Source organism: [Collinsella] massiliensis, assembly GCF_002161605.1.
Lineage (GTDB): Bacteria > Actinomycetota > Coriobacteriia > Coriobacteriales > Coriobacteriaceae > Enorma.
The window spans coordinates 1-55,833 of the sequence record NZ_NFIE01000019.1; the positions used below are offsets into that span (position 1 = coordinate 1).

A 55,833-nucleotide genomic window follows, 5' to 3' on the forward strand; every position below is an offset into this window, starting at 1 on the left:
CCGCGAACAGGTCCGCGGCGAGCGACCTCGCCGCGCGCCCGTGCCCGTACCGTAGGTCGATGGACATGAGAATGCCCCCCATCTCTCGGACCTCCATTTCCGTGTCCAAGAAACGGGGGGCGGTTCAAAACGAACCCGTCCCCAATGACTCAGTGCAAGAGGATGCGGCAACTGGGTATAACGTGACCGACTTATATGGCACCGTGCCCGCAGCGAACGCGATCGGGCGCGACGCAACCGTTCCAAGGAGGAACCATGGCCGCAGTACAAGAGGTCAACGCCACCAATTTCGATAGCCTGCTTCAGGAGCAGCTCCCCGTCCTCGTCGACTTCTGGGCACCGTGGTGCGGCCCGTGCCGCATGGTGTCGCCCATCGTCGACCAGCTCGCCGAGGAGCTCGCCGGCCGCCTCGTCGTCGCCAAGTGCAACGTCGACGAGAACCAGGACATCTCCATGCGCTACGGCGTCATGTCCATCCCGACCCTCGTCATCCTGAAGAACGGCCAGGAAGTCCACCGCATCGTGGGCGCGATGCCGAAGCCGAAACTCAAAGAGGAGATCGAGCGAGCGCTGTAAGCTCGGCGCGACCGAACGGTGCCGCGTGAACCGCGCGGCGCGAAGCGCGCTGCACCGGCGCGCGTAGTACACTAGAGCCCCGGGGACACCGGGGCTCTTTTCATATGCACCGCACACCCATCTCGCTGGGAGGACGATATGCACGACGTCGGCATGAACATGAGCCAGCTCTCGATGAGCGTGAAGCACATCGACGACACCATCGCGCTCGCGCGCGCGTGGAGCCACGACCTCTACCATGCGACCGAGGCCTTCGACATGGAGCGCATCGACGAGAAGCTCGAGGCGGCGATGGCGGCGCTCGACGAGGCGCGGGCAGCGCTCGCCGGCTATGACGAGGCAATCGAGGCCGACCACAACGCCGTCGGCTCCGTGCGGCTGGTGTAGACCGTGGGCAAGCGTTCCTGCCCGGGCGACCTCGCCCGCTTCTCCGTCGCCGTCCCGGAAGACCTGCTCGCAGCCTTCGACGACCTGCTCGCCCGGCGCGGCGACGACGCGAACCGCTCGAGCGCCATCCGCGACCTCATGCGCGCGGCGCTCGTCGAGGAGGCGCTCAAGACGCCCGATGCCGAGGTCATCGGGTCGCTCACCATGATCTACGACCACCACACGGGCGACCTCACGCGCCGGCTCGACGAGGTGCAGCACGACTACACGGCAGAGATCGTCTCGACCATGCACGTGCACCTCGACCATCACAACTGCCTGGAGATCCTCGCGCTGCGCGGCACCGGGGCGCGCATCTACGAGCTCGCCGACCGTCTGCTCTCCCTGCGCGGGGTGCGCCATGGCAAGCTCACCTGCTCCGCGACGGAAACGAGCCTAGAGCTCTAGCGGGACAGCGGCATGCGACGCATCCAGATCCACATACGCGGCATCGTCCAGGGCGTGGGCATGCGGCCGTTCGTGTACCGTGAGGCGGTGGCGGCGGGCGTAGGCGGTTGGGTGCTCAACGCAGGAGACGGCGTGCACATCGAGGCGGAGGGCGACGACGCCGCGCTCGACACGTTCCTGCGCGCGCTCCGCGACCGGGCGCCGGCTGCCGCGCGCATCGACGGCATCGAGGTGCGGCAGGTCGACGCGGGCGACGGCGCGCCGGAGGACGGCCGTCCCGCCGTGCCCGGGTTCCGCATCGTCGCCTCGGACGACACCACCGCGCGCACGACCCTCGTCTCGCCCGACATCGCCACCTGCCCCGACTGCCTGCGCGAGCTCTTCGACCCAGAGGACCGCAGGTACCACTACCCGTTCATCAACTGCACGAACTGCGGGCCGCGCTTCACCATCATCCGCGCGCTGCCCTACGACCGCCCCGCGACCTCCATGTCCGCGTTCCCCATGTGCCCCGACTGCGCACGCGAGTACGCCGACCCGCTCGACCGGCGCTTCCACGCGCAGCCGGACGCCTGCTTCGCCTGCGGGCCGCACATCACCTGGCACGAGCGCGGGATGTCCGACGCGCGCACCGGGTCCACGCGCGAAGCGAGCGATGCGATCATCGAGCGCTGCGCCGAGCTCATCGCGGCGGGCGGCATCGTGGCGGTCAAGGGGCTCGGCGGGTTCCACCTCGCCTGCGACGCAGGCAACGACCAGGCCGTGCGGGAGCTGCGCACGCGGAAGCGCCGCCCGCGCAAGCCGTTCGCAGTCATGATGGCGAGCCTTGCGGATGTCGAGGGAATGTGCACGGCGCGGGATGCGGAGCGCGAGCTACTGCAGGGCAGCGTGCGCCCGATCGTGCTCGTGCGGCACGTCGCCGGCTGCGCCCCGTCCGTCGCCTTCGACCTGCCCGAGCTCGGCGTCATGCTCCCCTACACGCCGCTTCAGCACCTCCTGCTCGCCGCTTGCGCCCGGCGCGGCGTGCGCGCGCTCGTCATGACGAGCGGCAACGTGAGCGGCGAGCCCATCGAGACCGACGATGCGCGCGCGTGGGAGCGCCTGGTCGAAGGGGGCATCGCCGACGCGCTCCTGGGCAACGACCGCGCCATCCTCGCGCGCTACGACGACTCCGTCGCACGCGTCGACGCCCGGGGGGCCGCGCGCCTCGTGCGCCGTGCGCGCGGCTACGCGCCGCAGCCGCTTACGCTCCCCACCTGCGGAGATGACGCGCTCCCGACGATCCTCGTGTGCGGGGCGGAGCAGAAGGCGACCCTCGCCCTCACGCGCGAACAGGCGGACGGGGCGGCGCTCTGCTTCCTCTCGCAGCACATCGGCGATGTCGAGCACGCGAGCTCCCTTGCCGCCTGGCACGAGGCCCGCGAACGCATGGAAGGCCTCTTCGACCTTGCGCCGCGCGCACTCGCCTGCGACCGGCACCCCACCTACCTCACGGCGCGCTGGGCGCGCGACGAGGCACAACGGCTTGGAGTTCCACTCATCGAGGTTCAGCACCACCACGCGCACATCGCCGCAGCGATCGCCGAGGCGGCGGCATACGACGGCCTCGACGCGCGCGAACCCGTGGTGGGCATCGCCTTCGACGGAACCGGGGCGGGCACGGACGGCACCGTCTGGGGTGGCGAATTCCTCGTCGCGACCCTGACCGGCTTCGAGCGCGCCGCGCACCTTGCGACCATGCCGCTTCCCGGCGGGGCCGCCGCCATCCGCGACCCGCGGCGCTGCGCCTACGCCCTGCTCTGGCAGCATAATCTGCTCGGGCACCCCGGGGCGGCGCGGCTGCTCGATAGCTTGGGGGGCGGGGCCGCCTCCATCATGGACACCATGCTCGAGCGCGGCATCAACAGCCCGCTCACAAGCAGCATGGGGCGCTTCCTCGACGCCTGCGCCGCGCTCCTGGGCATCTGCGAGCGCGCGAGCTACGACGGTGAGCCCGCCATCGAGCTCGAGGCGGCGGCCGTGCGCGCCGCGGACGCCGGTGCGGGGCAAGAATTTCGCGACGCGTCGCGAAAATTGGTGGCGAAATTCAGATATGCACGATGCGGAACCGCTTCCGAGGCGGTTCGGAGCGACGGTGAGGACGGAAGGCCAGAGAAACCCCAGGATTCCTGTGACCGGGATCGGGCGAGCGTCCGTTCGGAACGGCCAAACGCCGGCTCTGGGGTCGCTGAATCGTGCATATCTGAATTTCACCACCACATTTTGCCGCCGGAGGAGAAAAACTTGGTCGCGCGGCACGGCGGGACCCCGCTTGCGCCCGTCATCATCGACCCGTCGCCGCTTCTCACCGCCCTGCTCGACGGCATCGCGGCCGGAGAGGCCGCCGAGGTGCTCGCACTGCAGGTGCACGACGCCCTCGCACGCATGGCGGCCGAGGTCGCCGGTGCGATCGCGCGGGCACGCGGCATCGACACGGTCGCGCTCGGCGGCGGGGTCTTCATGAACCGTCTGCTCCTCGAGCAGACCCGCGGCCTGCTCGAGGCGGAAAGCCTGCAGGTCATCGTCCCGCAGCGCATCCCCATCAACGACGGCGGCATCGCGTACGGGCAGGCCGCCGTAGCCCGCGCGCGGCTCGCAGCGCGGCTAGACGGAACGTCTGTGTAGATAGCCTTGCAACCACCCCCGCATTTGCCCTTCTGCTACGTGCGGGGTACCATCTGTGACGATGTGCGGCGTGGCACCCAGCGCCGCGCGCACCCAGATGAAGGAGCAGCCATGTGCCTTGCGATACCCGGACAGATCGTGGAGATGCAGCCCGACGGCGCGACGATCGACACGCTCGGCGTGCGTAAACGGATATCGCTCGCGCTCACGCCGTCCGCTCAGGTAGGCGACTGGGTGCTCGTGCACGCCGGCTTCGCCATCGAGGTCGTCGACGCCGACGAGGCCGCGCAGACCATCGAGATCGTCCGCGAGCTCGGCGAGCTGGCAACCGAGGAGCTCGCGGCGAGCACCGCGGAAACCGAAGCCGTCCGCTCATGACGCGTGCGCTCGACCTCGACGCTTTCCGCGATCCCGCCCTCGCGCGCGAACTCATCGAGCGCATCGCGGGCATCGTCGGCGACCGCCCCATCAAGCTCATGGAGGTCTGCGGGACGCACACCATGAGTATCGGTCGCTACGGCTTCCGCTCGATCCTCCCGAAGAGCCTCCAGCTGCTCTCTGGTCCCGGCTGCCCGGTATGCGTGACCGCCAACCGCGACATCGACCACGCCATCGCGCTCGCCCGGCTCGACGGTGCGTGCATCGCCACCTTCGGCGACATGGTGCGCGTGCCCGGCAGCACGTCGTCGCTCGCCGCGGAGAAATCGGCCGGGGCGGACGTGCGCATCGTGTACTCGCCGCTCGATGCGGTCGACCTCGCCGCGCGCAACCCGGAGCTCCAGGTCATCTTCATGGGCGTCGGCTTCGAGACCACCGCGCCCCTCATCGCCGCGAGCATCGTCGCCGCCTCCGAGCGCGGCCTGTCCAACTTCTCCGTGCTCTGCCTGCACAAGACGACGCCGGCGGCACTGCGCGCCATCGCGGGCGACCCGGCGTGCGCCGTCGACGGCTTCATCCTGCCCGGCCACGTCTCCACCATCACGGGCACGGCCCCGTTCCGCTTCCTCGTCGACGAGTTCGCCACCCCCGGCGTCGTGACCGGCTTCGAGCCCGTCGACATCCTCGAGGGCATCGCGCTCCTCGCCGAGATGGTGGTGGACGGCACCCCGCGCATCGCGAACGCCTACCGCCGCGGCGCGCGCGACGGGGGCAACCCCGTGGCCCGGCAGCTCTGCGCGCGCGTCTTCGAGCCGGCCGACGCCACCTGGCGCGGACTCGGCGCGCTTCCGGCCTCCGGCCTGCGCATCCGCGACGACTTCGCCGCCTTCGACGCCGCCCGGCGCTTCCCCGTCGACATCGAGCCCACGCGCGAGCCGCGCGGCTGCCGCTGCGGCGACGTCCTGCGCGGCGTGATGGCGCCCTCCGCCTGCCCGCTCTTCGGCCGCGCCTGCACCCCGGAGCACCCGGTCGGCCCCTGCATGGTCTCGAGCGAGGGCAGCTGCGCCGCCTACTTCCGCTACCGATGATAAAATGGTGTCTGACACCTTTTTATCACTGAAGGGATCCGACATGGTATCCAACGCGACGGTCCAGCTCGGCCACGGGTCGGGCGGCACCATGATGCGACGCCTCATCGACGAGGTGTTCCTCGAGGCGTTCGACGCGCCCGAGCTGCACGCGGGCGACGACGCCGGCATCGCGCCGCTGCCGCCCACGGGGCGCATCGCGCTTTCCACCGACACGTTCGTCGTGACGCCGCACACCTTCCCCGGCGGGGACATCGGCCGGCTCGCCGTGTGCGGGACGGTGAACGACGTGGCGACCTCGGGCGCGCGCGTGCGCTACCTCTCGTGCGGCTTCGTGATCGAGGAGGGCTTCCCCCTCGACGACCTGCGGCGCATCTGCGCGAGCATGGCGGCGGCCGCGCGCGAGGCACACGTCGCGATCATCACGGGCGATACGAAGGTCGTCGAGCGCGGAGGCGCCGATGGCATCTACATCAACACGGCAGGCGTGGGCGAGGTCCCCGAGGGCGTGACGCTCTCGGGCGCGGCGTGCCGGCCCGGCGACGCGGTGCTCGTCTCGGGCACGCTCGGCGACCACGGCATCGCGGTGATGAGCGTGCGCGAGGGCCTCGCCTTCTCCACGGACATCGAGAGCGATGCCGCGCCGCTCAACGGCCTTATCGCCGACGTGCTCGCCGCCGCGCCGCACACCCGCTGCTTCCGCGACCCCACGCGTGGCGGCCTGGCGAGCACGCTCAACGAGTTCGTCACCGCGAGCGGGGTAGAAATCGAGCTCGACGAGGCAGCGATCCCCGTGCGGCCCGCGGTGCGCGCCGCCTGCGACATGCTGGGCTACGACCCCCTGCAGGTAGCGAACGAAGGGAAGATGGTCGCCGTCGTGCCCGCCGACGAGGCCGAGCCCGCGCTCGCGGCCATGCGCGCGAACCGCTACGGGGCGGACGCGGCGATCATCGGGACGGTTCGCGAGGCCGCGCCGACCGGTCCCGCCGTGCTCGTGCGCACGCCCTGGGGCTCGTCGCGGATCCTCGACATGCTCGTGGGCGAGCAGCTGCCCCGCATCTGCTAGAACCCGCGAGCGCCGGATCGTCCGAACCCGTCCCAGACCCCGCCTCTGACCCCCCATGAACCGCAAGGAGCCTTCCGTGGCAGAACCCGCCTTCACGCATATCATCTTCGACCTCGACGGCACGATCCTGGACACGCTCGAGGACCTCGCGCTCGCCTGCAACCACGTGTGCGAGGCGCGCGGCTGGCCCACGTTCCCGCTCGATGCGTACCGCTTCAAGGTGGGCAACGGCATGCGCAAGCTCGTCGAGCGCATCATCCCCGCCGAGTATTACGGGGACGGCGCCGTCTACGAGCAGGCCCTCGCCGAGTTCCGCACCCGCTACGCCGCGCACAAGGAGGACCACACCACCCCCTACCCCGATATCATCGCGGTGCTCGACGCCCTGCGCGCGGCCGGCATCGAGCTCGCCGTCCTCACGAACAAGGACCACGACGCCGCCTGCCCCCTCGTCGAGCGGTATTTCGGCGACCGCTTCGCCCTCGTGCAGGGGGCGACGGCGGCGTTCCCGCCCAAGCCCGCCGCACCGGTCACCCTGCACGTCATCGAGGCGCTCGGCGCGGACCCCGCGACCACCCTCTTCGTGGGCGATAGCGACGTCGACGTGGAGACGGGGCACAACGCCGGCCTCCGCGTGGCGGGCGCCGTCTGGGGCTTCCGGGGAGCGGCGCAGCTCGAGGCCGCGGGGGCGGACTACCTCGCCCGCACGCCCCGCGACCTCCTCGCGATCGCCGGGGTATAGCGCAGCCGGCGGCTCACGGGTGACCGGGCTGCCGGGCGATTCGCGGAAAGGGCTGCCGGGCGAACCGTCAGCCGCGTGACCGCCGCACCCGGCCGCTAGTACCCCAGCATGCCCTCGATCGCGTGCTCCGAGCTCGAATCCATCCACCACACGCCGCCGCTGTCCTGCGTGAACGTGAGCGTCGCCTCGGTGGTCTTCGGTTCGCCCGCGGCGATGACGTCGAGCATCATCGCGCCCGCCTGCCGGTAGGCCTCGTCCTCGGTCATGGTCGTGGTATCGATCGAGGCCGCCCACGCGTCGAACTCGTCCTGGAACGCCGCCATGATGTCCGCGTACGACTTGATGGTGACCGACACCTCGACGCTCGCGGTATCGCCGTCGACTGTCACGTCGCCCACCTCGTACGCATAGCCGTCCAGATAGGCGTCGGCGAACTCGTCGGCCGTGATGCCCAGCTGGTCGAGCTCCGAGCTTGAGCCGCTCTCGAGGCCCATGATGAAGCCGTTGCGCATGTCGTCGTCGGCCTTGAAGTAGGTGTCGACGTCCGAGACGATGAGCTCCTCGTCGGAGGGCAGGTAGGCCGCGAAGACCGCGTCCTGCAGCTCGTCGCCGTCCGCCTTCCAGGTGGAGCCATCGCGCGTGTACGTGAGCTCGAGCGTCGTCTCCTGGGGCTCGCCGGGGTCGTCCGCCTCGCCCTCGTGGTGCTCGATGAACGAGATGAGCGGGGCGTGCGTGATCGTGGCGGTCGCGGTCGCCGTGGCGCCGTCGTCGGAGACCACGACGTCATCGACGGTGTACGAGGTATCCTCGAGCCACGCCTCGTACGCGCTCGAGCTGGGGTACGGGTAGGCCGCGAGGCCGGAGAGCACGTCGTCCGCTTCGGAGAGGAGCCGATCGCCGTCGCCCGTCGAGGGATCCGAGTAGGCGGCGAGGTGCTCGTCGAGGTCCTCCCGGATGACCTCCTCCGGGCCGGTGGCGAAGAAGTTCTGGTAGACGAGGTACCCGCCCGCGCCGATGACCGCGACGAGCGCGATGATGCCGACGACGATCGCCGCCACCTTGGCCTTGCCGCCCCGCTTCTTCGGCGGCTGCGGGGCGGGCGCGTCGGTCGCGGGCTGCGGCGGAACCTGCGCAGGCGGGGTGGCCGCGGGCTGCGGCGGCACCTGGGCGGGCGGGACGGTCGAGGCCTGCCCGGCGGCCCAGGACGCGGGCCGTGCCGGTGCCGCCGCCGGCGCGGGCGCCGCTTCCGGCACCGGCGCGGCGCTCGTCATCGGCGCTCCACCCTGGCCCGCGCCGTCGCCCGCCGCGTCCCCGACGGGCATCCCGCACCGCGTGCAGAACCGCGTTCCCTCCGGCAGGTTCGCCCCGCAATTCGTGCAAAACATCAGTCCACCCCGCTCTCCAGATAGCGAAGCGCCCCACACCAGGGCGGGGCGCAACGCGTGTCGTCTCGGCAGCGCGCAGCCGCCGTATCCGTGTCGTCTGCCTACGCTACGCCAAAACCACCGACGAGAGCTCCATCTCCGAGCTGGAGTCCATCTCCCAGTCACCATCGGAGTTCTTCGTGTAGTTCACCTCGACGGTCGTGGAAGTAGGCTCGGCGCTGTTCGTCGCGTCGAGGAGCATCTGACCGGCCTGCTTGTAGATCTCGTCCTGGCTCGAGAGCGTGTTCGGGTCGACGCTGTACGCCCAGTCGTAGAAGTCGTTTTGGAACGTGGTCATGATGTCGGTGTACGACTTGATGGTGATGGTGAGCTCGGCCGTCGCGGTGTCGCCGTCGACGGTGATGTCGCCGATCTCGTACCCGAAGCCGTCAAGGTAGGCGGCGGCGAACTCATCAGCCGTGATGCCGAGCTGGTCGAGGTCCTCGCCGGCCGAGGACTCGAGCCCCTCGACGAAGGCCTCGTCCGCGACGTCGACCTCGCCCATGTAGCTCTCGAGGTTCTCGCGGATCAGGTCCTCCGCGGGCGCCCCGCCGCACCCACCGAGCACGAGGGTGAGCATGCAGGCGATCGCCACGACCGGAGCGAGCAGGATGCGCTTCTTCATCGGTTCCTCCCAACGCAGCTGTGAAGCGCGGCAGCACGCGCTTCTCTTCATGATGTCTCCATACTATCCGAACGCGCCGGCAAAAGCGTGCGCGGCGTGACATGTTTCGGTAAGCGTTCGGAAACGGCGCGCACAAGGCCGCCCGCGGCTACGCCTTCACGCCGTACTGCTCGTAGTAGGCGTCGAGCGCTGCCTTCGTCGCGTCGTCGATGACCACGCGGCCGTCGATCTCGTGGTTGTAGAGCACCTCCGTGACCTCGGCCATACTCACGATGCTCGCCACGGGGAAGCCGTACTTCTCCTGGATCTCCTGCTGCGCGGTCACGACGCCGCCCTTGCCCACCTCCATGCGGTTGAGGCTCACGATGAGGCCCTTGACCTCGACGTCCGCCGCCGCCTTCAGGACGGGGTAGGTCTCGTCGATGGACTTGCCGGAGGTCGTGACGTCCTCGACCATGACCACGCGGTCGCCGTCGTGGAGCTCGGCGCCCAGCAGGTTGCCCGCGTCCGCGCCGTGGTCCTTGACCTCCTTGCGGTTGGAGCAGTAGCGCACCTCCTTGCCGTACAGCTCAAAGAGCGCGATGGCCGTGACCACCGACAGCGGGATGCCCTTGTAGGCCGGGCCGAACACGATGTCGAAATCGAGGCCGAAGTTATCGTGGATGGCGCGGGCGTAGTATTCGCCGAGGCGCTTGAGCTGCTCGCCCGTCACGTAGGCGCCGGCATTCATGAAGAACGGCGAGGTGCGGCCGCTCTTGAGCGTGAACTCGCCGAACTTGAGCACGTCGGATTCGACCATGAACGTGATGAAATCCTGCTTGTACTGTTCCATGGGATTCCCTTCCCCCGCTACCTTCTCGGTTGCCCCCATTCTACATGAGACGCCGCGCGCGCCGTCGGTCGAGCCATTGGGGACGGGTTCGTTTGACTCGCCGAGCCATTGGGGACGGGTTCAAATGACTCAGTGAGTCAAACGAGCACGTCCCCATTGACTCAATGAGTCATTTGAACCCGTCCCCAATGGCTCATTCGAAAGTCCTATCCGTAAACCATCGCTCTGTTGTATACTGAAAGCGCAGGTAGATGCACGTTTTTAAGCACAAGGAAACGAAGATTTCCGAAAGCCCAGAGACGAGCGTTCGAAATCAAAACCCGTTGCGGCGGGTTACGCAGGAGCGGCCGCCCAGGCCGCCGCATCATCGAGGAGGATCCATGGCACAAGCCACCGCGCGCACCTTCATCACGCCCCATCACATCATCTACGGCCCCGACGCCCTCGCCGAGGCGTCCGCGCTCATCGCGACCCTCGGCTCGCGCGCGCTCATCGTCACCGACGCCATGATGGGCAAGCTCGGCAACCTCGCGCGCGTCACCGACATGCTCGACGGCATCGGCGTGACGTACCACGTCTACGACGAGGTGAACTCCGAGCCCGTCGACACGATGGTCGCCGCGGGCGTCGAGCGCTACCAGCAGGAGGGCTGCGACTTCATGATCGCGCTCGGCGGTGGTTCGCCCATCGACACCATGAAGGCCATCGCGATGTGCGTCTCGAGCGGCCGCGACATCGACTCGTTCCTGGGCGAGGGCTTCTCCGGCCCCGTCTGCCCCATGGTCGCCATCCCCACCACGGCGGGCACGGGCTCCGAGGCCACGCAGTTCACCATCATCACGAACACGCAGGCCGACGTGAAGATGCTCATCGCCGGCGCGCCGCTCATCCCCGAGGTCGCCATCGTCGACCCCGCGTTCACCCTCACCGCGCCCGCGAGCGTCACGAGCGCCACGGGTCTCGACGCGCTCTGCCACGCCATCGAGTCCTACACGTCGCGCAAAGCGCAGCCGCTCTCGCAGACGTTCTCGCTCTCCGCGGCGAAGCGCATCTTCGAGAACCTCGCCACGTGCGTGAGCGACCCCGGCAACGTCGAGGCGCGCACGCAGATGTCCATCGCCGCCACCGAGGCGGGCATCGCGTTCAACAACGCGTCCGTGACCATCATCCACGGCATGTCGCGGCCCATCGGCGCGCTGTTCCACGTGCCGCACGGCCTTTCGAACGCCATGCTCATGGAGGCCTGCTTCGACTTCGCGCTCGACGGCGCCTACGACCGCTTCGCCGAGGTCGCGCGCTACTGCGGCCTGAGCACCGCCGAGGACGACCGCACCGCCGCCGAGGACCTCATGGCCGCGATCCGCGCGCTGCTCGCCGAGCTCAAGGTGCCCACGCTCGAGGAGTTCGGCGTCGAGCGCGCCGCCTTCCACGCGGCGATCGAGAAGATGGCCTCCGACGCGCAGGCGAGCGGCAGCCCCGCGAACACCATCAAGCCCGTCACCGTCGAGGACATGCAGGCGCTGTACCGCAAGGTGTACGCGTAGTCCCTGGCGGAGAGCCTTGCCCCCAGCCCGGTCGGACTGGGGGCAGGCATCTGCTAGAGCGCGTCCACGATCTTCTTCGCGAGCTCCGCGTACTCCCCGTCCGTGAGCGTCACGCGGCCGGGGTTCATGGCAAACACATCGCCGAACTCGAAGGAATCGCTCGCGTACTTGGGCACCAGGTGGAAATGCAGGTGGTGCATCGTATCGCCGTACGCGCCGAAATTGATCTTATCCGGCGAGAAGGCCTTGTGCAGCGCCGCCGCGACATGGCGGACGTCCGCCATGAACGCCGTGGACTCCTCCTCCGTGAGGTCGCTGATGTCATCGACATGCCGCTTCGACGCGACGATGCAGCGGCCGGGATGGCTCTGCTCCTTGAAGAGGATGAGGCGGCTCGCCGGGAGGTCGCACACGGGGATGCCGAACGCCCCCACCAGCTCGTCGTTCTCGCCAATCATGCAATACGCGCAGTCGGTATGTGCCATGCTCTTCCCCTTTCGCGAGCGGCGCGCGCCATGCCGGCGCACGTCCAGCGCCCGGCAGCACGCACCCCTATTGATGCACCCCAGTATACCCGCGCGCTCTACTTCACGTTCCCGCGCGCCATCATGTCCTCGAGCGTCTGCGGGCGGTCGAACGTGTTGGGGTCGCCGCTGATCTGACCCTCCGGGCAGTCGAGCGCGTCGAAGGCCGCCATCTCGGCATCGGTGAGCTCGAAGCCGAACACGTCGAGGTTCTCGCGCATGCGCTCGGCGTGCGTCGACTTCGGGATGATGACGTGGCCCTTCTGGATGTGCCAGCGCAGCACCGCCTGCGCGCAGGTCACGCCGTGCGCGGCGGCCGCGGCGCGCGCGGGCTCGCTCTCGATGTCGCTGCCGCGCCCGAGCGGCGAGTACGCTTCCACCACCACGCCGAGCTCGCGGCAGAGCGCGTCGAGCTCGGGGCGCCAGAACGCCGGGTGCGACTCCACCTGGTTCACCGCGGGCACCACGCCCGTCTCGTCGACGAGGCGGCGCAGGTGGTCGGGCAGGAAGTTGCACACGCCGATCGAGCCCACGAGCCCCTCATCGACGAGCTTGCGCATGGCGCGCCACGTCTCCACGTAGCGGTCCTGCGTGGGCACGGGCCAGTGGATGAGGTAGAGGTCGATGCGGTCGAGGCCGAGGTCCTTGAGCGACGTCTCGCAGGCGCGCAGGGCGTTGTCGTAGCCCTGGTCGGCGTTGCGGAGCTTCGTCACGGTGTAGACGCTGTCGACCATGCCCGTCGCGCGGAGCGCCGCGCCCACGCCGGCCTCGTTGGCGTAGGCGGAGGCCGTGTCGATGTGGCGGTACCCGATCTCGAGCGCCTCCTCCACCGCGCGCTGCGTATCGGCCGGGTCGATCTTGAACGTGCCGAACCCCGCCTGCGGGATCTGGCTGCCATCGTTCAGCGTGATGGTGGGGACGCTCGCGTCGAATGTCTTTGCCATGCGATCTTCCTTCCTCGTGCGTCATAAAGGGACGGGTTCATAACGTTACATTTTGCTACATTTGGGGACAGGCTCTGGCCGAGCCGGGCGCCGGATGCGCCGGACGCCGCACACCGTGCACCCACGCCCTGGCGCCCGCCGCCCCGCTAGAGCGTGACGCCATCCTTCCAGATGGCGATCCCGCGGTAGCCGCGCCGCTCGCTCACGGTCCGCTCGCCCTCGGCGAACGCGATCACGCGGCGGAACAGGTCGGAGGCCGCCTCGTCGATCGTGCGCTCGCCATCGGCCACCACGCCGGCGTTGAAGTCCATCCAGCCGGGCTTGCGCTGCGCGAGCGCCGTGTTCGTGAACACCTTGCACGTGGGAACAGCGCTGCCGAACGGCGTGCCGCGCCCCGTGGAGAAGAGCACGATGTTCGCGCCCGCCGCGGCGAGCGCCGTCGCGGAGACGAGATCGTTGCCCGGGCCGCACAGGAGGTTCAGCCCGCGTGTGCGCACGCGGTCGCCGTAGCCGAGCACGCCGTCGATGGGCGCGGCGCCGCCCTTCTGCACGCAGCCGCAGCTCTTGTCCTCAAGCGTGGTGATGCCGCCCGCCTTGTTGCCGGGGCTCGGGTTCTCATACACCACCTCGCCGTGGCGGATGAAGTAGTCCTTGAAGCCGTTGAGCATCGCCGCCGCCTCGTCGAACACCGCGCGCGTGCGGCAACGCGAAAGCAGGATGTCCTCCGCGCCGAACATCTCGGGCACCTCGGTGAGGATGGAGGTGCCGCCGCGCGCGACGAGCATATCGGACACGCGGCCGATCACCGGGTTCGCCGTGATGCCGGAAAGGCCGTCCGAGCCGCCGCACTTCATGCCGATGACGAGCTCGCTCACGGGCACGGGCTCGCGCGTGAAGCCCGCGGCGTAGCCGATGAGCTCGCCCAGGATCGCGCGGCCGGCGGCCATCTCATCCTCCACGTCCTGGCAGGTCAGGAAGCGCACGCGCGCCGGGTCGTAGTCGCCCAGCTCCGCCACGAACTGCTCGTGCGTGAGGTTCTCGCAGCCGAGCCCCAGCACGAGCACGCCGCCCGCGTTGGGATGGTGCGCGAGCGCGGCCAGGAGCTTGCGCGTCTGGGCGTGGTCCGCGCCCGTCTGGCTGCAGCCGAAGGGGTGCGCAAAGGCCACGACGCCGTCCACGGAGCCGTGCACGAGGTCGGCCGCATCGGCGGCGAGCGCCGCGGCCACCTCGTTCACGCAGCCCACCGTGGGCAGGATCCATACCTCGTTGCGGATGCCCACGCGGCCGTCCGGGCGGCGGAAGGCCCGCATGGTCTCGGGCTCGACCGGCTCGAGGTCGCGCACGGCGGGCTCGTAGGCGTAGGCGACCTCGCCGGAGAGGTTCGTCGTCATGCGCTCTGTGTGCACGTGCTCGCCCGGCGCGATATCGCAGGTCGCGTGGCCGATGGGCAGGCCGTACTTCACCACGTCGTCGCCGGCGGCGAGCGCGCGCACGGCCATCTTGTGGCCCTGTGGGATCTCCTCGGCAACCGTCACCGCGCCCGAGTCCTCGACGTCGAGCACCTCGCCCGCCGCGAGCGGGCGCAGCACCACGACCACGTTGTCCTTCGGGTTGATGCGAACGATCGCCTGCATGGAGACCTCACTCTCGATGTAACAAACCCCCTGGGGTTATTTTGCACGGGCTACTGGGCGGATGCGAACGCAGCCTTCGCGCCGTCGGCGCGGATGGTCGCGAGCGCGGCGGCGACCGCCTCCTCGAGCCCGGCGACCGCGCGCAGGTCCTGGCCCCACATCTGCTCGCAGCCGAGCACCTCGCCCACGAGCTCGCCGTCCGCCATGCCCGCGCGCTCGGCGTAGAAGTCGAGCACCCAGGCATCGTCCTGCGCGGTGTACGCGGTGCCGTCCGCGCGGCGCAGGTGCAGGCCGTCGTCGTCGCGGCCCTCGAAGCCGGTGGTGTAGAACGCGATGAGCGCGGCGAGGCTCACGGTGAGGCAACGCGGCAGCTCACCGGTCTTCTCCACGTAGTCGAGCAGCGTGGGCAGGTCGCGCGCGCGCCACTTCGCGGTCGAGTTCAGGCAGATGGAGAGCAGCTGGTGGTCGATGAACGGGTTGTCGAAGCGGTCCTGGACGGCCGCGGCGAAGGCGCGCAGGTCGGCCTCGTCGAGCTCGGCCGAGAGCGTGGGGATGACCTCCTGCTCGAGCAGCCGGTTCATGAAGCCGCGCACCACGTCGTCGTGCATGCAGTCGCGCACGATGTCGAAGCCCGCGAGCCACGCGCCCGGCACGAAACCGGTGTGCGCGCCGTTCAGGATGCGGACCTTGCGCTTCTTGTAGGGCGTCACGTCCGGCGTCACGAACGCGCCGGGCAGCTCGGCCTGGATGAACGGCAGCTTCTGGGCGAGCGCGTCGTCGCCCTGGATGCCCCACATCTGGAAGGGCTCGCGCACGGCGAGGAACGGGTCGTCGTAGCCCAGGCGCTCGGCCACCTGCGCGGCCTCGGCCGCATCGCGGATGCGCCCGGGGACGATGGTGTCAACGAGCGTCGTGCAGAACGTGCAATCCTGGGTGAGCCAGGCGTCGAAGGCGTCCTCCCAGCCCCAGTCGGCCACGTGCTGGCGCACGATGCGCAGCAGCTCGGCGCCGTTGTTGTCGATGAGCTCGCAGGAAAGCACGATCACGCCCGGCTTGCCCGCCGCCCAGCGCGCGTGCAGCACCTGCGCGAGCTTCGCCGGGAAGCTCGCCGGCGGCTCGTCCGTGGGCTGGCAGGAGGGGTCGTAGGCGATGCCCGCCTCGGTGGTGTTCGAGACGATGATCTCGAGGTCGTCCGAGACGGCGACCTCCATCAGGGCGCGGTAGTCGTCCTTGCGGTACGGATTGATGCAGCGGCTGCAGCTCGACACGAGGCGCGCCTCGTCCATCTCGACGCCGTCCTGCTTGCCGCGCATGAGCACGGTGTAGAGGCAATCCTGGTCGTTGATGCCGTCGGCGAAGCCATAGGCGCCGTCGATGGGCTGCACCATGACGATCTTGCCGTTCCAGCCCGTCGCCTCGTTCGCGAGGTCGAAGTAGCGGTCGACGAACGCGCGCAGAAAGTTGCCCTCGCCGAACTGCAGCACCTTCTCGGGCGCGTCCTTCGGCAGCACGTACCCCTCGTACCCGATCTTCTCCAACGTCGCGTAGCTCAGCGTGTCCACGGTGTCTTCCTTTCTATCCTTTTCCCGCACGGGGTGCGGGCGCAGCTTCGGTCGGGGCGGTCCGCCTGCCCCGGGGCGGCCGGATGAGTCAATCGAACCCGTCCCCAATGACTCGGTGAGTCAATTGAACCCGTCCCCAATGACTCAGACGCCGCTCTCGCGGTGGGCGGCGGCGACGCGCTCCGCCCATTCGGCCAGGCGGTCGGGGTGGAACGTGTAGTTGTCGTCCGTGTCATAGCTATCGAGCAGCGCCATGTCCTCGGCCGAGAGCTCGAAGTCGAAGACCTCGCTGTTCGACTTGATGCGCGCGGGCTTCGTGGACTTCGGCATGGTGATGAAGCCCTTCTGCAGCGCCCAGCGCACGCACACCTGGCCCGCGTCCTTGCCCAGGCGCTCCGCGAGGGCGATCACGTGCTCGTCGCGCATGAGGCGGCCGCGGCCCAGCGGCGCCCACGCCTCGAGCTGGATGCCGCGCTCCTCGCACCAGGCGACCGTCTCACGCTGTTGGTAGGTGGGGTTGAGCTCGATCTGGTCCACCATGGGCATGATGCGCGCGTGGCGCTCGAGCGTCTCCAGATGGTGCACGAGGAAGTTCGACACGCCGATCGCGCGCACGCGGCCCGCCTCGTAGAGCTCCTCGAAGGCGCGCCAGGTCTCGGCGATGATCTCCTCCCAGCGGTCCTCGGTGCCGGCGACCTTCGGCCAGTGGATGAGGTAGAGGTCGAGGTAATCGGTGCCCAGGTCGGAGAGGGTGCGGTCGAAGGCGGCGAGCGTCTTCTCATAGCCCTGCTCGGTGTTCTTGAGCTTGCTCGTGATGAACACCTCGTTGCGCGGGATGCCGCTCTCGGCGAGCACGCGGCCCACCATGTCCTCGTTGTTGTAGTTCGCCGCGCCGTCGATGTGGCGGAACCCCAGATCGAGCGCCGTGCGCACCGCGGCGGCGCCCTCCTCGTCGTTGGGGATCATGTACGTGCCGAACCCCAGGCACGGCACCTCGACCCCGTTGCGCAGCACGTAGCGGTCGCACTTCCCCGTGAACTCCACCTGCGGCAGCGCGCGGCTCGCGGGCGTGGTAACGGGATAGATCGTCTTACTGGGCATGGGCAGCCATCTCCTTGAACGTCTCGAATGCCTTCATCATATCCGCCTCGGACACCGCGCCCTCGGGCTTCTCGGCCAGATGGTCCACGAGCGCATCGACCGTGAGCACGGTGTAGGAGCACGCGACACCGCTCGTGTCGGTGCCCGCGTTGAACGCGATGATGTACTCCACGGGCGCGCCCTTCAAAAAGCCGTCGAGCAGCTTCTTCTGGCGGCGCACGTAGGTCACGGGCGAGGGCAGGGCGTAGCGCTTGCCGTCGCGCTCGACCGTCCAGCTGCCGGTGTCCTTGCCGGCCACCGCGCCCGACGTCGCGACTGCGCAGATGGCCGCGTGCCCGCGCGTGGAGAACACCGTCGCGAACGTCGCGGCGATGCGCCCCTGGCCGTCGCGGTAGGCGTTGTACACGATGCGGTGCGGCCCGATACGCTCCTGCAGGTAGTTCGACCTCGACAGGTCGCGCTGCATGCTCATGCGCCAGAAGTACTCGAGGTAGCTGCTGAAGAGCTGCTGGTAGAGCGTGCCCTTGTACGAGCTGTAGCCCGTGAACGCCCGAAAGCCCATGATGAGCACGAACACGACGACGATCGCGCCGATGAGGATATCCATGCCTGCCTCCCGTCTATTCCGCCGCCGCGGCGCCCCGGGCGGAGCCGAACGCCGCGCGCTGGAACCGCTCCGCGAAGAGGCGGTTCATGACGTTGATGAACTTCCCCAGGAACAGCGCCGCGATGATGGTCGTGATGCCGAACGCGTCGATGGTGTGGAGCACCGTCCACGAGAGGACGAGCGCCACCACCACGTGGCTCGTGTCGAAGACCACCTTCACATCGCCGAAGCGCCGGCGCAGCCGCTCCGCGACCACCTGCACGAGGCCGTCCGGCGCGTTGGGCACGACGCCCATGTTCACCACGAGGCTCACGCCGAACGCCACGAGCGCGAGCGACGCCACCATCGTGGCCACCTTCGCGGGCAGCCCCACCGGGTGGAAGGGCATGACGGCCATGAAGAAGTCCGTGAAGATGCCGATGACCGCCGAGAAGAAGACCTCGAGCAGGATGCGTGGCTGGAACTGGCGGCGCAGGATGAGCGCCTGCGCCACGATGTAGGTGCAGTAGCTCGCCGTGATCATGAAGCCGAGCGTCATGCCCGTGATATCGGCCAGGACCTGCGCGAAGCAGGTGAGCGAGGCCACACCCAGGCCGGACTCGGTCTGCACGACCATGCCGAGGGCGAGCACCACCACGCCGGCGAGGTACATCGCCAGGCGGAGCGCCGTGCGGCGCCAGTCAACCGCGGCGCCGTCGGGCGCCATCACGAGCAGGGGTCTCATGCACGCGCCACCATCTCGCCGAACTGCGCCTTCTCCTCGACGATGAACGCCTCGACCTCGGCGGGGCCGGGCAGCGCGTCGGAGCAGTTGTTCGCGCGCACCATCATGGACGCCTCGGCCGAGCCGAACTCCAGGCAGCGCAGGATATCCCAGCCCTGGAAGAGGCCGTAGATGAAGCCCGAGCCGTAGCCGTCACCGCCGCCGAAGCCCTTGCGCGCCGTGACGGGGAACGGCTTGATGGAGAACTTCTCGCCGTCGTCGCAATAGGCGGTCGAGCCCTGCATGCCGTGCTTGATGACCACGATCTTGGCGTGCTTCCCCTGCCAGTAGGCGGCGCTCTCCTCGTCGGACATGCCGGGCTTCACGAGCCGCTCGGTGAGGTCGAATTCCTCGCGCGAACCCATGATGATGTCGGCCTGGCCGGCGAGGGCGGAGTAGTAGATGGAGATCTCGTCCGCGTTCTTCCAGTTGTAGGCGCGGTAGTCGATGTCGAAGATGAGCGGCGTGCCCACCTGGCGCGCGAGCATCGCGGCCTTGAGGGCGGCCTCGCGGCTCGGGCTCTCGGCGAGCGCCGTGCCGGAGATGAGGATGCACTTGGCCGAGGCGATGTAGTCCGCGTCCACGTCGTCCACCGAAAGCTGCAGGTCCGCGATGGCGTTGCGGTACATGAGGATGCTCGACTCGCTGGGGCTCAGCATCTCGGTGAAGGTGAGGCCGAGCTTCTCGCCGCCCGTGCAGCGGGTGATGTGGCTCGTGTCGATGCCCTCGCGCTCGAAGTACTCGGTCACGAAATCGCCGAACTGGTCGTCGGAGACCTTGGCGATGAAGCCCGCCTTGAGGCCGTGGTGCGTCACGCCCACCGCGATGTTCGCCGGGGAGCCGCCCACGTACTTCTCGAAGTAGTGGACGTCCTTGAGCGGCTTGAACTCCTCCTTCACGACGTCGGAGTACGCCGGGTTGAAGTCGATGGCCACGCGGCCGAGCAGCACGATGTCGAGCGGCCGGGACGGATCGAAGTCGATGTAGGCCATAGCCAGTTCCTTTCTCACGATGGGTTGGTTGGGGACGTGTTCCTTTCAACCCATTCGGCTCGTCGTCGTGTTCCATGCATGCGCGAATGGGTTGAAAGGAACACGTCCCCAACCAACCCCCTCAGCCGAAGGGGATGAACACGAGGACGAGCGCCACCGCCACGAAGGCGATGCCGAGGGTGCGCGCGAGGTTCTCCTGCCTGCTGTAGGGCTCCGTCGAGCGCGGGGCGCCCACGCGGCGGGTGTACGACATCTTCACCCAGGTGATGAGGGCGAGGCCGATGATGACGCACACGATCTGGATGTACTCGGAAACCTGCACGGGCGCTCCCTTCCACATCGGGGCAGGCCGGACGCGCTCACCCGGCGCCTGCTCCCCTCTCTCGCCTAGTCGCGCGGCACCTGCGGCGCGGGCGCGGCGGGCACGTCGCACGCATCCGAGACCGCTTCGAGCTTCACGATGGCGTCCCAGATGCGCTCGCGCGTGACCGGGTACGGCACGTGCTCGAGCTCCTGGTTGACCTCCGTGGCGGCGAGTACCCCGGTGAAGTCGTCCTCGAGCGTGAGGCCGAGATCCGCCAGGCGCGTGGGCAGGCCGAGCGCACGGTACGTGCGCAGCAGCTCCTGCAAGGCCTCGTCCTGCCCGTCCATGGCGAGCTGCACGAGCACGCCATAGGAGACGACCTCGCCGTGCAGGTGGTCGCGCTCCACGGAGGGGATCGTCGTGAGGCCGTAGAAGAGCGCGTGGGCGAGCGCGCTGTTGTAGTCGACACCCACGAGGCCGGACACGAGCCCGGTGCTCACGATGATGTTGAGCGCCGCGTGCTCCAGGTCGGCGCTCACGCGGTTGGCGACGCAGTCGGCGAGCGCGGCCGCGGCGTGGGCGAGGAGCGGGCCTGCGCACATGCACGAGATGGCCTGGCCGAGCACCGGCGCGTACGCGGGGCTATCGCCGCGCATGGAGAACGTGACCTCGTGGTACTTGGCGATGGTGTCACCGATGCCCGCCCAGAGGTACACCTCGGGCGCCTCGGCGATGATCTGCGTATCGATGAAGCAGTGCGCCGGCGGCACGTGGAGCTGCACGATCTCGAGGAAGCTGCCGTCGTCGTTGTACATGATGGAGATGCAGCTCACGGGCGAGCAGTTCGAGGCGATGGTCGGGAACGTGTAGAGCGGCTTGCCCAGGCGGTGCGCGAGGATCTTGCACGTGTCGACGGCCTTGCCGCCGCCCATGGCGAAGATGGCGTCCGCCGCCTGCACCGCGGGCTCGGCCGCCAGGCGGTCGACCTGCGCATACGTCGCCTCGCCGCCGAACCAGAACGAGCCCGTGATGCGCACGTCCGTGCCCTCGACCGCGCGCTTAAGCCGCTCGAGGCCGGCGGCCATGGCGCGCTCGCCGCCCACGACCACCGCGTTCGCGGCGCCGATCACCTGGGGAACCGCTGCGTACGCCTCCGTTCCCACCGTGTAGCTCGGCAAGCATTGCGTTGTGAATCCGGCCATCGCGAACCTCCTTCATGAGCCACCGGAACGGGCGCGCCCCCGCATCTACCGCCGGGGCGAGACCCTGGGGCGACGCGCGCGTCCCCGTAGCTCACGTTCGTTCCTCACGTTCAAAACGGAGGGCGCCGCCCAGTGGAAGCGCCCTCCGAAACCATTCGACCTTCTCGCGAACGCGGCGCGTTACGCGGCGAACTCACGCACGAGCGCCTCGAGCTCGGCGTCCTGGCAGTTGGCGTAGAAGCAATCCAGGAAGGCCGGGGTGAGGGCGGTCTTGACCATCTCGGGGTCGAGGGCGCGGATGATCTCGGGCAGCGGCTTGGCGACGCGCTTCTTCACGTCGTCGAGCAGGCGCACGTTCTTGTTCTGGGACTCCTTGCGGTCCGCCGGGTAACCCATGCCCTTCGGCGAGCCGAACGCGCGGGTGAAGATGTTCTCGAGGTTGAGCTCAGCGCCCCAACCGAAGCCCTTGGCGTAGGGGATGGAGAGGGCGTTGCCGTCGTTGATCTGCAGGAAGAGGTAGGCGTCCGTGGGCTCGATGCAGTAGCCGCACACGACGCCGGGGTACATGTTGCAGCTCATGAGCGCGCCCTGGCCGGTGCCGCAGCCGGTGACCACGAAGTCGACGGCCTTGGAGTTGAGGAGCAGCGCGGCCTGGATGCCGATGTGCAGGTAGGTGAGGCGCGGGTTCTCCTCGGTGTAGTCGGTCGGGAGGTCGTTGGGGTTATCGACCTGCTGCATGCCGGTGTTGTAGACGGTGTGGCCCATGGGCTCGACGACCTTCTTGAGCTGACCCAAGATGATGTCGTTCTTCGACGCCTGCGAGAATTCCTGGATGAGGGCGATCTTCATGAGATCCATCTCCTTCTCTTCGTTGGTACACGTCTTGGAGGCGCTGCGCCTCCCGGGAATGGACGGTGGGTTGGTTGGATGGGTTGGTTGGGGACGTGTTCCGTTCAACCCATTCGGATAAGCATTCGCGTTCCGTTTGGAAGGCGAATGGGTTGAAAGGAACACGTCCCCAACCAACCCATCCCCCCAGCCGCTCGTCAGCCGTTCGTCCGCTCCCGGGAGGCGGCTCGCTGGGGACTGCGAGCCGCCTTCGATATGCTGCTACTCCTTGGAGCCGTTATCGACGTCCTCGAAGGTGTAGCGGTCATTCGAGCCGATGGTGTGGATGTAGTCCTTCACGAACTGCTTCACACCGGCCTCGGCCGCCATCTCCATGGTGAGGTAATCCGCCTTCGGATCCTCCTCGAGCTTGGCGAGCACCGCGGCCTTCGCGGCTGCGAACGCGTCGGTAGCGACGTTGATCTTGTTGATGCCGCCGGCGACGGCCTTCTTGAGGTTCTCCTCGCCGGAGCCGGAGCCGCCGTGCAGCACGAGCGGCATCTTGAGCGCGGCCTTGAGCTCGGCCAGACGCTCGAAGTCGAGCTTCGGGACGAAGCCCTCGGGGTACTTGCCATGGGCGGTGCCGATGGCCACCGCGAGGGCGTCCACGCCCGTCTCCTCGACGAACTTCACGGCCTGCTCCACGTTGGTGTACATGTCGTCCGTGCGGCCGTCACCGTCCGCCGCCTGGCCCACGTGGCCGAGCTCGGCCTCGACGGAGATGCCCATGCCATGGGCGAGCGCCACGACGGTCTTGGTGCGGGCGACGTTCTCCTCATAGGGCAGCGACGAGGCGTCGATCATGACGTTCGTGAACCCGGCCTGCATGGCGCGGATCTCGTCCTCGAGCTTCCCGCCATGATCGAGGTTCAGGGCCACGGGCACGGTCGCGCGCTCGGCGATGACCTTCACGAGCGGCACGATATCCTCCATGTGGGCGAGCTTGGACATCTGGCCCACGCCCATCTGGACGATGATCGGGGAGCGCTCCTCCTCCGCGGCGGTGATGACGGCACGCACCATCTCCATGTTGACGCTGTTGACGGCCATGACGCCATAGTTGTGCTCATTGGCGTGATCAAGGATGGCCTTCATCGTAACGAGCATTGCTTCTAACCTCTTTCAGACCTTGTTTCCCTCAGCAAACCCAGAAGAGCCAGGCGACGGGCGCCGCCTGGCTCGAACGAGGACGACTTAGAAGTCGATGTCCATCTCGACGATCTCTTCCTCTTCTTCCTCGGCCTCAGTCGGCTTCTGCTTGATGATGGCGTAGATGATGCCGGTCGCGAGCGAGCCGGCGACCAGGGCCACGACGGCCCAGACCGGATTCACCATCGCGGGGAAGACGAAGATGCCGCCGTGGCCAGCCACGGACTCGACGCCCATGCCGACCGCGATGGCGCCGGCGAGGCCGGAACCGATCATGGAAGCGGGGATGAAGCGCACGGGGTCGGCGGCGGCGAAGGGCAGCACGCCCTCGGTGATGAAGCACAGGCCCATGGGGAAGGCGGTGATGGCGGTGTCGCGCTCGGTGGTGGTGAACTTGTTGCGCGCGACGAGCGACGCGACGAAGGCACCGATCGGGGGCGTCATGCCGCCGATGATCTTAGCGGACATAGGACCGTAGATACCGTCCGCGCCGAGGGCGTTCGCGGCCATGGAAGCGGTCTTGTTGATGGGGCCGCCCATGTCGAAGCCCATGCAGGCGCCGATGACGGCACCGATGATGGCCTTGGAGCCGCCGTTGAGCGAGATGATCCAGTTCTGGAAGACATCCATGATCCAGGCGAGCGGCTGCATGAACACGCAGAGGAACAGCATGCCGCACACGAAGGTGGTAAGCACCGGCATGATGAGCACCGGCATGAGGCCCTGGCCCCACTTGGGGAGCTTCCAGGTCTTCATCCAGAGCAGGAAGTAGCCGATGACGAAGCCCATGAGCAGGCCGCCCAGGAAGCCGGCCTTGGACATGGTGCAGACGTAGCCGATGATGAAGCCGGGGACGATGCCGGGGCGCTCAGCGATGGCGTAGGCCATGTAGGCGCACAGGATCGCGACGGCGAAGTTCATGGCATAGCTGGAGAGCATGTTGACGCCCCACCAGAAGCCGCCCCAGGTGAAGGGCTCCATGCCGGAGAACGGCGTGGCCCAGGAACTGGAGACCTCGGCGTAGAAGTCGCCGACCAGGTAGCCGCCGAAGCCCTTCGCGAGAGCTCCGAGGATACCGCCGGCAACGACCATGGGGATCATGTAGGAGATGCCCGTCATGACCGTCTGCATAACGCCGACCTTCTTAATCTGTGCCATGGAACTCCCTCCTTTCTTGTTCTATGCGGGTTCCCCCGCTTGAGCCATTTGGCTCGGAATACCGTTTGGTGGGTGAAGCGGCCTACTGGGCCAGCTTCTTCTCGATGGTCGCGATGAGGCTCTTCGGGTTCTTCATCGCGGTGCTGATCGGGATATCGACAACGCGCTTGCCCTTGAAGCGATCCTTCGGCACCTCGATGTCGTGAGCGATGATCACGACGTCCGCGGCCTCGATCTCCTCGGGCGTGAGGACGTTGTCCGCGCCGATGGAGCCCTGCGTCTCGATCTTGCACTCGTGGCCGGCAGCCTCAGCGGCGTCCTTGATCTTCTGGGCGACGATGTAGGTGTGCGCGATGCCAGCGGTGCAGGCGGTAACGCCAACGATCTTCATGGTTCCCTCCTCTTCAAACTCCGTTGGGGTCTTTCCCCTCCTCGGTGCGCGGCTCATCCGCGCACCCTATCTCGCGGCGAGCTCCCCTACTCAGCCGTAAGAATCGAAATGATGTCCGCCGGGGTCTCGGCGTGCTGCAGCTTCTCGACGAGCGCGTCGCTGCCGATCTTGCCGGCGAGCTGGGCGAGCAGGCGCAGGTGGGTCTGCTCGAAGCCCTTGTCGTTCGAGACGCAGAACAGGAAGAACAGGTTGACCGGCTCGTCGTCGTAGCTCTCCCACTCCACCATGTGGTCGGAGCGGCCGATGGCGATGGTGTTCTGCAGGACGGCGCCGCTCTTGCCGTGCGGGATGGCGACGTGGTTGCCGGCACCGGTGATACCCATGGACTCGCGGACGTAGATGTCCTTCACGAATTGATCGATATCGGAGATGTAGCCGCCGTCGAGAAGAAGCTGCGCCAGCTCGTGCAGGACCTCATCCTTCGTCGTGCCCTTCACATCCAGGCTGATGATGTCCTCGTGCAAGACCTCGCTCAGTTCCATATGTCTCCCTTCGTCAATCCGGAGGCCCATGCCGCCGGTTTTTACATACCTGTAATACGACGATTGCGCGGAGCGCGAAAGGTGCGCGTCGGCGAGCGTTGGCATTTCGAACGTAAACGGTATCTCATTTCACGTAAATTGAAAAGCCCTTGATTCCCGCCCGCCTACTGTCGTATTGTTTTCGCAGGTAATAGCCTATATTTTTAGAAACTATAGAAAGGGTGCGAAGCAAAAAGGTCTTAATGTAGTTTTCGTTTTTACATTTTATGCAAAGTATTTGACTTCTACACCATAATTTTTCTTCGTTTTTCTTCGATATAGGCGATTTGCTACGGTAAACGGTGAGAAACGGTTGCGAACGGGAAAGGAACGCGCAATGGAACAGTTCAGGATCGACGGCAAGGTCGCGCTGGTCACGGGCGCTTCGCACGGCATCGGCTTCGGTATCGCAGTCGCGCTGGCGAAGGCGGGCGCGAAGGTGGCCTTCAACTGCCGCACGGCCGAGCGCCGCGACGCCGCCGTCGCCGCGTATCGCGAGGCGGGGGTCGAGGTCGCCGGCTACGTGGGCGACGTCACGAACGAGGACCAGATGCGCGAGATGCTCGCCGACATCGCGAAGACCTTGGGGCCGGTGGACATCCTGGTGAACAACGCCGCCGTGATCAAGCGCCTGCCCATGCACGAGATGGACACCGCGGACTTCCGCCGCATCATCGACACGGACCTCACCGCCGCGTTCATCATGTCGAAGCTCGTGCTCCCGAGCATGATGGAGCGCGGTGGCGGCAAGATCATCAACGTGTGCTCCATGATGAGCGAGCTCGGACGCGAGACCGTGAGCGCCTACGCCGCGAGCAAGGGCGGCCTCAAGATGCTCACGCGCAACATCGCCTCCGAGTACGGCAAGTACAACATCCAGTGCAACGGCATCGGGCCGGGCTACATCGCCACCGAGCAGACCGCGCCGCTGCGCGAGCCGCTGCCCGACGGCTCGCGCTCGCCGTTCGACGCGTTCATCGTCTCCAAGACCCCGGCCGAGCGCTGGGGCACCGTCGAGGACCTCATGGGGCCGGTCGTGTTCCTCGCGTCGCCGGCGTCCGACTTCGTGAACGGCCACATCCTCTACGTCGACGGCGGTATCCTCGCCTACCTCGGCCACCAGCCCGAGTAGGTCATTTAGGGACGGGTTCAAAGCGTTACCTTTTGCTACATTTAGGGACAGGCTTTGGTAACGGGCGGGCGCGCCGGGGTTTTCGAGCTCCGGCGCGCCCGCTTTTGATTCCCTTGTTGAGGCACCTCCCCCGCATGAGGCGCCGGAGGAGCCGCGGCAACGGCCTGCCGAGCAGCGTTCGCGGCGAAATGCACAGGACTCCAAACCCAATCTGCGCGAAACGAGCGTTTTATGGGCACCCCCGGAAGTAGCACGGGGGTGCGCACCAACAAAGGTGCAGGTAGCGAGGCTGCCGCTTTTCCGGCTACTTGGCCACCCCCGCGTAAACCGTTCGTTTCGCTCATTTTGGGTTCCGATGGCTCCGCAGTGACGCGCCATGCGTCGGTTTTCCGCACAGCACTCCGCTAAACAACCGCTCCGGCCAGGCTACACGCTCGATTCGATGTGCGCCATCCACTGCCGGCCGCCGGGGTGGTCGCGCGGGCCGCCGATGAGCTCCTCACCGGCGCCGAGCATGCCTTTGCCCGCCTCGTCCGCGAGCACGAGCTGCGCATGCGACCGCGACGCCGCGACCGCCTGGGCCATGATGTCGTCGGGATCCTCGTCCATCACGATGACATCGAAATCCGCGAGGCTCGCGAACGAGATGAAGCTCGGCCGGCGCAGCTTCGATGTGTCCATGAGCACGATATGGCGATTCGAATGGGCGAGCATGCCGCGCTTGATCTCGGCGTTGCCCGTGAACTCCGTCGCGAAGCCCTGCTGCACGTCGAACGAATCCGTTCCCATGAACGCCTTGTCCACGTAAAGGCGGGAGAGAATGTCGTTCGCGATGGACCCCGTGATATAGCGGTGGTTCTTGCGCAGCGCGCCGCCCAGCAGGACCACGTCGGCGTGGGGCAGATTCGAGTCGGCGAAGGTCGCGATGGAGAGGTCGTTCGTCACGATGGTGATGTTGTGCTTGCTGCCGAGCAGGCGCACGAACTCGAGCGTCGTGGTGCCGGAGTCCACGAAGAGCGAATCGCCGTTCATCACGAGGTCGGCGGCGCACTCGGCGACCTTGCGCTTCGCGTCGACGTTGAGGTTCATGCGCTGGTCGGGATAGGAGATGGTGATGGTGCGCGTGATGGAGACCGCGCCTCCGTGCGTGCGCCGGAGCTTGCCGGCACGCTCGAGCTTGTCGAGGTCGCTGCGCGCCGTGACCTCCGAGATGCCGAAGTGCTCGCAGATGTCCGAGACATGGATCGAGGTGCGGCTGTTCACCTCGTCGACGATCATGACCCGGCGCTCGTCCGCGGAAACCTTGCGCGGCTGCTTGTCGTCCGTTTCCCACATGGCTCGGCTCCCCTTCCCGCTTGCGCGGCGGCGCGACGCGAGGCGCACGCATTTCGTTTTCGCAACCATTATGCGCCCAAGTCACCAAAAAGCGAAAGCGGGTCATCGGGAAGTCTGAGGGTGAGTCATTGGGGACGGGTTCGTTTGACTCAGCGAGTCATTGGGGACGGGTTCGTTTGACTCAGCGAGTCATTGGGGACGTGCTCGTTTGACTCACTGAGTCAATTGAACCCGTCCCCAATGACTCACACGAGGCCGAAGTGCTCGAGCGCGGTGGCCACGCCATCCTCCTGCACGGTGTCGGTCACGTAGTCGGCGTAGGCGCGCACCTGGGGCAGCGCGTTGCCCATCACCACGGCGACGTCCGCCGCCTCGAGCATCGACACGTCGTTCTCGGAATCGCCGAAGCCGTAGACCGTCCCCACCTGCACGCCGCGCCGGCGCAGCTCGCTCAGGACGACCTGCATGCCGCTGCGCTTCGTGGTACTGGGCAGTGTGATCTCGTGCTCGCCCACACCGAGGTTCGATATGACGAAATCCTCGCGTATGAAGGGCATTGCAGGGTCGAGCAGGTCGAGCCGGTGGGACTCGAGTACCACCTTGGACACCTCGAGCGTGCCGAGCATGCCGCGGAGCTCGTCGATGCTCGTGTGCTCGTAGCCGATGTCGAACGAAAGGGGCGTCTCGGGCCATTCGACGAGCAGGCAACGAGAGGACGTCTCGAAGAACGCCGACATGCGTGCGCGCGCGAGCTCGTCCACGAGGCGGGCGAGCAGGTCGCGCGGCATGAACTCATGGTGCACGACCTCGTCGCCGAACTCCACGCAGCCGCCCGCGAGCATGATCTTCGCCGTGAACGGGCATGCGCGCAGCGCCGGCGAGACAGTGATGGGCGGACGGCCGGTACAGAGCACGGCGATGTTCCCGCGCGCCGTGAACGCCTCGAGGGCGCGGCACACGCGTTCCGAGGGTGCCGCCTGGTCCTCGGGCACGCCGTCGCGATGGTACGTGAGCGTGCCGTCCACGTCGAAGAACGCGACCGCCGGCGCCGCGGCGGCGTTGCGCGGCGCGTCAGCATCGCGCGGCTCAAGCGAATCCATGTGCACCCCTTCAGCTCGATGGTTCAATCGTGCCGATTCTACCATCTTGGATGTGGGGGTGCGGGGGGCGAGGCGAGGTGGCTATCTGCGCGAACGTAAACGCATTCAAAATCAGAGATCCTCAGGCATAAAATGGCGTGCCGCCCGGATATTTCACCTTGCAGCACGCCAAATGTTGCCTGAAGTTCTAGAGGACGGGACGCCATCGCAAAAGACGGGCTTCAGGCGCAGGAGGACATCCACGCCTGAAGCCCAACGGTGTCTACTTCAACTCAGGCCAGTAACCCTTATTCGCTTCAATCATGTCATCGAGAATCTGCTTCGCAACGCTCGCGGACGGCACGGTCTTCGAAAGCGTAAACGCCTGCCAAAGCTTCTGATAAGACCCCTCGATCCACGCGTCTACAGCCAGCTTTTCGACAGCAACCTGCTGTTCCATGAGCCCCTTCTGGAAGCGAGGAATTGCACCCTGGACGATGCGCTCATACCCGTTCTTGCCAACAATGCAGGGGATCTCGACCATGGCATCACGGTCGAAGTTCTCGATTGCGCCTTCATTCGGCACAATGATAATGAAGCGGCCAAGCGTGTTCTCGGCAAGTGCGCACGCAAGGTCGACGATGTAGTCCGAGTGGTTGAATGGGGTGAAGAGCCGACTGCCCTCGGCTGTGCCCTTCTCAGCAACTTCACGGCACGCAGTGAAAATGAATTTCTCGCGCCCCTCGCGAATCTCGTCGACGCGCGTATGGTTTGGATCGCTATGCTCCACCACGTAATCCGGATAGAGATAATACTTGAGATAAGAGTTGGGGATGGTATCGGGGTCGAGCGCATAGACGTCGCGAACCTTTAGGAAGGTCTCATACCAGCTCTTGTCAGCATGCTGCGTATCGGCCGGCATACCATCGATGAAGCCATTCTTTGCGACATGCTTGCGAATCTCGGGCATAAGGTCGTTGCCCTTATCGTCGTACATGGCGCTCCACCAGCCAAAATGGTTAAGACCATAGTAGCTCACCTGGAGCTTGTGCCAATCGTCGATGCCGCACATGTTTGCAAAGCGGCGCAACGACCCCACGGGCATATCGCAGATGTTGATGATCTTTGAATTGGGACGAAGGCGATTCGTCGCCTCGGCAACGATGGCGGCCGGGTTGGAGTAGTTGAGCATCCACGCGTTCGGGCTGTACTTCTCCATATAGTCGAGAATCTCGATCACGGGACCGATGGAACGCAAGCCGTACGCAATACCGCCAGGTCCACAGGTCTCCTGACCAACCACACCGTATTTCAGCGGAATCTTCTCGTCTTTATCGCGCATGTCATACAGGCCAACACGAATCTGCGCCATAACAAAATCGATGTCCGTGAAAGCCGTCTCTGGGTCGGTCGTGTAAATGAACTCGATTTCAGGAGCAGCCTCTTGCAGGAAGATCTCGCAGGCTTTCGCTACAGTCTCCTGACGCTCCGCATTGTTGTCGTAGAACACGATCTTGCGGATAGGGAACCGCTCCTCCTCCGTAACGAGTGATGCCACGATACCGGGGGTATACGTCGATCCACCACCCGCAACGGCAATGGCATAGCGTTTAGAATCAGACATGGAGAACTCCTTTCAACAGCGAAAACCGCTGCTTTTTCTGTTGCATACGACAAGATTGGGGCTCGAATCCCTGGCGGCGATCCCGTGCTGTTCGCTCGATGGCATACAGGCCGTTGAGCATGCGGCGCAGATACGAAAGCTCCGCCATGTTCCGACGAATAACACCTTTACTGGCAAGCATCCGTTCGAACGCGCTCGCATCCTGCCTGAAGGAGACGGAGACGCGCTGCTCAGCATCAGATTCGCCCGGCACGGGCTCCAAGATATACTCCGTTCGAGCCCACTCATTTCCATCTCGGGCTTCGATAACCATACGCCGGGGACGTTCAAGCTTCGAAATCCGCGTACGAATGCAAGGGGTGCCGGCGGCGTTGCGCGCGTAATATACTGTGCCCGCGGCTACATTTACCGTAGCCGGCACGTCGGAGGCATCCTCGATCTCGATGCGAAGTTTCGAGACGAGCGCATCAAAGAACTCTTCCGCGCTTACATCGAATGTGCGCACGATCTTCATGAGGCGGGCACCCCTTTCTAGCAATACTCCTAAACCTTGCACGCTAAGCACCATGCGCGAGCCAAGCGGCAAAGAGCACGGCCGCATGCAAATGGAATTGGCGAACGAGCGAGATCGAGTCTATGCCTTGGCAGCTTCGACAGCCTCTGCCTCCTGCTCTTGCTTCACAAGCTGATGCTCGTACGCCTTGAAGAACGGGTACCAGACGATGCCCGTAGGAATGATTGCCAGGTAGCACCACACGGCGTTCATGGGGTTGAGCGAACCCAGGTACTCGGCGAGACCGATGGGGATATTGCCGCCCATGGGAATCCACAGCGGGGTGATGATACCGGTCATGTAGCCAATGGTGAACCAGACCATATTCACCAGCGGCGCAAGAATATACGGAATCGAAAGGATCGGGTTGTACATGATGGGCATGCCGAAGGTAACCGGCTCATTGATCTTGAACCAACCGGGTACGAGACCAACCTTGGCGACGGCGCGAATCTGCTCGGACTTAGAACGCAGGCCCATGAGCACGAGCGGCCAGGTGCAACCGGAACCGCCGACCGTTGCCATGCAATTGAAGAGGAGCGCCGGTGCAAAAACAGCGGCTTGCCCGGCAGCCACAAGGGCGGCATTTTCGGCGATTTGCCCGTAGAGCGCGGGGCTCAGGAACGAGGACACCACGAAGTAACCGTGAATGCCGAAGCACCACAGAAGGCAACCGAAGGCGACGATGATGAACATACCGGGCAGCGACACGAGCGCGGAAACCGGCACAGAAAGCACTGCCAGGAAACCGGAAGCCAGCGTGTAGGCTCCTCCGGTCGCAGCAGAGATGCCAGCCGAAGCAGCAACGAAAAGCACCATGCTGAACAGGCACGGAACGATACCGGCGAAACTGTTCTGGAGCGCCTCGGGCACCATGTCAGGCATCTTGATGTACACCTTATGCACCGTGCAGAAATGTTCGACCTGAACGACCACGAACGCCACGAGGAAGCTCACGAACATGCCGGTAGCGCCGAGGTAGCTAGAGGCGAGCGCAGCGGTACCGTTAGCATCGGTGGTATAGGGCGCAGCAACCACCAGGAAGCACGCGATGCATTGAACAGCCGTCACGATGGGCGATTTGACTTCCATGTTACGCGCATACAGATAGCCCAAAATGGCCACGAGATACAGCGCAATAAGGTTCGTAGTAAAATTGTACGGCGTGTACAGGATCTGATAGATAGCGCTATCGGTACTGTACAGGTTGAGCATGGTGGGCCCACCGATCGAGCACACAATCTGAGAGATGGCGCCCACCATGAGCACGCTCATCATCGACATCATCGAATTCTGCAGCGCTGAGACAAAGCGGTTAGCTCCGAGCTTCTGGCCAAACGCCTGCAGTTTGATGAGCACAGGACTATTAAAAATGTCTTCCATTGCCATATGGTTTCCCCTCCTTGTTTCCTTGAGACTCTCGAGTGTCCATGTGGGCACAGCTGTCGCAAGGGCACTGGCCGCGCAGGCTACTGCTGAAGCAGGCTGTCAATAAGTTTGAAGATGTTTTCGCAACGACCTATGCCATAGTCGGCCGGAGCAATGACACCCACAGGGCGCGTCGTTCCCCTCACGACCTCATCCTTGCGATAACTAATCTGCGGTCCGAGCAAAATGCAGTCGTATTTCTCGCACACCTCCTTGAACGACCCAATGCCCACCGCGTTGATCTCGAAATCGATTCCCTGCTCTTCGGCATATCCCCTGAGCTTCTTCATGAGAATGCTCGTCGACATGCCCTGAGCGCATACCAGCAGTACCTTCATGGCGTTTTCTCCCTTCTTATAACGCCTACGCCTGCGTATCCTCAGCAACTGGGCCGGCACACGCACGGTCCTCCTTGCATCGGTACAAATGGATAAGCTCCTCGATAAGCTCCTGTGCGAGCATGGCGGTCATGAGGTGATCCTGCGCGTGCACGAGCATTACATCGACGGGCGTATGGATACCGTTCGCCTCACGCACAAGCAGCTTCGTCTGCTGATCATGCGAGGCGATAGCAGCCTCCTTCGACTGCGTGATGAGTTCATCCGCGTGCTCGAAATCTCCCGCTCGCGCCGCCTTCAAAGCGCTGAATGCAAGGCTGCGCGCCTGACCCGCCGAACCGATAAGCCCGAACGAAAGCATCTCGAGCTCTTCGGGAGTAAACTCCTTCATCTCATCATTGCCGGCGACCTGTTGCTTGTCGGTCATGATGCACTTCCTTCCTCTTCTCCAATAAGTGACGAAAACGATTCAAAATCTCCGATCTCGCGAAGACGCCTCGTGCCATCGTTGTCGAATAGCAAATTCACGACCACGCGATGAAATTCGCTCATCTCTGACACGTCATCGGTGCCATAGGCCACAAGTAGCACCGTATCCACGGACACGCCCTCCTGCCCCCACGCCACCGGTTCATCAAGGAGCGCCACGCAAGCGAGCGTATTGCCCTTGAGCGCCTCGAGCGGATGCGGGACGGCAACGCCGTTGCCGTACGCTGTGCTCATAAGATCCTCGCGCGCCTGAACCAGCTCGCGAAGCGTAGGGCCATAGCCACCGATCGACGCAAGGTTGCGGCAGAGCATGTCCAGCACTTCTGCCTCGTCATGCGCCTTCAGGTGCGGATAGAAGAGCTCCTCACGGAAGAACCTTCGAACTCCATTTCGGGATACAGGCTCGCTCAGTGCCGTACGAGCTCCCGCAACGTCGTCATCATCCAAGAAGAGCGCAATCTGACGTACCGGGACAGGCAAGTCGGCATCAAGCGGCACGGTGGTAAACACGTAGTCGATGTGAGAAAAGTCGACGTTTTTAACCTGGGTATAATCACAGGTCAGAATCGAATCGAGGTAATCGCCGAACTCCTGCTTACAGCGATATTCGAGGAGTTTCGCTGTTCCACGGCCGGAGGCGCATACAAGCAGCAAGCGCTTCTTTGGAGCAGGCTGCTTCTGGCGCTCAAGCGCAAGTGCGAAGGCAAGAGCAAGATACCCTATCTCATCCTCTGAAGGGCGAGCGCCATAGGTGGTCGCCAGTACCGCCGAAGCATCCACCGCAATGGTGTAGGCAAGCGGGAAGCGGGTCGTGATATCAGAGAGTAGCGGATTCTCAAGCTTCATGTGATATCGCAAGCGATACGCAAGCGGGACGATGTGGCGCGCGAGATTCATACGAAGCTCGAGATCGTTGCGGAAATCGAAGCGGAACGTCTTCCATACAAGGTCGAGCATTCTCGAAACAACCTGCCAAACCTCATCGGTTATGACTGAGGGCTCGGAGATGTTCTCGTAATCGGGTAGTGTCTGACGACCTGCGAGGTGAATCGCGATGTAGGTAACCTCCTCACAAGGCAGCTGTACGCCCATCTCGCGTTCTATAGAACGGGCGATGCGCTCTGCGGCAGCGTATTCGCGCGTTCCGCTCATATCATGGATATGCGCAGAATCAAGCGGGATATAGCGAGATTCACCAATGCGTAAAAGAGCGATAGCGATGTGAATGAGTAGATTCCGTTTTGCCGACTCGCTAACACACAGATCCGTACAGCTGAGCTCGCCTTCCAAACAACGCGCAATACGTTCAAGCACATCGCGGTCGAACATATGATAGATGGCTTTACCACCGTCCTCGCGCGCCATTGAAGCAAGGCAAAGTCGTCGATCGATCTCTGAACCCAGCACTCTGATGCCACGATGCGGCTTTCGTTCAATAACAAGGTTGTATTCAGCAAGGACGCGCTCGACATGCTTCAGGTCTCGCGAAATGCACGCCCGTGAGACATACAGGATCTCCGCAAGACGATCGATGGAAATCCAATCCCCCCGCTGGAGCAAATCATCAAGCAAATAGTTCACGCGCTCTTCTGGAGTGGAAGGTAGCTTGTCTGCAGAGCCATCCTCCTCAAGTGCACGATCAAGCTTCTCATCGTCGAGTACCAAGAGCTCATATCCCGCATCGCGGTACTCGATGCTTGCCACGCCCGCGAGCGCAGCATTTGCATGATGGATGCGACTACGAACAGTGCGCTTGCTCACGCCGAGATAGCGGGAGAGATCGTCAGACGAGATGCCAGCATGGTCGCGCACGAACGTGATGAGGCTTTTGTCGCGTGCGGCCAATTGCACCCTGTCCTCCCTTCGCCCGGCTTCTGCGCTGCATGCTCTGCAAGGTATCCCGACTCGATATATCAATCGTATGAGGGCGCGGAAAGCTTTTCCACAACAAGTCCTTGCCGCACGAGACGGCAAATCCTGCAACTAAATACGGACTTTGGAAATACGCGTCAGAGGATACGCAATCGGGACACTTGTCGCACGAAACTTCAAGCAGAAAATGGCGTTCGACACAGTAAGGCATGTAGATGAAGCGCCATTTTTTGCCTGAACTATCCAGTATGTCGGTCACACTGCACTCGAGGTATACCGTAACTGTTGAGCAGCCGCGCAAGCTCACCGGGTCTCTTCACAAGTGCATAATCGAAGCGAATAACCGCATCGCACACCGCGGTAAGAAGCGCCTCTCGCTGCCGCTCGCGCATCATCTTGCGCACTGCGCCGTGTAATGGCGTTCTCGCCGACACACCTGTAAATCGCTCGTACTTTTCAGCGCCATCGAATTCAAAAACGATGAGGCGGCCATCGGACAATTTCCAGGAACCATCCACCCGAAACGTCCGAGATGCATCGAGCACATTTGGAAGTATGGTCTGAAGATCGGGAACCGCAAACCCCGCCCTGATGATGGCCGCCCGTGCGATAGATTCACCGCCGCTCTCAGCACGGTTATCAGCATATGCAGCGATACGGCGAGCGCCTTCTATACCATGCCTGCCACGACCAAGGCGTTCAAGCACGGCGGCCAAAGCAGCGCGCGTCATCTTCCCCACGCGCAAAGCGCTATCGGCAATAGCCAGCCCCTCGTCAAATGGAGCCGCGAGCAAACAGTCGACGATGGTTTGTTCAAGCGAGGTGACGCGTGTACCCATCACGACACGCGCACCATCGATCCCCACGGGATGCTTAACGACATGGCCGCACCTTCCCGCATGCGACCCGACGGGAACCGCCCGGTGCACGTCGCAGAGCAACTCAAGCGATACCGCAAGACCCCAGATACAAGCAGCGGAGTACGATGAGAACACCCAGTTTGGATATCGACGGGAAAGCGTTCGGAGGATTTGATAGGGCTGTACCTGTCTTTTGAGTCCGTCCCAATATTCCTTTCGTACAAAAAGGCGTGGAAACGGCTCACAAAGCAGCCCCTTCTCTACCCGCTCTCGGCATGCACGCATATCCCGCTGTGTCTTGGGCGCGAAGAGCAGGCCCTCGCCTTCAGCGCACCCGAGCGCTTCATCGATTCGCTTCGATACCGCCTTGCGCATCTTCGCCCCCCCTACGCGTCGCGCGAACGAATGTCGCGTGTGGGGAAACGCTATCAGGCGAATCTGACAGAAATCCCGCTAAACCTTGCACGGGATATATCGCTGCAGCTTATTCGCTACGCTTTTCTAAATGTGGAGATTATAAGAGAGATTTGAGTGCTTAAATTTGACGACCAGGGCGTTAAACAACGCCGGAGCGTGCGCGCCGCGCTCGTCAATAAACATACGTATCCCTGAAAGCCCCGATTTAGAAAACCTCAGGCAAGAATTGGCGCTTGGGACAGTGAGATGCCCCGATAAAACGACATTCCTTGCCTGAAGATTCAGCGTCCCGTGGATCCCGCCTCGTCCACCACGAACGGGGCGAGCACGGCGCGAGCGACGCGCTCGGCCATGGTGTTCACGTTCGCGATGGCGTCATCGCGCGTCTTGCCCTCGAAGTGGTACGGCAGGTACGGCTTGATCGCGTCGTCGATGAGCGCGACGTACTCGTCCGCGCCCTGGCTCGAGAGGTGCGTGCCATCGCCGTCGAAGAGGTCGTTGCGCCCCTCGCTATAACCGTACCAGTCGACGATCCGCACGTTGTCGTACCGATCCGCCGCGCGCTTGAGCGCGTCGTTCGTCGAGGCGACCCACCCCTGTGGGCTCCGCGTGGTCACGAACACCGCGATGCGCTTGTCGCCCACGAGCTTCATGAGGCTGTCGACGGCATCGTCCGTGACGTTGCCGTTCGTGCCGAGCGCGAACACCACCACGCGCCCCGCGAGCCCCTGCTGCTCATAGCTCGTGAACAGATCCTCGGCCGCGGAGAACTGGCGGTTCTTCATGGCGTCGATGTGCCCGTGCGGGAACGTCGCATTGAAGGGGTCGACTGCACGCAGCGACACGGAGTCGCCGATCATGAGCACGTCGTAGGCGCCCACCGGGAACCCGTTCTCGTCCGTCGCGGGCTTCGAGGCATCGCCGCCGGCGCTGGCTGCATCGCCGCCGGCGCCATTCGCGCCGCCGGCGCCGTTCGCGGAAGCATCTCCCGCGCCCGCACCGTCCGTGGCAGCGCCGCCCGCGCCGCCGTTCGCCGAGGCGTCCGGCGAGCCCTCGATGAGCGCCGCGCCCTCGGCGCTGAGCGCGGAGGTGTTCGGCACGAACAGGAGGCCGCCGATCGCCACCATCACGAGCGCGGTCGCGCACGCCACGGGCACGAGGCGTGCCCGCACGTACGCACCCAAGCTGAACCCGCGCGACCTCGCCTGCGCAAGGAACATCCCGAACGCCCCCTTCCGGAACGGCGTCTCGATGAAGCGGTACGAGAGCTCGGCCGCCACGAGCACGATGCCGCATTCGATGAGGTACACCCACCACGGGCGCGCGGTCACGTCCCCCACGGGGTTCATGAGGGCGAACAGCGGAAAATGCCACAGGTAGATGCTATAGGAGCGCTGCCCGAGCCAGACGAGCGGCTTGAGCGCGAACACGCGCGCCAAGATGCCGTCGGGCTGCACGCACGCGGCCACGAGCACGACGGAGAGCACCGCCGCCAGCACGGTGCCGCCGCGGTAGGTGAACGCGGTGTAGCCGTTCGTGTACACGACGAGCAGGACGAGCCCCGCGAGCGCGGCCGCGCCCGCGATGTCGAGCGCATGCCGCCGCAGCAGGCCCGGCCGGGACTCGGCCGCATGGGCATCGGCCCCGTGTGCCTGCTGCCTCCGACCCCCGTGGTGCCCATGGTGCCGATGATCCAGGAACGGGTTCATGGCGCGCGTGGGCACGAACGCGAGCCACGCGCCGATGAGCATGGCGAACGCGCGCGTATCGGTGCCGTAGTACACGCGGCTCGGATCCACCGCGGGGTTGTAGAGCAGCGCCATCTCGAGCGCAGAGGCGACAGCGAGGACGATGACCACGATACGGATGGGTCGCCGGCGCGCGCCGAAATGCAGCAGTGCGAAGAGCAGCAGCGGCCACACCACGTAGAACTGCTCCTCGATGGAGAGCGACCAGAAGTGCGTGAGCGGCGACGGATCGCCGAGCGCGCCGAAGTAGGACACGTTGTTAAAGATCTGCCACCAGTTGTTGAAGAACAGGAGCGACGGCAGGATGTCCGGCCGCATCTTCGTGAGCATCACGTGGTTGAAGAACGTGCACAAAACCGCGACGACCACGACGAGCGTGATGGTCGCCGGGACGAGCCGTCGGATGCGGCGCGTCCAGAAGCTCTTGAGGTCGATGGTGCCCGTGCGCGCGAACTCGATGCGCAGCAGCCGCGTGATGAGGTAGCCCGAGAGCACGAAGAAGATCGTGACGCCCTGGAAGCCGCCCTGTGCCCAGGTGAAGCCCAGGTGGTACAGGACGACGATGAGGACGGCGAAGGTGCGGATGCCGTCGAGCGCGGGGATGTAGCGAGAACGCGGCGACCGGCGCGAGGCCGCGGCCGAGGGCGCACCGGCGGCAGGAGCGGCAGCGCCCGCGGCACCGGCAGCGCCGCCCGCGCCCGCGGCGACCCGCGTCGCGCGCTCGGCGTCCCTCCCGCGGCGCTCGTCCCGCGCCCCCTTGTGCTGTCGCCTCATGTTGGCCACATCGGACATACAAACAACCCCGTCCATCTAATCCAGGCGCCTAGTATAGCGTGCCGCCCGGACAAGACCCCCGCCCGCACCCCCGTAAACGAGCGCTTCAGGCAAAAGCCACGACCGCGAACGCCGCCCGCAACCTCGAATCGCAGGGACGGCACGAGCCCAACACGACATCGGACCCCGATCGAAGGCCCGTACTCAATCAATACCCCAGCGCCTGCAAGACAAACATCACGACGGTGAGCACCGTGATGAGCGCAATCGTCGCCCACGTGAGCACGTTCCAGACGCGCCCGTTGCGATAGCGCCCCAGGATGCGGCGGTCGCCGGCGATGAGCACGAGGAACACGAGGAGCACGGGCAGCAGCACGCCGTTGATCACCTGCGCGCTCATCATGATGTCGAACAGGTCGATGCCCGGCATGATCACGAGCAGCGCAGAGAACAGGATGATCCCCGTGATGATGCCGCGGTACGCGGGCGCCTCCTCCCACGTGCGGTCTGCGCCGCGCTCCCAGCCGAAGGCCTCGCAGATGGCGCTCGACGTCACGCCCGGCAACACGCAGGCGGCCAGGAAGCTCGCCGCCACGAGCCCCGCGCCAAAGAGGATCGTCGACCACGAGCCCGCGATGGGCTCGAGCGCGAGCGCGGCGTCGGCGGCGTCCGTGACCTCGATGCCCGCGGGATAGAGCACGGTCGCCGTCGTCACGATGATGAACCACGCGATGGCGCACGCCAGCACGGACCCGGAGACGGTGTCGACGCGCTGCAGCGCGATGCCGCTCTCGTCCACGTTCTTATCGACCACGTTGTTCTGCGCGAGGAAAATCATCCACGGCGCGATGGTGGTGCCGATGGTCGCGACGAGCAGCGACACGTAGTCCGGGTCGGCCACCATGCGCGGCATGACCGTCGCCGCCATGACCGCGCCCCAGTCGGGTCCCACGAGGAAGGCCGCCGCCACGTACGTGAGGAAGACGCAGCTCACGAGCAGCAGGATCTTCTCGATGCGCTGGAAGCTCCCGCTCATGGTGATGAGCCAGATGATGAGCGCCATGAGCGGCACCGAGATGGAGGCCGGCACGCCGAAGAGGGCGAGCCCGCTCGCGAGCCCCGCGAACTCCGAGATCGTGACCGCGGTGTTCGCCACGAGGAGCGCGCCCATGGCGAGCGCCGAACGCCGCACGCCGAAGCGCTCGCGGATGAGCGAGGCGAAGCCCTTGCCCGTCACGCAGCCCAGGCGCGCCGCCGTCTCCTGCACCACGATGAGCAGCAGCGCCATGATGGGCAGGATCCAGAGCGTCCCGTAGCCGAAGCTCGCGCCCGCGCTCGAATACGTCGCGATGCCGCCCGCGTCGTTGCCCGCGAGCGCCGCGAGGAGCCCCGGCCCCATGGCGCCGAGCACCGCCGTGAGCGTGAGCGCGCGCGTCTTCTCCCGTGCCACCGCAAGCCCCCCCGTTCCGCTACACGAAGAGCAGGTAGATGGCCAGCACGGACGCAGCCGAGAACACCAGGCAGGCGATGAGCACGCCGGCGAGCCCGAGCGCCGTGCCCGAGGTGTTGCGGTCGCGCGCGTCGCGCCAGAAGAGCAGCTTGAGATAGGCCACGGAGGTCGCGCAGCTCGCGAACACCACGATCGCCGCGCAGGTGAAGCTCGCCGAGAGCGCGTGGGCGCGCAGCACCGCGCCAGCGAGCGCCCCGTCCACGGCCGCGAGCGCCTCCTCGGGGTAGACGGCGCCCAGGACGAGCTGGCCGCAGAGGTAGACCACCGCGCCCAGCACGATCCCCACGCCCGCGCTCTGCAGGAAATACCCCAGGTAGGGGCCGCGGTCGTCGTCCGACTCCTCGTAATCGAGGTAGAAGTTCCGCGCAAAGGAGACGGCGCGGCTCGCGGCGATGAGCACCACGGGCATGGCGCACAGCGGGAAGAGCGCGAGCTCCGGGGCCGCCCCGAGCCCTGCGAGCACGCCCGCGATCACGCCCGAGGCGACCGCCCACACGAGCACCCAGTAGAAGCGGCGCGCGAACCACGACAGGATGTGCAGCGACTCGCCCGAACCGCCCTCGCCCGTCGCCATGCCGGCGATCTGCAGATCCTCCTCGTGCTCCTCGGCGATGACGTCGAGCGCGTCGTCGACCGTCACGATGCCGAGCACGTGGCGCGCGTCATCGCACACCGGCACGGCCACGAGGTTGTACTTCGTCATCTCGTCCGCCACGTCCTCCTGGTCGAGGTCGGGCGTCACCCACACCACGTCGCGGTAGGCGATGTCCGAGAGCCGGGCGTCCAGGTCGGCGACGATGAGGGTGCGCAGGCTCAGCACGCCCGTGAGCGCGCCGGTGGTGTCGAGCGTGTACACGTAGTAGATGCTCTCGAAGTCCTCGTCGAGTGCGCGGATGGCCTCGATGGCGTCGGCGGCGGTGTCCGTCGCCGGCAGCGCCACGAACTCGCTCGTCATGATGCGGCCGGCGGTGTGCTCCTCGTAGCCCAGGAGGTTGCGGATGGCGCGCTCCTCCTTCACGCCCATGAGGCGCAGGAGCTTCTCGGCCTTCTCGTAGTCGAGCTCCTCGATGAGGTCGGCCGCGTCGTCCGGGTCCATGAGCGCGAGCATGCTCGACGCGTCGCGGTCGCTCATGCCCTCGATGACCTCGGCCACGAGCTCGTCGTCATCGAACTCGCTGATGGCCTCGGCGGCCTGCGCGGTGTCGAGCTGGGCGAACACCTGGCTGCGCAGGCGCGGGTCGAGCTGCTCGATGATGTCGGCGATGTCGGCCGGGTGCAACTCGTCGAGGGTCTTGTGCGAGACGGAGAGCTTGATGGTCTGGGTGCTGCGCTCCAGGAGGTCCATGTACGACCAGGCGATGATGTGCTCCTCGAGCGGCTTGCCCACCGCGCGGGCGATGCGCGCGACGACGCGCTCGAGCGCGGGGTGAATCGCGCGCAGAAGCCCGCGGCCGCCCACCTCGGCACCGAGCAGGCGCAGCTGGTTCTCGCCGGAGCTCGAGAGCTTGAGGTCGTTCACGCGCACGACCTTGAGGCCCTGCGTGTCCACAATCTGCTTGTTCAGGATGTCGCGCGCGAGCAGGAGCTCATCGGGCTGCAGGTAGGAGAAGCGCACGTCCGTGTCGCGCGTCTTCAGGTGCACGCCGGTCTCGTCCACGTGGTCGACGTACTTGCGCCAGCTGATCATGAACGGCGTCTTGCCCGGGCCTTGGAAGGCGAGCGAGGTCACGTGCGGGAAGACCTCGCCCGTGGCGATGCCCAGATCGTTCACGACGCCGAGCTTCTCGCCGTTCACGTCCAGAACGGGCAGCTTGAGCAGCTCTGAGAGGTAGTTCATGGTGCTCCTTTGCATCCCCGGCGCCGGCGGGCGGCACCGATGAGCGTATGCGTGCGCGGCGGCACCGGCAGGCGGCGCGCCGGGTCGTCACCCCATGCGCGCGCACGAGCACCCGCAGGGGTCAGCGACTGTGAGGTCGAGGTTTAGATTTCACCTGATGCCTTTCTCGTGACCCTTAATCCGGGACAACTATAGCAGAAATGCCCGCTACTCCTCGCCTTCCGCGTCATCGTCCGCCGGCAGGTTGGGGAGCACCGCGTCCTCGGGCATCGACACGCTCGCAAGGTCGACGTCGGCGAAGTCCTCGTCGGTCGCGATGAGGTCGCTCAGCGTCACGAACGTGTAGCCCTCCGCCTTCAGCTGGTCGATGATGTCGGGCAGCGCCTCCACGAGCTGCGCGCCCGTGGTGTCGTTATCGGTGAGCAGCACGATGTTGCCGTTGCCCGCGGAGCCCACCACGGTCTCCACCACCTCGTCCGCGCCCGGCAGGAGCCAGTCGCCGGAATCGAGGTTCCACGAGACCACGCCACTCAAAAGGTCCATGCACTGCGCCCAGTTCTCCGTGCTGAACGAGGCGTACGGCGCACGCAGCAGGCTCACGCGCTCGCCCGTGGCGTCCTCGATGGCGTCGAAGCCGCGCGTGATCTGCGAGCGCACCTCGTCGCTCGTGAGGTCGGAGTAATTGGTGTCGCTGTAGCCGTTCGAGCCGATCTCGTGGCCGGCCTCGGCGATGGCCTTCGCGGACGCAGGATCCGCCTCGACCGCGTCGCCCTGCAGGAAGAACGTGGCGCTCACGCCCTTCTCCTCCAGGATGTCGAGGATCTGCTGCGTGTAGTCGCTCGGGCCCTCGTCGAAGGTGAGCGCGATGTAGCGCGTATCCTCGTCGTCCGGCGAGGCCGAACGGTAGGTGACCTCGCAGTTCTGCACCTCCTGCACCACGCCGCGGTCGGCGGTGATGCCGGAGAGCTTGCCCGTCCACACCTCGGAGCGGCCGGGCACGCCCCACTGGCTCACGTAGCCGATGGCACCGCTGCCCTTCACGGTGATGGCCGGGGCGATCTCGGTCGCCTTCACGTCGTGCTCCTCGTAGACGTCACCGCCGTCGTGGATCTCGAGCTTCTCACCGCCCTCGAGCTTCACGGAGTCGTAGTCGTCCGCGTCGACGTCCTTCCCGTCGAGCGTCACGGTGTAGCGCTCGCCGCCGCCGCGCGTGATGATGCTGTCGTCGACCGCGAGCAGGTTCCCGGGGTTGCAGGACTCCTCGAAGCCCTCGTCCTCAATGACCTGCGCGATCGTCGCGCCGATATGCACGCTCGCGTCGCTGCCGTTGAGCTCGATGGTCACGCTGCGGTTGAGGTAGCCGATGAGGCTCGCAAGGAAGACGAGCCCCGCGCAACCCACGATCACGAGGACGTAGGGCCACCGGGCATTGCGCCGTTTGCTGCCCCGGCCGCCGCTGCCGCCACCGCGGCGCACGCGCATGGCGCGCCGACGGGTGTCGCTGCCAAACCCCTGTGAATGGTGCACGTACGACGAGCCGGGACGATGCCGCGCTCGGGCGCGCCCGCGGGGCAGCTGGTATCCCGTCGTCTTGTTGCCGCGCCTCCGCTGAGGACGCTTCGGCGGGTAGGAGGTGGTGTGGTTGAGCAATGGTGCTCCTCCCCGTTGCACGGCGCGCCCGGGAAGGGACGCGCCGCATGGTATGCATCGCGCGGTTACGCGCGCGGCTTCCGCGTCGAGGACGACGAGGAAGCCTTCTTGAACTCATCTTTGAACGCGGAGAACATGCCCCGCGTCTTGCCGATCTGCTTGCCCAGCGCGCGGGCACCCTTGTCCATGGACGAGCTGCCGCGCTTGATGGCCTCGGCGGCCTTATCGTCGATCGAGGTGGCGGCGGTGCGCGCCTTCGCGCCGATCTTCGCGCTCGCCTCGCCCGCCTTCGCCGCCGCGCCGCCCGAGAAGCCGATCTCGGCCGCGGCGTCGTCCACGATCATCGCGCCGTCCGCATAGCCCTTGAGGTAGCTCGCCGGCATGTCGACGGTGCCCACGAGCGCCGTGGCCGCCATGCCGCTCGTGAGCGAGAACTGCGAGACCGCGCCGGTCTTGGGGTCGAACTCCGCGTCCGCGCAGTACCCGAGCTTCTTGCCCGAGACGGTCACGGCGTCCATGCCCGTCCAGATGATGCAGGCGTCCAGGTCGATGCCGAGGCGGCGCGCCGCGGCGGCGTCGAAGGAGTCCTTCGCGTCCGGCACGGCGAGCACGCCCTCGTAGACGCGGATGACGTCGCGCGCCACGAAGCGGTCGGCCTGCTTGATCATGCCCGCCACGTCCGGCGGCGAAACCATGAAGCCCACCACGCGCGCGCCATCCGGCGTGAACACCGGGAAGTGGATCTTGCCGATCTTCTTCGGGTCGCGCGGCGTGCCGTCCTTACGGGTGCGCTTCGCCTCCGGCGGCATGCGGTAGATCTTGAGCCCTTGGAAATCCTTGGTGCGCATTACGCCTCAGCGGGAGCCTCGGCGGGCGCGGCGGCAGGGGCATCGGCCGGAGCGTCGGCGGAAGCCTCGGGAGCGGGCACGACCTCGACGTCCGCGGCGGGCGTCACGGTGCCGCCGGCGATGGCGTCGTTGAGCGTCTCGCGCAGCTGATCCATGCGCTCACGGGCGAGGTCGACCTTGGCGCGGAGCTCGTCGGTCTTGGCGTCCATCATGGGGCCGAAGTCGTTCATGGCGGCACGCGCCTGCTCGACGCCTTGGTCGTACATGTCGCGCGCGTTGTCCCACGCGTCATTGGCCATGTCGGCCGCCATGGCACGCGTCTCCGCGCCCGAGCGCGGCGCGACGAGGATGCCGATGATCGTACCGGCCGCGGCACCGATCGTGGCGCCGACGAGGAAGCTGAAACCCTTACCCATGAGCGTTCCCTTCTATTGACTCCGCCGAAGCGGTGTGCAGATGCGCTTCATTATACCCGTAATGGCACCGGTCTATGGCACGGCCGGACGAGTGCAGAGCCCGTTCGCCTCCGGGCGGGCTTGCATCCAGCTTGTTCCGTTGCGCGAACGCGGCGTCGTGCGGTCGCCGCGGGCGTCAGGCGGTCGCCGCGGGCGTCAAGCAGTCGCCCCTCGTTATTCCTCGTGCGCGGCGGCGCCGCCGAACACGGGCGCGGAGCCCTCCGTGTCGTCGGGCGCGGCGACTGCCTCCACCGCGTCCTCCTCGGTGTCGATGCGCTCATCGCCGGACTCCTCGGCCGCTTCCGCACCCTCGGCCTCGCCGCGCAGCGCGAGCACCATCTGCCGCAGCGCCTCGACGGTGCCGGGGAAATCGGGCGCGGTCGCCTCCGGATGCAGGAACGCCCACTCCATCATGAACGACGCCGAGGACAGCGCGCCGATGGCGAGCACATCGTCCGGGCACGAGAGCTCGATCTCGAAGAGGCGGTCGTCGCCCGCGACGCCGCGCGTGCGCCCGCACGAGATCTCGCCCGCGAGCCCCGTCTCGTTCATGATCTCGACGGACAGGTGCTCGAGCAGGTGCGCGAGCTCGGTATCGCCCATGCAATCCTGGAACTCGCGGCCGGCGTCGCCCAGGCACACGTGCTTGGCGATCGCGGGGGCGAGGTAGTACACGCGCGCCGTCGCCTCGATATCCTCCGAGGTCATGAGCGGCATGCCGGGGTTCACAAGCACGCGGGCGCGCAGCTTCCGTGCATCGACCGTGATCTTCATGATGTTGAACAGGCTGGACATGTCTCTCCCTCTCCCGCCGCCGCGCAGGCCGCGATGGCTTCGGTCGCACTCCTGCCATCGTAGCGCATCGGGCGGCGCTTGAAGGCGGCAAGCGGCCTATTCGGCTGAATCCGCATGCACGCGCGACGACCGGCGGCGCGAAAATCCGTTCGGGCGCGGCGCGCGCCCCGCGATGAGGACGGCAACGGCAACGCGGGACGGTGCCGCGGGCAGTGCACGACACCCTGTGGCCATTTTTTCCAGATTTGTGACATCAATCCTGCGAAAACCAGGGTGCGCGCTTCCCATAGCTGGGATAACGACGGACGCTACCAGCGCGGTTGGCAAACCGCACAAACGTTTTGCAGGTAAGACGTCACAAAACTGGAATTTTTGGCCACCCAGCGCCAGGAACGCGGCGCCGCGCCGGGGCTAACCCGCGATCTCGTCGTCCGCAGCGCGCTCTTCGCCCTTCGCGCCGCGCGCCTGCCGGTCCGCCGCCGCGGCATCGGAGCCGTCCTGCCCCGCGGCGGCATCGTCGGGCGCATCGCTCGCGGCCGGCTCCTCCGGCGCGATGACGCGGATGAGCGAGATGCGCTGGCCGCGCATGGACTGCACGCGGAAGCGGTAGCCCTCGACCTCGAAGGTCTCGCCGATGCTCGGCACGCCGTCGCACACCTCGAGGATCCATCCCGCGATGGTCTCGTACTCGTCGCTCTCCTCGATGGGCCAGCCCAGCTCGACCGCATCGTCGCAGCTGAAGCGCCCGTCCACGAGCCACTCGCGGCGGCTGAGCCGCGTGAGGTACTTGTTGTCCGGGTCGAACTCGTCCTCGATCTCGCCGACAATCTCCTCGACGATATCCTCGATGGTGATGACGCCCGCCGTGCCGCCGTACTCGTCCACCACGACGACCATCTGCTCATGCGCGGTCTGCATCTCCGAGAGCAGCGGCAGGATGTCCTTCGTGTCCGGCACGAACGTCGCGTCGCGCAGGCACGCGGAGACCGGCTCCGTCCCGCGGCTCGAGAGCGCGAGCTCGATGAGGTCCTTGATGTGCGCGATGCCCACCACGTTATCGGTGTCCTCGTGGTAGACGGGGATGCGCGAGTAGCCCGTGCGGCGCATGTCGTCGAGCACGTGCTGGATGGTGTCGGTGTCCTCGGCCATGGTCACGTCCACGCGCGGCACCATGACCTCGCGCGCCACGGCGTCGCCGAGGTCGAAGATCTCGTGAATCATGCGCTTTTCCTCGTCGAGCAGGGTGTCCTGCTCCGAGACCATGTACTTGATCTCCTCCTCCGAGACGTTCTGGCGGTCGTCGGCGCTCTTGATGCCCAGGATGGCCGAGATGCCGTTCGCGCTCGCCTGCGTGAGCCACACGAGCGGCTTGGCGACCTTGCGGAAGCCGGAGATGGGGCCGGCGACGGACTTCGCCATGCCCTCGGCGTCGGAGAGGCCGATGCGTTTGGGCACGAGCTCGCCGACGACGATGGAGAGGTACGACACGATGAGCGTGATGACGATGGGCGACGCCACGGGAGCCACGGCGGAGAGCGGCGCGATGCCGAACGACTCGACCCATGCCGTGAGCGGCTCGGAAAGCGTGTTGGACGAGACGGTCGCGGAGAAGAAGCCCACGAGCGTGATGGCCACCTGGATGGTGGCGAGGAAGTTCGTGGAGTCGTTCGCGAGGTCGAGCGCGAGCGCGGCGCGGCGGTCGCCCTCCTCCGCGTCGTGCTCGAGCGTGGCGCGCTTCGCGGTGGTGAGCGCCATCTCGCTCATGGAGAAGTAGCCGTTCAGGATGGTGAGTAGAAGGGTTGCGACGATCGAGATGAATATGCCCATAGGGACGAGTTCGAACCTCCAAGGTTGGGAGCGTGCGGGAAGGCGGCGGCGCGGGCGCGCGGGCGGATGGCCCTCTGCCGGGCGCGGGGCGCGGCGGAGCCGCCGGGACGTGCGTTACGGGCGCTAGATCACGAAGAGGATCACCGCCATGTAGATGAAGATGCTGCCGGCGAGCACCCACAGGTGCCAGACGCTGTGCATGTAGGGGATCTTCTTCAGCAGGTAGAAGCCCGTGCCGATGGTGTAGCACAGGCCGCCCACCGTGAGGAGCGCGAGCGCGAGCGGGTCGAGCGCCGCCACGAGCTGGGGCAGGCGGAACACCACGAGCCAGCCCATGACGAGGTAGATGATGATGGTGACCCAGCGGGGCTGGCGCTGGCGGCCGATAATCTCGAACGAGATGCCGGCGAAGGCGAGCGCCCACACCACCACGAACAGCGCGATGCCGCCCGCGTCGGCGAGCGTGATGAGGCAAAACGGCGTGTAGAAGCCGGCGATGAGCAGGTAGATGCTACTGTGGTCGATGATGCGGAACACGCGCTTCGCCGCCGGGACCTGGATGGCGTGGTAGAGCGTCGAGGCGAGGTACTCGAGGATGAGCGTCACGCCGCAGACGATGGCCGAGGTGAGATGCGCGGGGTCGCCGCCGCCGAGCGCCGCCTTCACGATGAGCAGGACGAGGCCGGCGATGGCGAGCAGGCAGCCGATGCCGTGCGTGATGGAGTTGGCGATCTCCTCGCCCAAGGTGTAGCGCGGGAGCTCCTTGCCGGATCCGTCGGCGTCGGCGTCGCTCGCCGCGCGCGGGTACCGGGGGCACGAGCGCCGGCGCTTGCGGCAGGTGGCGCAGGGGTCCTCGGATGATGCAGCGAGAGCGGGCGCATCGGGTGCGCCCGTCGTACTTCGTGGTGTGGAACTGTCGCTTGAAGCGGACATCGCGAAACGCTTTCCTCCCAAGATAGACTGTTCGCTATTCTAGCAAAAAACACGTCGTGTAGTTTGGGCGGGCGAAACCCCTCCGGTTCCACATGCGGGGCGCGGGAGGCGCGGAGTGCGCCGGCGTCGATGCCGGGGCGCGCCTTCGGCTCGGACGCGCGCTCAGAGCCCCGAAGCGTCGCATAACTCGAGGGTCAACCTCATATACGCGGTCCATCCCCGAGTTATGCGACGCTTTCGTACGGATGAGCCGCCCGCCGGGATCGTCCACCTGGAGCCGCGCACCCGAAGCCGTCCGCCCAAATCCCCGCGCGGCCGGAGCAGCGCGTAGCCCGACGCGTTCAGCAGACGCGCGCTACGACTCGTTTCGGGCATCCAGCCAGCCCCGGATAACGAACCGTCGCAGCTCGTCCTGGCGCTTTTGGAATTGTGCCGAGCGGTCGACCTTGATGCCCAGCGATTGCGCAACGGCGTTCATCGCTCGATGCATGTTCAGCTGATGCGCGAACTGGACGCTCGTGAGCACCTTCATGTCATACCCCATGAGTGAAAGCGCGTTGAGGCGTTCAGCGTCATGGCCGCGCCGAGACGTCTCGCCATGCGCCTCGCCGTCGTATTCCACGCCGACGCTCCGTGTCGGGGAGAAGAGGTCGATCTCGTAATAGGTCGACGGCGTGCACCGGGAAAACGCTCGCGGGACATCGAGGCGATGGTTCAGCGAAACATGCCGGTACTCGAGGCCTCCCAGCGAACGGGGTGCGGTCACCATCATCGCCAGAGCCGTCTCCATCGGCGAGCGAGAGCCGTCGAACACCGAGGCGAGCGCGGTGCGCGCAGCCGTTACGCCGCGCGTCCCACGGAGCCTCGCCACACCCTGCGATAGCTCGAGCTTCGAGGCATACGGGTCGTGCTCGGCGTAGGGTTGCCCGAATGGCAGATAGTACCGGCCGCACAGCTCGTAGCCGAATTCTATGAGCGCGCGCCGGTCCATCCACGTCGCGGCCTGGGTGAAGCAGAGCGCATCCCCCACGGAAAGCAGCCCGCGCGCCACCGGGAGCACGCTCTCCTCGCCCACGATCCCGCCATGAACATGGCAGGCGAGGTGCCGCGACCGCACGCGGTCGTTGTGGAACGGCACGAGCACGTCGATGTCAGCGGCATCCTGTGCGGGGACGCCCCAGGATACGAGCGCGTCCGTGATGCGCTGGACGACAGTGTGGGCCGGCGCGCCATATTCGCGCAGCCCGATATCCGGCAGGTCGGCATCCTCGAGAAACGGCCCCTCCCCGCACTGCCGACCGCGCTCGCGCGCGCGATCCCGCATGTCCGCGAAGTGCTTCGTGCGCCGGAGCAGCCATGCGGTCTTATGGGAAAGCACAACCGGGATATCCATACCGCTCCCACCCGGGCGCCCGAGGCCGAGCACCCAATCCTGGCACAGGGCACCGCGCTGGCCCCGCGCCCCACCTCTATGAGATACGGTAGCGGAACCATGGCCGCGAACACGCGGAAAACGGTGCCTGGACGAAGAAAATGTAGGGGGACGACGGAGAGCGATGCCGCCGGGGGTAGGGGTGCGGGACGCATCCGGCGACGCGGCGCACGATATGCTCCGGGCGGTTCCAAAAGCGTCGCATACGTCAGGAGTGGAACGCGTATATGCGCTCCACCCCCAAGTTATGCGACGCTTTGGAAAGTCGATTCGCTTCAGCCAAGCAGTCCTGGCCGCAGCTTAGAGGCGCTCGCCAGCGCTGCGACGCTTGAGCTCGATGCCCGCAACGACGGCGAGCACGCCGCCCGCGGCGATGACCGCCAGGCCGTCCGCAGGGTCGCCCGTCTGGGTGAGGGTGTCCTCGTCTGCAGCAGCCTCCTGGGTGTCCTTGGCCTGGTCGTCGGAAGCGTTCCCCTTGTCCTGGGCGTCGTCCGTCACGGGCACCTTGGTGTCGTCGCCGGGCTGCTCCGTGCCGGTGCCGGTTCCGGGCTTCTCGGTATCCTCGCCGGGGTTCTCGGTATCCTCGCCAGGATTCTCGCCCGGCGCATCGGCCTGCTCTGCGAATACCAGGTTCGCGCGATCGGAGCCGGAGCAATACCAGGTCGTCCCATCGAGCCCGTTCGTGCGGAACGTCATGGTGAGGTCGGAGGCGTCCGAGTCGAGCGCGTAGTCGCCATCATGCAGCTTCCAGCTCGGAACCTGATAGTCGTCGGTCGTCGCGGTGTCCTTGAGCGTCACGTCAACCGCCCAGCAGCCGTCCGCCGTCTGATAAGGCTCGCCCACGCTCGCGATGTTGTCCGCCTTGACCAGATGCGTCCCGTTGTCGAGGTCGCTCGTGCCATCGGCATGCTTGAGGTCGTACGTCACCGTTCCCCACGTGTTGAGCTCGTTGTTGATGTCGAACGCCGGAGCCGTAACCTCTTTGAACACGAGCTTCGCCTGGTTCGTTCCGTTGCACTTCCACGAATACCCAAGCACTCCCTTCGTCCAGACGAAGGTCGCCACGAGCTTGGAGGAATCCACGTCGAGCTTGTACGGCTTGCCCTGCGTTGCCACCTCGTTATCGAGACCGTAATCCGCAGGGTCGGCGTCTGACTTCAGCGTGACGTCCACTGCCCACGCGCCGTCCGAGTTCTTATACACCTCCCCGATGCTCTCGATGTTCTCGGTGGAACCAATCGATGTGCGCGCCTCGTAGGCACCGCCCTCCGCACGCTGCATTGAATAGTTGACCGAGTTGGACACAGCTGCGAGGTCATCGGCGTTCGCCGTGGGCACGGATTCCCGATAGACAAAGGTGAACTCCGCCTTGTCGCCTGCGTACACAGTCCACGTGGTATCCGTGGGGTTATCAGTCTTCGCGGTGAACTGCATCTTGGTCTCGGCACTGGTGTCGATCACCATGTCCTCAGCAGCCTGTCCGCGCAGATAGCCCTCAGGTACGCCGTAGTCTGCCGCCGTGCCGTTTTTGAGCGTCACGACAATATCCCAGCCGCCATCCTCATTCTGAACGGGATCGGAAATGCTCTCGACCATGTTTGCAGGAATCTCGTTACCACGCATGCCGTACGATTTGGGCTTGAGCCCGTTACCCGTGATGTCGTAGCTCAAAACCTTGCTCGTCACCTGAGAAAGGTCGAACTCAGGCGCCTTCGCCACCTTCTCCGTGAACACGAGGTTTGCGGTAGAGCCGTAAGCGCGCTCCCAAGAGCCATCCTGATACACGAGGGTCGTCGTGAGCGTTGATGCATCGGCATCGAGCTCGTAGTCGCCCGCGAAAAACGCCGGCACCTCGATACCGTAGTCCGCGGGCGTGTCAAACTGCCGCAACGTCACATCGACCGCCCATGCGGAAAGCGCGTCATTCCAGTACACGCTCGAGATGCTCGCCATGCGCGCATCGGAACCGATTGCGACCGCAGCGTCGTAGGTACCATCTTCAGCGTTTTTGAGCGTGTAGTTGATCGTAGCAGGTGCCTCGATGACATCTGTGATGCCCGGCTGGGCAGGCTGAGCCGGCAACTGCTCCGCGGCAGTGAACACGAGCGATGCACGGCCATTCGCTGCTACGCCCCAGCTGTCATCGGAAGCGCTCGAGGTCTCGAACGTGACACTCAGATCGGACACATCCTCATCGATGTGGAGCGACGCAGGGTCGACACCGCCAAGATCCCAGCTCTTCAAGCCATAATCATCGGCAGTTCCATCTGCCTTGAGCGTTGTGACGATTTTCCAGCCACCCGTTTCATTGTTCTTCATCGGTGTGCCCACGTAGGCGAAGTTGTCCGCACTCACAACCGTGGTGCTTTTCGAAGAACCGTCGTCCACACGGTAACTCACACTGCCGTAGATGCGCGCGAGATCGGCTGCGGTATAAGCCGGGGCCTCGGTCTCGTATGGGTCGCCGGCGGCCTGGGTGGCCGGGGTCGCAGCGGCGGTATCGGCGACATCGGCGACCGTGGCGGCCTCCGCGTCCGCACCCTCGGCCTCATCCGTCGCCTCGGCAGCAGGCTCCTCCGCCGCGATGGCATTCTCCGTCTCGGCGGCCTCATCCACGACGGCTTCGCCCGCATCCGAAGCCGTGGCCTCATCGGCCGCCGGCTCGGTCGCGTTGTCGGCCGGCACTTGCTCACCGTCCGCGGCCTCGTCCGCAGCCTCCTCCGGTGCCGCCGCCTGCTCGATCGCGACAGGTTGCACTTCGTCGATGCCCTCGGCGATCGCGGGCACCGGCACCGACGCGGTGACGAGCAGCACGGAGAGCGCGCTTGCCAGCACTTTCCTTCTCATAGACGTTCCTCCTCATGTGGTCGCGCGAATCCCCGCGGCGCGGGTCGCACCGCAGGCATCACTCGCCTACCACTGTAGGAACGGCATATGTTGCGCAGGTCATGCGCCGGTCAATGTTCGGGAACGCCTTGGTAACGCGCGCGTAAGCGGTGCACCGAAGCGCGCCCCGCGCCCGTCAAACGCATCCAGCGCGCCGAGCGCACCAAAAAGGCCGCCGCGGCACCTCCTTGGCACCGCGGCGGCCTCGCCTGCGCAGCCTGCGCGCGTTCGGATGATTCGGCTACTTCACCTCGATGAGCTCGTAGCGGCTCGTGCCCAGGCCGATCTTCTCGCCGTGCTCGATCATGGAGCGCCAGTTGGTGTCCGGGTGCGTCATGTTGAAGTGGTCGTGCTCGCAGCGCTCGGGCACGCCGCCCGCGGCCTCGAGCTTCGCGCGGCTCTCGGTGAGCTCGGTGTTCGGCAGCGCCGGCGCGGCGAGCGCCATGTCGATGCACGCCTGGTCGATGGCCACCGGGTCGAAGCTCGCGAACATGCCCAAGTCGGGCACGATGGGCGTGTCGTTCTCGGCATGGCAGTCGCAGTTGGGGCTGATGTCCATGGCGAGCGAGATGTGGAAGCTCGGGCGATCCTGCACGACGGCCTGCGTGTACTCGGCGATCTTGTAGTTGAGCACGTCGACCGCGGCGTCGAAGCCCGGCTTCACCGCGTCTTGGTTACACGCGCCGATGCAGCGGCCGCAGCCCACGCAGCGGTCGTGGTCGATGTGCGCCACGGGCACGGTGACGGTCTTGCCGCTCTTGAGCTCGCGCTCGCGGGTCTCCTCAAAGCTCACGGCGCCATGCGCGCAGATGCGCTCGCACGCGTGGCACCCGATGCACAGCTCGGTGTGCACCGTCGGCTTGCCGGCCGCGTGCTGCTCCATCTTGCCCGCGCGGCTGCCGCCGCCCATGCCGAGGTTCTTCATACAGCCGCCGAAACCCGCCTGCTCATGGCCCTTGAAGTGCGTGAGCGAGATGACGATGTCGGCGTCCATGAGGGCGTGGCCGATCTTGGCCTCCTTCACGTACTCGCCGTTCTTCACCGGGACGAGCGCCTCGTCCGTGCCCTTGAGGCCGTCGGCGATGATCACGTGGCAGCCGGTGGCATAGGGCGTGAAGCCGTTCTGGTACGCGCAGTCGATGTGCTCGAGCGCGTTCTTGCGGCTGCCCACGTAGAGCGTGTTGCAATCGGTGAGGAACGGTTTGCCGCCGAGCTCCTTCACCACGTCGGCCACGGCGCGCGCGTAGTTGGGGCGCAGGAAGCTCAGGTTGCCCAGCTCGCCGAAGTGGATCTTGATGGCCACGAACTTGTTCTCGAAGTCAATCTGGTCGATACCCGCGCGGCGGATGAGGCGCTTGAGCTTGTCGAGCTGGCTCTCGCGGCCGTGCGTGCGCAGATCGGTGAAGTACACCTTGGCGGGTTCCATGGGCTCCTCCTCGTGCTTGTCCATGCGTCCATGCGTGTTGAGACGGTGCCCCTCATTGTAGCGCAACGGATTGCCGCTAAGAAACGTCGCGTCACCAAGGGCTTGCGCCCGAGACGGCGATGCCCCCGCGTGATAAAAAGGTGTCAGTCACCTTTTTATCAGTCAGCTTTTATCGTGGATTAGAGGCCGAGCGCCTGCTTTGCCGCCGTCGCGATGCGCGCGAGGTCATCGGCATCCGGGTGCGAGCGCGCCGCGTCGAAGTTCTCGATCATCGCCTGGATGCGCGCGTCGCCGGGCTGCTTGGCCAGCATGGCCTCGTAGCGGGCGCGCACGGCGTCGCCCATCTTGCCCTGGCACATCGCGCCGCCCAGGTACTCGGCACCCTCGGGCAGGTGCTCGCGCACGCGGCCGAGGATCTGCTCGAAGTACTCCGGGGCCCCGCCGAAGCCCGCCGTCCCGAACAGGAACACGCGCTTGCCGGCAAGCCCTGCGAGCACGTCCGCGACCTCCGGCGTGCAGGAGCCCTTGTCGCACCAGAACCCCACGAGCACGGCGTCCGCAGGAGCTGCGAGGGCGAGCGCGTCCTCCATGCCGCCGGAGCGAATCTCGCCCCACACGACCTCAACCCCCGCCTGCGCGAGCGCCCGCTCGAGCGCATCCGCTACCGACCGCGTGTTTCCGCTTGCGCTGTTATAGAGAATCGCGTACGACATGCTTCCTCCGTGCCCTCGGCGTTCGACGTTCGCTCCCTACCGTACCCCAAACCGGCGCGAAGGCCGCCGCAAGGCTCATTTTTCGCAATCTGCAGCCGCTCACCACACCAAACGGCGCGAAACGAACGTTTTATAGGCACCCCTGAAAGTAGCGAGGGGTCATACACCAACAAAAGCGACGCTCCTATTGTTTGTCAACCCTGATCCGCGGGAATTGGAAACCCGTCCTCGACCCAGGCGCGGTACCGCTCGCGCATCGACGGGCTCCCGCCCCTCCCGAGCTCGATTAGCGAGATGAG

Annotated in this window: 50 protein-coding genes; 10 read left to right on the forward strand and 40 right to left on the reverse strand. The window is 65.9% G+C overall.

Going from position 1 to position 55,833, the window contains the following annotated elements:
* Positions 1-255 precede the first annotated feature (255 nt).
* The 8 genes from trxA to B5G02_RS08115 all read left to right on the forward strand — a co-directional run bounded on the left by trxA (position 256) and on the right by B5G02_RS08115 (position 7,348).
* Positions 256-576 carry a thioredoxin gene (trxA, locus tag B5G02_RS08080; RefSeq protein ID WP_019239863.1) on the forward strand — a complete coding sequence of 107 codons (321 nt, stop codon included), beginning with the start codon at positions 256-258 and terminating at the stop codon, positions 574-576.
* A gap of 138 nt (positions 577-714) precedes the next feature.
* Positions 715-963 (forward strand): hypothetical protein, encoded by a 249-nt coding sequence (locus B5G02_RS08085; protein WP_019239864.1) that lies wholly within the window; start codon positions 715-717, stop codon positions 961-963.
* Between the two features lie 3 nt (positions 964-966).
* Positions 967-1,410 carry a nickel-responsive transcriptional regulator NikR gene (gene nikR, locus B5G02_RS08090; RefSeq protein ID WP_019239865.1) on the forward strand — a complete coding sequence of 148 codons (444 nt, stop codon included), beginning with the start codon at positions 967-969 and terminating at the stop codon, positions 1,408-1,410.
* Positions 1,411-1,422: 12 nt separating this feature from the next.
* Entirely contained in the window at positions 1,423-4,074 is a 2,652-nt protein-coding gene (gene hypF / locus B5G02_RS08095) for a carbamoyltransferase HypF (RefSeq protein ID WP_019239866.1), read from the forward strand.
* Positions 4,075-4,185: 111 nt separating this feature from the next.
* On the forward strand, positions 4,186-4,452 hold the full coding sequence (locus B5G02_RS08100) for a HypC/HybG/HupF family hydrogenase formation chaperone (RefSeq protein WP_019239867.1): 267 nt from the start codon (positions 4,186-4,188) through the stop codon (positions 4,450-4,452).
* Positions 4,449-5,540, forward strand: a complete 1,092-nt coding sequence (gene hypD, locus B5G02_RS08105; protein WP_094335854.1) for a hydrogenase formation protein HypD — start codon at positions 4,449-4,451, stop codon at positions 5,538-5,540. The genes B5G02_RS08100 and hypD overlap by 4 nt, the downstream gene beginning before the upstream one ends.
* Before the next feature lie 43 nt (positions 5,541-5,583).
* On the forward strand, positions 5,584-6,606 hold the full coding sequence (gene hypE, locus B5G02_RS08110; protein ID WP_019239869.1) for a hydrogenase expression/formation protein HypE: 1,023 nt from the start codon (positions 5,584-5,586) through the stop codon (positions 6,604-6,606).
* Positions 6,607-6,682: 76 nt separating this feature from the next.
* Positions 6,683-7,348: an HAD family hydrolase gene (locus B5G02_RS08115; protein ID WP_094335855.1), complete on the forward strand. Its 666-nt coding sequence runs from the start codon at positions 6,683-6,685 to the stop codon at positions 7,346-7,348.
* Between the two features lie 95 nt (positions 7,349-7,443).
* Here the strand turns inward: B5G02_RS08115 and B5G02_RS08120 are convergent, their stop codons facing one another.
* The 3 genes from B5G02_RS08120 to pyrE form a co-directional block, all read right to left on the reverse strand.
* Positions 7,444-8,733, reverse strand: coding sequence for a zinc-ribbon domain-containing protein (locus B5G02_RS08120; protein ID WP_162609760.1), 1,290 nt, complete (start codon positions 8,731-8,733; stop codon positions 7,444-7,446).
* A 106-nt stretch (positions 8,734-8,839) separates the two neighbouring features.
* On the reverse strand, positions 8,840-9,397 hold the full coding sequence (locus B5G02_RS08125; protein ID WP_094335857.1) for a DUF5105 domain-containing protein: 558 nt from the start codon (positions 9,395-9,397) through the stop codon (positions 8,840-8,842).
* A 148-nt stretch (positions 9,398-9,545) separates the two neighbouring features.
* Positions 9,546-10,229 (reverse strand): orotate phosphoribosyltransferase, encoded by a 684-nt coding sequence (gene pyrE, locus B5G02_RS08130; protein ID WP_094335858.1) that lies wholly within the window; start codon positions 10,227-10,229, stop codon positions 9,546-9,548.
* A gap of 380 nt (positions 10,230-10,609) precedes the next feature.
* Here pyrE and B5G02_RS08135 point away from each other — a divergent pair, with 380 nt between their 5' ends.
* Positions 10,610-11,773, forward strand: coding sequence for an iron-containing alcohol dehydrogenase (locus B5G02_RS08135; protein WP_094335859.1), 1,164 nt, complete (start codon positions 10,610-10,612; stop codon positions 11,771-11,773).
* A 53-nt stretch (positions 11,774-11,826) separates the two neighbouring features.
* Here the strand turns inward: B5G02_RS08135 and B5G02_RS08140 are convergent, their stop codons facing one another.
* From B5G02_RS08140 to B5G02_RS08210, 15 genes are all read right to left on the reverse strand, one after another.
* The gene (locus B5G02_RS08140) at positions 11,827-12,258 is read right to left on the reverse strand and encodes an HIT family protein (protein WP_094335860.1); all 432 of its coding nucleotides are present in this window, start codon (positions 12,256-12,258) and stop codon (positions 11,827-11,829) included.
* A gap of 98 nt (positions 12,259-12,356) precedes the next feature.
* Positions 12,357-13,241 (reverse strand): aldo/keto reductase, encoded by an 885-nt coding sequence (locus B5G02_RS08145; RefSeq protein WP_094335861.1) that lies wholly within the window; start codon positions 13,239-13,241, stop codon positions 12,357-12,359.
* 146 nt (positions 13,242-13,387) lie between these two features.
* The gene (locus tag B5G02_RS08150; protein WP_094335862.1) at positions 13,388-14,875 is read right to left on the reverse strand and encodes a UxaA family hydrolase; all 1,488 of its coding nucleotides are present in this window, start codon (positions 14,873-14,875) and stop codon (positions 13,388-13,390) included.
* 50 nt (positions 14,876-14,925) lie between these two features.
* Positions 14,926-16,437 (reverse strand): tagaturonate reductase, encoded by a 1,512-nt coding sequence (locus tag B5G02_RS08155; protein ID WP_094335863.1) that lies wholly within the window; start codon positions 16,435-16,437, stop codon positions 14,926-14,928.
* Between the two features lie 144 nt (positions 16,438-16,581).
* The gene (locus B5G02_RS08160) at positions 16,582-17,538 is read right to left on the reverse strand and encodes an aldo/keto reductase (protein ID WP_094335864.1); all 957 of its coding nucleotides are present in this window, start codon (positions 17,536-17,538) and stop codon (positions 16,582-16,584) included.
* Positions 17,528-18,145, reverse strand: coding sequence for a hypothetical protein (locus tag B5G02_RS08165; protein ID WP_094335865.1), 618 nt, complete (start codon positions 18,143-18,145; stop codon positions 17,528-17,530). The genes B5G02_RS08160 and B5G02_RS08165 overlap by 11 nt, the downstream gene beginning before the upstream one ends.
* A gap of 13 nt (positions 18,146-18,158) precedes the next feature.
* On the reverse strand, positions 18,159-18,869 hold the full coding sequence (locus tag B5G02_RS08170) for a YczE/YyaS/YitT family protein (RefSeq protein WP_094335866.1): 711 nt from the start codon (positions 18,867-18,869) through the stop codon (positions 18,159-18,161).
* Complete coding sequence (gene iolC, locus B5G02_RS08175) at positions 18,866-19,900, reverse strand: 5-dehydro-2-deoxygluconokinase (protein ID WP_094335867.1); 1,035 nt, start codon at positions 19,898-19,900, stop codon at positions 18,866-18,868. The genes B5G02_RS08170 and iolC overlap by 4 nt, the downstream gene beginning before the upstream one ends.
* A gap of 121 nt (positions 19,901-20,021) precedes the next feature.
* Positions 20,022-20,222, reverse strand: coding sequence for a hypothetical protein (locus tag B5G02_RS08180; RefSeq protein ID WP_019239883.1), 201 nt, complete (start codon positions 20,220-20,222; stop codon positions 20,022-20,024).
* 65 nt (positions 20,223-20,287) lie between these two features.
* On the reverse strand, positions 20,288-21,406 hold the full coding sequence (locus B5G02_RS08185) for an iron-containing alcohol dehydrogenase family protein (RefSeq protein ID WP_094335868.1): 1,119 nt from the start codon (positions 21,404-21,406) through the stop codon (positions 20,288-20,290).
* A 180-nt stretch (positions 21,407-21,586) separates the two neighbouring features.
* The gene (locus tag B5G02_RS08190) at positions 21,587-22,264 is read right to left on the reverse strand and encodes an RpiB/LacA/LacB family sugar-phosphate isomerase (protein WP_019239885.1); all 678 of its coding nucleotides are present in this window, start codon (positions 22,262-22,264) and stop codon (positions 21,587-21,589) included.
* Positions 22,265-22,516: 252 nt separating this feature from the next.
* Positions 22,517-23,401 (reverse strand): class II fructose-bisphosphate aldolase, encoded by an 885-nt coding sequence (locus B5G02_RS08195; protein ID WP_019239886.1) that lies wholly within the window; start codon positions 23,399-23,401, stop codon positions 22,517-22,519.
* 87 nt (positions 23,402-23,488) lie between these two features.
* Positions 23,489-24,601 carry a PTS fructose transporter subunit IIC gene (locus B5G02_RS08200; protein ID WP_094335869.1) on the reverse strand — a complete coding sequence of 371 codons (1,113 nt, stop codon included), beginning with the start codon at positions 24,599-24,601 and terminating at the stop codon, positions 23,489-23,491.
* Positions 24,602-24,683: 82 nt separating this feature from the next.
* On the reverse strand, positions 24,684-24,992 hold the full coding sequence (locus B5G02_RS08205) for a PTS fructose transporter subunit IIB (RefSeq protein ID WP_019239888.1): 309 nt from the start codon (positions 24,990-24,992) through the stop codon (positions 24,684-24,686).
* Between the two features lie 86 nt (positions 24,993-25,078).
* A complete protein-coding gene (locus B5G02_RS08210) occupies positions 25,079-25,534 on the reverse strand; it encodes a PTS sugar transporter subunit IIA (RefSeq protein ID WP_019239889.1) in 456 nt (151 codons plus the stop codon).
* Positions 25,535-25,910: 376 nt separating this feature from the next.
* Here B5G02_RS08210 and B5G02_RS08215 point away from each other — a divergent pair, with 376 nt between their 5' ends.
* Positions 25,911-26,705 (forward strand): gluconate 5-dehydrogenase, encoded by a 795-nt coding sequence (locus B5G02_RS08215; protein ID WP_094335870.1) that lies wholly within the window; start codon positions 25,911-25,913, stop codon positions 26,703-26,705.
* Positions 26,706-27,131: 426 nt separating this feature from the next.
* Here B5G02_RS08215 and B5G02_RS08220 read toward each other — a convergent pair whose 3' ends face one another.
* From B5G02_RS08220 to bilS, 22 genes are all read right to left on the reverse strand, one after another.
* Positions 27,132-28,040 carry a DeoR/GlpR family DNA-binding transcription regulator gene (locus B5G02_RS08220; RefSeq protein ID WP_019239891.1) on the reverse strand — a complete coding sequence of 303 codons (909 nt, stop codon included), beginning with the start codon at positions 28,038-28,040 and terminating at the stop codon, positions 27,132-27,134.
* 245 nt (positions 28,041-28,285) lie between these two features.
* Complete coding sequence (locus tag B5G02_RS08225) at positions 28,286-29,140, reverse strand: HAD-IIB family hydrolase (protein WP_019239892.1); 855 nt, start codon at positions 29,138-29,140, stop codon at positions 28,286-28,288.
* Between the two features lie 262 nt (positions 29,141-29,402).
* Entirely contained in the window at positions 29,403-30,743 is a 1,341-nt protein-coding gene (locus tag B5G02_RS08230) for a 6-phospho-alpha-glucosidase (RefSeq protein ID WP_019239893.1), read from the reverse strand.
* Positions 30,736-31,257: a DUF3284 domain-containing protein gene (locus B5G02_RS08235; RefSeq protein ID WP_094335871.1), complete on the reverse strand. Its 522-nt coding sequence runs from the start codon at positions 31,255-31,257 to the stop codon at positions 30,736-30,738. Before B5G02_RS08235 ends, B5G02_RS08230 begins: the two co-directional genes overlap by 8 nt.
* 120 nt (positions 31,258-31,377) lie before the next feature.
* Positions 31,378-32,685, reverse strand: a complete 1,308-nt coding sequence (locus tag B5G02_RS08240) for a PTS sugar transporter subunit IIC (RefSeq protein WP_094335872.1) — start codon at positions 32,683-32,685, stop codon at positions 31,378-31,380.
* A gap of 80 nt (positions 32,686-32,765) precedes the next feature.
* Complete coding sequence (locus B5G02_RS08245) at positions 32,766-33,062, reverse strand: PTS sugar transporter subunit IIB (RefSeq protein ID WP_094335873.1); 297 nt, start codon at positions 33,060-33,062, stop codon at positions 32,766-32,768.
* Positions 33,063-33,087: 25 nt separating this feature from the next.
* Positions 33,088-33,489 carry a PTS lactose/cellobiose transporter subunit IIA gene (locus B5G02_RS08250; RefSeq protein WP_094335874.1) on the reverse strand — a complete coding sequence of 134 codons (402 nt, stop codon included), beginning with the start codon at positions 33,487-33,489 and terminating at the stop codon, positions 33,088-33,090.
* Entirely contained in the window at positions 33,486-35,402 is a 1,917-nt protein-coding gene (locus B5G02_RS08255) for a BglG family transcription antiterminator (protein ID WP_162609761.1), read from the reverse strand. Before B5G02_RS08255 ends, B5G02_RS08250 begins: the two co-directional genes overlap by 4 nt.
* A 260-nt stretch (positions 35,403-35,662) precedes the next feature.
* Positions 35,663-36,658, reverse strand: a complete 996-nt coding sequence (locus B5G02_RS10070; RefSeq protein WP_143758298.1) for a hypothetical protein — start codon at positions 36,656-36,658, stop codon at positions 35,663-35,665.
* Between the two features lie 323 nt (positions 36,659-36,981).
* A complete protein-coding gene (locus B5G02_RS08260; protein WP_241146205.1) occupies positions 36,982-39,222 on the reverse strand; it encodes an acyltransferase family protein in 2,241 nt (746 codons plus the stop codon).
* 208 nt (positions 39,223-39,430) lie between these two features.
* Entirely contained in the window at positions 39,431-40,672 is a 1,242-nt protein-coding gene (locus B5G02_RS08265; protein WP_094335877.1) for an Nramp family divalent metal transporter, read from the reverse strand.
* A gap of 19 nt (positions 40,673-40,691) precedes the next feature.
* Positions 40,692-42,569: a magnesium transporter gene (locus tag B5G02_RS08270; RefSeq protein WP_094335878.1), complete on the reverse strand. Its 1,878-nt coding sequence runs from the start codon at positions 42,567-42,569 to the stop codon at positions 40,692-40,694.
* A 207-nt stretch (positions 42,570-42,776) separates the two neighbouring features.
* Complete coding sequence (locus B5G02_RS08275; RefSeq protein WP_094335879.1) at positions 42,777-44,219, reverse strand: polysaccharide deacetylase family protein; 1,443 nt, start codon at positions 44,217-44,219, stop codon at positions 42,777-42,779.
* A gap of 65 nt (positions 44,220-44,284) precedes the next feature.
* Positions 44,285-45,067 (reverse strand): hypothetical protein, encoded by a 783-nt coding sequence (locus B5G02_RS08280; protein WP_094335880.1) that lies wholly within the window; start codon positions 45,065-45,067, stop codon positions 44,285-44,287.
* Positions 45,067-45,483, reverse strand: coding sequence for a YtxH domain-containing protein (locus B5G02_RS08285; RefSeq protein WP_019239905.1), 417 nt, complete (start codon positions 45,481-45,483; stop codon positions 45,067-45,069). The genes B5G02_RS08280 and B5G02_RS08285 overlap by 1 nt, the downstream gene beginning before the upstream one ends.
* A 213-nt stretch (positions 45,484-45,696) precedes the next feature.
* Entirely contained in the window at positions 45,697-46,317 is a 621-nt protein-coding gene (locus tag B5G02_RS08290; RefSeq protein WP_094335881.1) for a hypothetical protein, read from the reverse strand.
* A gap of 411 nt (positions 46,318-46,728) precedes the next feature.
* Positions 46,729-48,144, reverse strand: coding sequence for a hemolysin family protein (locus B5G02_RS08295; protein ID WP_094335882.1), 1,416 nt, complete (start codon positions 48,142-48,144; stop codon positions 46,729-46,731).
* Positions 48,145-48,267: 123 nt separating this feature from the next.
* Positions 48,268-49,077, reverse strand: a complete 810-nt coding sequence (trhA, locus tag B5G02_RS08300; protein WP_241146206.1) for a PAQR family membrane homeostasis protein TrhA — start codon at positions 49,075-49,077, stop codon at positions 48,268-48,270.
* Between the two features lie 355 nt (positions 49,078-49,432).
* Positions 49,433-50,470 (reverse strand): hypothetical protein, encoded by a 1,038-nt coding sequence (locus tag B5G02_RS08305; RefSeq protein ID WP_094335884.1) that lies wholly within the window; start codon positions 50,468-50,470, stop codon positions 49,433-49,435.
* Positions 50,471-50,809: 339 nt separating this feature from the next.
* The gene (locus B5G02_RS08320) at positions 50,810-53,356 is read right to left on the reverse strand and encodes a hypothetical protein (protein ID WP_241146207.1); all 2,547 of its coding nucleotides are present in this window, start codon (positions 53,354-53,356) and stop codon (positions 50,810-50,812) included.
* A 280-nt stretch (positions 53,357-53,636) separates the two neighbouring features.
* Entirely contained in the window at positions 53,637-54,845 is a 1,209-nt protein-coding gene (locus B5G02_RS08325) for a DUF362 domain-containing protein (protein ID WP_019239913.1), read from the reverse strand.
* Between the two features lie 155 nt (positions 54,846-55,000).
* Positions 55,001-55,534, reverse strand: a complete 534-nt coding sequence (bilS, locus tag B5G02_RS08330) for a flavodoxin family protein BilS (protein ID WP_019239914.1) — start codon at positions 55,532-55,534, stop codon at positions 55,001-55,003.
* Between the last annotated feature and the right edge of the window lie 299 nt (positions 55,535-55,833).

Coding starts and splice junctions, on each gene's coding strand:
- B5G02_RS08250 (WP_094335874.1), bottom strand. CDS start 33,489: ATGACCGACAAGCAACAGGTCGCCGGCAATGATGAGATGAAGGAGTTT.
- B5G02_RS08170 (WP_094335866.1), bottom strand. CDS start 18,869: ATGAGACCCCTGCTCGTGATGGCGCCCGACGGCGCCGCGGTTGACTGG.
- B5G02_RS08220 (WP_019239891.1), bottom strand. CDS start 28,040: ATGTGGGAAACGGACGACAAGCAGCCGCGCAAGGTTTCCGCGGACGAG.
- B5G02_RS08240 (WP_094335872.1), bottom strand. CDS start 32,685: ATGGCAATGGAAGACATTTTTAATAGTCCTGTGCTCATCAAACTGCAG.
- trhA (WP_241146206.1), bottom strand. CDS start 49,077: ATGTCCGCTTCAAGCGACAGTTCCACACCACGAAGTACGACGGGCGCA.
- iolC (WP_094335867.1), bottom strand. CDS start 19,900: ATGGCCTACATCGACTTCGATCCGTCCCGGCCGCTCGACATCGTGCTG.
- B5G02_RS08100 (WP_019239867.1), top strand. CDS start 4,186: ATGTGCCTTGCGATACCCGGACAGATCGTGGAGATGCAGCCCGACGGC.
- hypD (WP_094335854.1), top strand. CDS start 4,449: ATGACGCGTGCGCTCGACCTCGACGCTTTCCGCGATCCCGCCCTCGCG.
- B5G02_RS08200 (WP_094335869.1), bottom strand. CDS start 24,601: ATGGCACAGATTAAGAAGGTCGGCGTTATGCAGACGGTCATGACGGGC.
- B5G02_RS08230 (WP_019239893.1), bottom strand. CDS start 30,743: ATGTCTGATTCTAAACGCTATGCCATTGCCGTTGCGGGTGGTGGATCG.
- B5G02_RS08260 (WP_241146205.1), bottom strand. CDS start 39,222: ATGAGGCGACAGCACAAGGGGGCGCGGGACGAGCGCCGCGGGAGGGAC.
- hypE (WP_019239869.1), top strand. CDS start 5,584: ATGGTATCCAACGCGACGGTCCAGCTCGGCCACGGGTCGGGCGGCACC.
- B5G02_RS08225 (WP_019239892.1), bottom strand. CDS start 29,140: ATGGATTCGCTTGAGCCGCGCGATGCTGACGCGCCGCGCAACGCCGCC.
- B5G02_RS08085 (WP_019239864.1), top strand. CDS start 715: ATGCACGACGTCGGCATGAACATGAGCCAGCTCTCGATGAGCGTGAAG.
- B5G02_RS08145 (WP_094335861.1), bottom strand. CDS start 13,241: ATGGCAAAGACATTCGACGCGAGCGTCCCCACCATCACGCTGAACGAT.
- B5G02_RS08305 (WP_094335884.1), bottom strand. CDS start 50,470: ATGGATATCCCGGTTGTGCTTTCCCATAAGACCGCATGGCTGCTCCGG.
- B5G02_RS08290 (WP_094335881.1), bottom strand. CDS start 46,317: ATGTCCAGCCTGTTCAACATCATGAAGATCACGGTCGATGCACGGAAG.
- B5G02_RS08285 (WP_019239905.1), bottom strand. CDS start 45,483: ATGGGTAAGGGTTTCAGCTTCCTCGTCGGCGCCACGATCGGTGCCGCG.
- B5G02_RS08215 (WP_094335870.1), top strand. CDS start 25,911: ATGGAACAGTTCAGGATCGACGGCAAGGTCGCGCTGGTCACGGGCGCT.
- B5G02_RS08185 (WP_094335868.1), bottom strand. CDS start 21,406: ATGGCCGGATTCACAACGCAATGCTTGCCGAGCTACACGGTGGGAACG.
- pyrE (WP_094335858.1), bottom strand. CDS start 10,229: ATGGAACAGTACAAGCAGGATTTCATCACGTTCATGGTCGAATCCGAC.
- hypF (WP_019239866.1), top strand. CDS start 1,423: ATGCGACGCATCCAGATCCACATACGCGGCATCGTCCAGGGCGTGGGC.
- B5G02_RS08190 (WP_019239885.1), bottom strand. CDS start 22,264: ATGGATCTCATGAAGATCGCCCTCATCCAGGAATTCTCGCAGGCGTCG.
- B5G02_RS08195 (WP_019239886.1), bottom strand. CDS start 23,401: ATGCTCGTTACGATGAAGGCCATCCTTGATCACGCCAATGAGCACAAC.
- B5G02_RS08325 (WP_019239913.1), bottom strand. CDS start 54,845: ATGGACAAGCACGAGGAGGAGCCCATGGAACCCGCCAAGGTGTACTTC.
- B5G02_RS08160 (WP_094335864.1), bottom strand. CDS start 17,538: ATGCCCAGTAAGACGATCTATCCCGTTACCACGCCCGCGAGCCGCGCG.
- B5G02_RS08210 (WP_019239889.1), bottom strand. CDS start 25,534: ATGGAACTGAGCGAGGTCTTGCACGAGGACATCATCAGCCTGGATGTG.
- B5G02_RS08270 (WP_094335878.1), bottom strand. CDS start 42,569: ATGAACTACCTCTCAGAGCTGCTCAAGCTGCCCGTTCTGGACGTGAAC.
- B5G02_RS10070 (WP_143758298.1), bottom strand. CDS start 36,658: ATGCGCAAGGCGGTATCGAAGCGAATCGATGAAGCGCTCGGGTGCGCT.
- B5G02_RS08280 (WP_094335880.1), bottom strand. CDS start 45,067: ATGCGCACCAAGGATTTCCAAGGGCTCAAGATCTACCGCATGCCGCCG.
- trxA (WP_019239863.1), top strand. CDS start 256: ATGGCCGCAGTACAAGAGGTCAACGCCACCAATTTCGATAGCCTGCTT.
- B5G02_RS08245 (WP_094335873.1), bottom strand. CDS start 33,062: ATGAAGGTACTGCTGGTATGCGCTCAGGGCATGTCGACGAGCATTCTC.
- B5G02_RS08295 (WP_094335882.1), bottom strand. CDS start 48,144: ATGGGCATATTCATCTCGATCGTCGCAACCCTTCTACTCACCATCCTG.
- B5G02_RS08205 (WP_019239888.1), bottom strand. CDS start 24,992: ATGAAGATCGTTGGCGTTACCGCCTGCACCGCTGGCATCGCGCACACC.
- B5G02_RS08125 (WP_094335857.1), bottom strand. CDS start 9,397: ATGAAGAAGCGCATCCTGCTCGCTCCGGTCGTGGCGATCGCCTGCATG.
- B5G02_RS08165 (WP_094335865.1), bottom strand. CDS start 18,145: ATGGATATCCTCATCGGCGCGATCGTCGTCGTGTTCGTGCTCATCATG.
- B5G02_RS08150 (WP_094335862.1), bottom strand. CDS start 14,875: ATGCAGGCGATCGTTCGCATCAACCCGAAGGACAACGTGGTCGTGGTG.
- B5G02_RS08320 (WP_241146207.1), bottom strand. CDS start 53,356: ATGAGAAGGAAAGTGCTGGCAAGCGCGCTCTCCGTGCTGCTCGTCACC.
- B5G02_RS08120 (WP_162609760.1), bottom strand. CDS start 8,733: ATGTTTTGCACGAATTGCGGGGCGAACCTGCCGGAGGGAACGCGGTTC.
- B5G02_RS08140 (WP_094335860.1), bottom strand. CDS start 12,258: ATGGCACATACCGACTGCGCGTATTGCATGATTGGCGAGAACGACGAG.
- bilS (WP_019239914.1), bottom strand. CDS start 55,534: ATGTCGTACGCGATTCTCTATAACAGCGCAAGCGGAAACACGCGGTCG.
- B5G02_RS08235 (WP_094335871.1), bottom strand. CDS start 31,257: ATGAAGATCGTGCGCACATTCGATGTAAGCGCGGAAGAGTTCTTTGAT.
- B5G02_RS08135 (WP_094335859.1), top strand. CDS start 10,610: ATGGCACAAGCCACCGCGCGCACCTTCATCACGCCCCATCACATCATC.